Annotated in this window: 38 protein-coding genes, 1 pseudogene and 2 other annotated features; of the genes and pseudogenes, 34 read left to right on the top strand and 5 right to left on the bottom strand. The window is 31.6% G+C overall.

The window, feature by feature from the left end; genetic code table 11:
- Positions 1-371: 371 nt before the first annotated feature.
- Positions 372-743 (top strand): hypothetical protein, encoded by a 372-nt coding sequence (locus Q0K54_RS05855; RefSeq protein ID WP_294579003.1) that lies wholly within the window; start codon positions 372-374, stop codon positions 741-743.
- A gap of 33 nt (positions 744-776) precedes the next feature.
- Here the strand turns inward: Q0K54_RS05855 and Q0K54_RS05850 are convergent, their stop codons facing one another.
- Positions 777-2,780: a choice-of-anchor I family protein gene (locus tag Q0K54_RS05850; RefSeq protein ID WP_294579001.1), complete on the bottom strand. Its 2,004-nt coding sequence runs from the start codon at positions 2,778-2,780 to the stop codon at positions 777-779.
- Positions 2,781-2,979: 199 nt separating this feature from the next.
- Between Q0K54_RS05850 and Q0K54_RS05845 the strand changes: the two genes are divergently transcribed.
- The 13 genes from Q0K54_RS05845 (at position 2,980) to Q0K54_RS05785 (ending at position 17,050) form a co-directional block, all read left to right on the top strand.
- Positions 2,980-3,594 (top strand): CpXC domain-containing protein, encoded by a 615-nt coding sequence (locus Q0K54_RS05845; protein WP_294578998.1) that lies wholly within the window; start codon positions 2,980-2,982, stop codon positions 3,592-3,594.
- Between the two features lie 109 nt (positions 3,595-3,703).
- Positions 3,704-3,956: a binding site (T-box leader), on the top strand.
- A gap of 70 nt (positions 3,957-4,026) precedes the next feature.
- Positions 4,027-5,703 (top strand): 2-isopropylmalate synthase, encoded by a 1,677-nt coding sequence (leuA, locus tag Q0K54_RS05840; RefSeq protein WP_294578995.1) that lies wholly within the window; start codon positions 4,027-4,029, stop codon positions 5,701-5,703.
- 16 nt (positions 5,704-5,719) lie between these two features.
- A complete protein-coding gene (ilvN, locus tag Q0K54_RS05835; protein ID WP_294578992.1) occupies positions 5,720-6,226 on the top strand; it encodes an acetolactate synthase small subunit in 507 nt (168 codons plus the stop codon).
- Positions 6,227-6,248: 22 nt separating this feature from the next.
- A complete protein-coding gene (gene ilvC / locus Q0K54_RS05830; protein ID WP_294578989.1) occupies positions 6,249-7,265 on the top strand; it encodes a ketol-acid reductoisomerase in 1,017 nt (338 codons plus the stop codon).
- A gap of 98 nt (positions 7,266-7,363) precedes the next feature.
- The gene (gene leuC, locus Q0K54_RS05825) at positions 7,364-8,638 is read left to right on the top strand and encodes a 3-isopropylmalate dehydratase large subunit (RefSeq protein ID WP_294578986.1); all 1,275 of its coding nucleotides are present in this window, start codon (positions 7,364-7,366) and stop codon (positions 8,636-8,638) included.
- Positions 8,638-9,120 (top strand): 3-isopropylmalate dehydratase small subunit, encoded by a 483-nt coding sequence (gene leuD / locus Q0K54_RS05820; RefSeq protein WP_294578983.1) that lies wholly within the window; start codon positions 8,638-8,640, stop codon positions 9,118-9,120. The genes leuC and leuD overlap by 1 nt, the downstream gene beginning before the upstream one ends.
- Positions 9,121-10,203: a 3-isopropylmalate dehydrogenase gene (gene leuB, locus Q0K54_RS05815; RefSeq protein WP_294578980.1), complete on the top strand. Its 1,083-nt coding sequence runs from the start codon at positions 9,121-9,123 to the stop codon at positions 10,201-10,203.
- Between the two features lie 13 nt (positions 10,204-10,216).
- Positions 10,217-11,893, top strand: coding sequence for a dihydroxy-acid dehydratase (gene ilvD / locus Q0K54_RS05810; RefSeq protein ID WP_294578978.1), 1,677 nt, complete (start codon positions 10,217-10,219; stop codon positions 11,891-11,893).
- Between the two features lie 18 nt (positions 11,894-11,911).
- On the top strand, positions 11,912-13,591 hold the full coding sequence (gene ilvB / locus Q0K54_RS05805) for a biosynthetic-type acetolactate synthase large subunit (protein WP_294578975.1): 1,680 nt from the start codon (positions 11,912-11,914) through the stop codon (positions 13,589-13,591).
- A 218-nt stretch (positions 13,592-13,809) separates the two neighbouring features.
- Positions 13,810-14,496 carry a LytTR family DNA-binding domain-containing protein gene (locus Q0K54_RS05800; protein ID WP_294578973.1) on the top strand — a complete coding sequence of 229 codons (687 nt, stop codon included), beginning with the start codon at positions 13,810-13,812 and terminating at the stop codon, positions 14,494-14,496.
- Positions 14,493-15,752, top strand: coding sequence for a GHKL domain-containing protein (locus Q0K54_RS05795; protein ID WP_294578971.1), 1,260 nt, complete (start codon positions 14,493-14,495; stop codon positions 15,750-15,752). Before Q0K54_RS05800 ends, Q0K54_RS05795 begins: the two co-directional genes overlap by 4 nt.
- A gap of 97 nt (positions 15,753-15,849) precedes the next feature.
- Positions 15,850-16,413 carry an accessory gene regulator B family protein gene (locus Q0K54_RS05790; RefSeq protein ID WP_294578968.1) on the top strand — a complete coding sequence of 188 codons (564 nt, stop codon included), beginning with the start codon at positions 15,850-15,852 and terminating at the stop codon, positions 16,411-16,413.
- 223 nt (positions 16,414-16,636) lie between these two features.
- Positions 16,637-17,050 carry a peptide deformylase gene (locus Q0K54_RS05785; protein ID WP_294578965.1) on the top strand — a complete coding sequence of 138 codons (414 nt, stop codon included), beginning with the start codon at positions 16,637-16,639 and terminating at the stop codon, positions 17,048-17,050.
- Positions 17,051-17,172: 122 nt separating this feature from the next.
- On the opposite strand, the gene Q0K54_RS05780 is transcribed toward Q0K54_RS05785, so the two are convergent.
- Entirely contained in the window at positions 17,173-18,117 is a 945-nt protein-coding gene (locus Q0K54_RS05780; RefSeq protein ID WP_294578962.1) for an L-lactate dehydrogenase, read from the bottom strand.
- 264 nt (positions 18,118-18,381) lie between these two features.
- On the opposite strand from Q0K54_RS05780, the gene Q0K54_RS05775 reads away from it, so the two are divergent.
- Both Q0K54_RS05775 and Q0K54_RS05770 read left to right on the top strand, forming a co-directional pair.
- Positions 18,382-19,536, top strand: coding sequence for a Card1-like endonuclease domain-containing protein (locus tag Q0K54_RS05775; RefSeq protein WP_294578959.1), 1,155 nt, complete (start codon positions 18,382-18,384; stop codon positions 19,534-19,536).
- 12 nt (positions 19,537-19,548) lie between these two features.
- Positions 19,549-20,979, top strand: a complete 1,431-nt coding sequence (locus tag Q0K54_RS05770; RefSeq protein WP_294578956.1) for a tetratricopeptide repeat protein — start codon at positions 19,549-19,551, stop codon at positions 20,977-20,979.
- A 232-nt stretch (positions 20,980-21,211) separates the two neighbouring features.
- Here Q0K54_RS05770 and Q0K54_RS05765 read toward each other — a convergent pair whose 3' ends face one another.
- Complete coding sequence (locus tag Q0K54_RS05765; protein ID WP_294578953.1) at positions 21,212-22,645, bottom strand: helix-turn-helix transcriptional regulator; 1,434 nt, start codon at positions 22,643-22,645, stop codon at positions 21,212-21,214.
- A gap of 261 nt (positions 22,646-22,906) precedes the next feature.
- The gene (locus Q0K54_RS05760; RefSeq protein ID WP_294578952.1) at positions 22,907-24,133 is read right to left on the bottom strand and encodes a hypothetical protein; all 1,227 of its coding nucleotides are present in this window, start codon (positions 24,131-24,133) and stop codon (positions 22,907-22,909) included.
- A gap of 263 nt (positions 24,134-24,396) precedes the next feature.
- On the opposite strand from Q0K54_RS05760, the gene Q0K54_RS05755 reads away from it, so the two are divergent.
- The 4 genes from Q0K54_RS05755 to Q0K54_RS05740 all read left to right on the top strand — a co-directional run bounded on the left by Q0K54_RS05755 (position 24,397) and on the right by Q0K54_RS05740 (position 27,486).
- Positions 24,397-24,510 carry an LPXTG cell wall anchor domain-containing protein gene (locus tag Q0K54_RS05755; RefSeq protein WP_294578949.1) on the top strand — a complete coding sequence of 38 codons (114 nt, stop codon included), beginning with the start codon at positions 24,397-24,399 and terminating at the stop codon, positions 24,508-24,510.
- A gap of 120 nt (positions 24,511-24,630) precedes the next feature.
- Positions 24,631-25,617, top strand: coding sequence for an ROK family protein (locus tag Q0K54_RS05750; protein WP_294578945.1), 987 nt, complete (start codon positions 24,631-24,633; stop codon positions 25,615-25,617).
- Positions 25,617-26,507, top strand: a complete 891-nt coding sequence (locus Q0K54_RS05745; protein ID WP_294578943.1) for a PHP domain-containing protein — start codon at positions 25,617-25,619, stop codon at positions 26,505-26,507. The genes Q0K54_RS05750 and Q0K54_RS05745 overlap by 1 nt, the downstream gene beginning before the upstream one ends.
- A gap of 124 nt (positions 26,508-26,631) precedes the next feature.
- Positions 26,632-27,486 carry a YitT family protein gene (locus Q0K54_RS05740; RefSeq protein WP_294578940.1) on the top strand — a complete coding sequence of 285 codons (855 nt, stop codon included), beginning with the start codon at positions 26,632-26,634 and terminating at the stop codon, positions 27,484-27,486.
- A 43-nt stretch (positions 27,487-27,529) separates the two neighbouring features.
- On the opposite strand, the gene Q0K54_RS05735 is transcribed toward Q0K54_RS05740, so the two are convergent.
- Positions 27,530-27,841 (bottom strand): rhodanese-like domain-containing protein, encoded by a 312-nt coding sequence (locus tag Q0K54_RS05735; RefSeq protein ID WP_294578937.1) that lies wholly within the window; start codon positions 27,839-27,841, stop codon positions 27,530-27,532.
- 83 nt (positions 27,842-27,924) lie between these two features.
- On the opposite strand from Q0K54_RS05735, the gene pgk reads away from it, so the two are divergent.
- The 14 genes and pseudogenes from pgk to Q0K54_RS05665 all read left to right on the top strand — a co-directional run.
- Positions 27,925-29,109, top strand: a complete 1,185-nt coding sequence (gene pgk, locus Q0K54_RS05730) for a phosphoglycerate kinase (RefSeq protein ID WP_294578936.1) — start codon at positions 27,925-27,927, stop codon at positions 29,107-29,109.
- 15 nt (positions 29,110-29,124) lie between these two features.
- Complete coding sequence (gene tpiA, locus Q0K54_RS05725; RefSeq protein ID WP_294578933.1) at positions 29,125-29,868, top strand: triose-phosphate isomerase; 744 nt, start codon at positions 29,125-29,127, stop codon at positions 29,866-29,868.
- A gap of 171 nt (positions 29,869-30,039) precedes the next feature.
- Positions 30,040-30,423, top strand: coding sequence for a desulfoferrodoxin family protein (locus Q0K54_RS05720; RefSeq protein ID WP_294578931.1), 384 nt, complete (start codon positions 30,040-30,042; stop codon positions 30,421-30,423).
- Positions 30,424-30,538: 115 nt separating this feature from the next.
- Positions 30,539-31,852, top strand: a complete 1,314-nt coding sequence (locus Q0K54_RS05715) for a circularly permuted type 2 ATP-grasp protein (RefSeq protein ID WP_294578928.1) — start codon at positions 30,539-30,541, stop codon at positions 31,850-31,852.
- Positions 31,834-32,508: an alpha-E domain-containing protein gene (locus Q0K54_RS05710; protein ID WP_294578925.1), complete on the top strand. Its 675-nt coding sequence runs from the start codon at positions 31,834-31,836 to the stop codon at positions 32,506-32,508. Before Q0K54_RS05715 ends, Q0K54_RS05710 begins: the two co-directional genes overlap by 19 nt.
- Positions 32,509-32,530: 22 nt before the next feature.
- A complete protein-coding gene (locus Q0K54_RS05705; protein ID WP_294578923.1) occupies positions 32,531-33,277 on the top strand; it encodes a transglutaminase family protein in 747 nt (248 codons plus the stop codon).
- Between the two features lie 180 nt (positions 33,278-33,457).
- Positions 33,458-33,874: a 50S ribosomal protein L11 gene (gene rplK, locus Q0K54_RS05700; RefSeq protein WP_294578920.1), complete on the top strand. Its 417-nt coding sequence runs from the start codon at positions 33,458-33,460 to the stop codon at positions 33,872-33,874.
- Positions 33,875-33,949: 75 nt separating this feature from the next.
- Positions 33,950-34,633: a 50S ribosomal protein L1 gene (gene rplA, locus Q0K54_RS05695; protein WP_294578917.1), complete on the top strand. Its 684-nt coding sequence runs from the start codon at positions 33,950-33,952 to the stop codon at positions 34,631-34,633.
- Between the two features lie 14 nt (positions 34,634-34,647).
- Positions 34,648-34,774, top strand: a sequence feature (ribosomal protein L10 leader region).
- Between the two features lie 42 nt (positions 34,775-34,816).
- Entirely contained in the window at positions 34,817-35,371 is a 555-nt protein-coding gene (rplJ, locus tag Q0K54_RS05690; RefSeq protein ID WP_294578914.1) for a 50S ribosomal protein L10, read from the top strand.
- A 32-nt stretch (positions 35,372-35,403) separates the two neighbouring features.
- The gene (rplL, locus tag Q0K54_RS05685; RefSeq protein WP_294578912.1) at positions 35,404-35,772 is read left to right on the top strand and encodes a 50S ribosomal protein L7/L12; all 369 of its coding nucleotides are present in this window, start codon (positions 35,404-35,406) and stop codon (positions 35,770-35,772) included.
- Between the two features lie 47 nt (positions 35,773-35,819).
- A complete protein-coding gene (locus tag Q0K54_RS05680; RefSeq protein ID WP_294578910.1) occupies positions 35,820-36,413 on the top strand; it encodes a class I SAM-dependent methyltransferase in 594 nt (197 codons plus the stop codon).
- A 162-nt stretch (positions 36,414-36,575) separates the two neighbouring features.
- Positions 36,576-40,256: a DNA-directed RNA polymerase subunit beta gene (gene rpoB / locus Q0K54_RS05675; RefSeq protein ID WP_294578907.1), complete on the top strand. Its 3,681-nt coding sequence runs from the start codon at positions 36,576-36,578 to the stop codon at positions 40,254-40,256.
- Between the two features lie 11 nt (positions 40,257-40,267).
- A complete protein-coding gene (gene rpoC / locus Q0K54_RS05670) occupies positions 40,268-43,942 on the top strand; it encodes a DNA-directed RNA polymerase subunit beta' (RefSeq protein ID WP_294578905.1) in 3,675 nt (1,224 codons plus the stop codon).
- A gap of 261 nt (positions 43,943-44,203) precedes the next feature.
- Positions 44,204-44,439 (top strand): annotated as a pseudogene (locus Q0K54_RS05665) (30S ribosomal protein S12); the annotation flags it as partial.

Below are 44,439 nucleotides of genomic sequence, written 5' to 3'. Positions count from 1 at the left end.
ATATACCTGGTACAAATACCAGATTACAGATTAATATCGAAGCCCAAAATAGTATCTATAACGAATATGAAATCGTAACTAGAGGGGTAGCCTATACCAGTCAACAGATATCACAACAGTTTAAAACTGTAATCAGGGCCAACAAGTATCAAAAGATGCAAAAAGTATATTCAATCTGACTGCTGCCACAGGCACCGCTAAAAGATGATGGAACAATAAGGAGCTATAAATTACAGGAGAAAGTAGCGTCAGGAAAACTACTAAATAATCAAGAAGCTTATGATAAAATCAAGATCGTAACAATCTATACTAGTAATAAACATGTAATAAGCAAAAAATATGAAGAAAATGATGCGTTATTAAGGCCAGTAATGTTACTGTTTGGAATGAATGGAGCAAGTGCTAGGGAGATAAGGAAGATTCTGGAAAATGAATATAAATTTAAAATGAGTGCAGAATTAAAGGAAGGAGTTGAAAATATGTGTAATTTAGCCCAGGGGTTAATAATCGAAAATCGCATGGCTGGACGAATCGAAGAGAAATATGACATACTGATAAATCTATTGGAGCAGACTGATATATCATTAGATAAGATAATGAGGTTAGTAGGGCTGGTAAAAAGTGAGGAAATTGCAGAAATGACAAAACGGCTGATAGAAGATTTAAGATCAAAAGAAGGATATATCAATGGAAAACCCACTACGATAACAATTGAAAGAATAATTAATGAAAAAGGAAATTAGTTATTAAAACTAGTTTCCTTTAATTTTATAATATTAATGATTTTGTTGTTTTCTTCTAACTAATTCGATAATTAGACCAATCACTAAAAATGAAATAACCGTATATAATCCTAAATTAGATTCATCGCCAGTTTTTACCTCTGAATTTGTTGGCTGTTTTTCTTGGTTTGAAACAGTTTGATCAGGTGTATTTGGCCTTTGATCTGGTGTTTTTGTTTCTGTTTGACTACTATCTGGCTTAGTTACAGTTACCTTGCAAGTCGCTTGGATTTGACCATCACTTACTGTAATTGTAGCATCTCCAGGATTGATAGCCGTAATAACGTTATTATCAACGGTGATAACATTAGTATTATCGCTTGAGTATGTTAATGTTTTATAACCATCATAAGTGATATTTAATGTCTGGGTTTCACCTGGTTTAAGATTTATTTCGGTTTTATCTAGTGTTAGGGAATGCTGATATGTTTCGCCAGCAACTTCTACGACATTAACATCACCAGATACTTCATTAGCGATAAGTAACATTGGTTTATTAGTTGGACTATCTTTAGCACTGATAGTACATAATCCTTCTGGTGATACAGAACCACTAATATCATCACTGAAATCTCTTAAATTAAGATAATCAACATAAGTAGGATTAGCAGGATCACTGACATCATACATCATAACCCCACCGATTCTTTCTAAACCAATAAATGCCATTGCTTTACCGTCAATGATCATTGTTTTAACGTCTTCAGGTTCAGGACCTTTTTTACCACTACGATCTTTAAATGAAATATCATCATTTGAACAGTTAAAATATTCAGGTAACAATTTGGCAGTAATTTCTTCAAATTCACCGTGACTATCGCTTACCACTTTCATAGTTGTAGCATCAATGATAGAAAAAGAGCGACCACCGAATAAATATTTTTTAGATAAGTTATCAAAACCATCGTAATCATCAGTATTTAAAGTTACGATCTTACTTTCTGATTCGCCATATTTTTCTTCAACTTCATTAATATAATCGCCCCATTCACGACTATCACCTTCATTGGCTGTTAATAAATATGTTTTACCGTCAACTTCATATGAAGCAATACCATCTGGCATATAAATACCTAAAAACTCATCAGTATTTGTAATATTGATAGCATCGTCTTTTTTATAAAGATCGATCTTGTTTTCACCACTACTATAATCTTTAAAACCTAAAGAATCTACTCTAGTTACTTGTTTAGTCGTTAGATCAACTGTTGCAATTGAATTAGCTTCTTGTAAAGTAACATAAGCAGTTAGACTATCGTTAGAAACTGTAATGTATTCTGGTTCAAAATCGACAGATGGAGCCGTATCTTTTTTAATAATGACATTATTGGTTACTAAATCGGCGCGATTTTCGACGCTATCAAAAGCGGTAAAATCAATATCATAACTTTGATTAGTGTTGGTATCTAAGGCAGTTATTGATCCTTTAGGATCGATAGCTCCATTATCATATCCTAGACGAGGTTCTCCTTCATTAGCAGTTAAAATTAAAGAACCATCAGGAGAGTATGTAATCATATCAGGTTGTACTCCAGCTTTGTGGATACTAATTAATTGACCATCAGCATCAAATCTGGCAATATAACCATTTTTATCATATTCTTCATGTTGAATGGCAATTGCAATTTCTTTACCATCAGGACTAACATCAACGCTAGTGATATCTTCAGCATCAGTTATTCCAATAGATTCAAGGGTGATTGTTTTTGTGGCATCTAAATTAATGTTACTATCAGAGCTAACATTACTTAAATTGACAATATGAACAGATTGGGTTTTACCAGAAACTAAATACATAGTTTGATTATATTTATTATATTTGACAATTTCGGCAACACCACCATCACCATCAGCACCAGCATTTGTATTATAGTTGGCGATTTCATGCATAGTGTTATTAAAACTAGTACGATCATTTTGAGCGTTTAATGTCGTCATTGCAGTTGATGTCAGCATTGAAAGTGTCAAAAGTCCGGTAAGTATTTTTGTTTTTTTCATATCTTTCTCCTTTTTATTTTGTGTTTTTATTATATAAATTGTTTTATTTATAACTATCTAGCCCATGTAATTGAATTGTAAATTTTGTGTAAAATTATTTGTATATTTAACGACTTTGCGAAATCTTTAGAAAAACTATAGATAGTTTGATAGTAATAGTTTATTGGATTTATACAATAGTACCCAGGAGGAATTCATGATGATAAATAAATTGAAATTAGAGATAAGTTGTGTTCATTGTTTGGAATCTGGTGAAAAAGAAATCTATCCAATTATTAATGGTCAAAAAGATTTAAAAGCTAAAAAAGAAATTATGGATGAAGATTTGTTTTATTATTATTGTTTGCATTGTGGTCATTATCAAAGAATTTTATATGAGTGTGTTTATTATGATCCAGTCTTAAAATATGCTTTAATCTTAAGTTCAAATGGACCAAAATTGTTGAAAAAGGTTGGTCTAGATTTGAAGGATTATGAAATTCGTTTTGTTAGTGATGTAAGAGAATTAAAAGAAAAGATTATAATAAAAGAAAATGGTTTGGATGATCGAATTATTGAAATTATGAAACATGATCTAAGAACGACTTTAACTAGTAAAGCTAGTTATGATTTAGTTTTAGATGATAACCAGGGTTTACGTTTTTATTTAATTTATCCAGATAATGAAATAATTAAAGAATTTCCATTTTTATTAGATGAATATCAAAACTATCAAAAACTATATGCTAATTATTTAGATGAGTATAATTTAGTTGATAAAACTTTTGCAGCTAAAGCAGTTGTAACTAGAAACAAAATGAGCGAATATCATTAATAGTCTATTGATAAAATATCATCATTTTAATAAATTATTATTTGTGGATTTTTTTGGAAAATGGGTTGACTAAAAGATGATATCAAGCTATCATATTGAGTAACATAACTTAAATACTTTGATAGGAACTAGTAGATAAATAAATCATGCCTAGAGAGATTCTGGCTGGTGTAAAGAATCGTTGGTTGTTTATTGAACTCATCCTTGAGTGGAGCGCTGAAATTAGTAGGTGGCTACGGAGTGCAACCGTTATCTAGCAAGAGTATGAACTATAATAGTATAGCGTACTTAGTGAGGTTAATATCGTGAGATATTAATAAATTGAGGTGGAACCACGGGGTTAGTATACTCTCGTCCTCAAAATGACTATGTCATTTTGAGTGCGAGAGTTTTTTTATAAGTATTTAAAAATATATAGGAGGAAAAAGGGAAATGATGAATTATCAAAAGTATAAGAGATTTGAACCAATTAAGTTTAAAGAACGTACATGGCCTGATAAAGTAATTGAAAAAGCGCCAACGTGGGTTTCTGTCGATTTACGTGATGGTAATCAAGCTTTGATTACACCAATGAAAATCGAAGAGAAAGTGGAAATGTTTCAACTCTTAGTAGATATGGGATTTAAAGAAATCGAAGTTGGTTTTCCATCTTCTAGTCAAATAGAATATGATTTTTTGAGAATATTGATTGAAGAAAATTTGATACCAGATGATGTTACTGTTCAAGTATTGACACAGGCAAGAGAACATCTAATTAGAAGAACTTTTGAATCATTGAAAGGTTTGAAAAAAGCAATCGTTCATGTTTATAACTCAACTTCAACATTACAAAGAGATGTTGTCTTTAATAAAAATAAAGAAGAAATTAAACAGATTGCCGTTGATGGAGTAAGATTAGTTAAAGAATTAAGCAAAGAATTTGATGGTGAAGTAATTCTTGAATATTCACCAGAAAGTTTTACCGGAACTGAACTAGATTATGCTCTAGAAGTTTGTGAAGCAGTAATGGATGAATGGGGAGCTTCAAAAGATAAAAAAGTTATTATCAATTTACCATCTACTGTTGAAATGACAACACCAAATGTATATGCCGATCAAATTGAATGGATGTCAACTCATTTTAGAGATCGTGAAAGAGTTATTTTGTCATTGCATACTCATAATGATCGTGGTGAAGGAGTGGCTGCAACTGAATTAGGTATCATGGCTGGAGCTGATCGTGTTGAAGGAACATTATTTGGAAATGGTGAAAGAACTGGAAATTTAGATATTGTTGTAGTAGCATTAAATATGTTCACTCAAGGAATTGATCCAAAACTTGATTTGAGCAATATTAATAATATAAAATATGTCTATGAAAAAGTTACGAAAATGGAAATACCACCTCGTCAACCATATGCTGGACAATTAGTTTTCACTGCTTTTTCTGGTAGTCATCAAGATGCTATTAATAAAGGTATGCATGCTTTACAAGAAAGAAACAGTGATATTTGGGAAGTTCCATATTTACCAATTGATCCAAGTGATATTGGACGTCAATATGAACCAATTGTTCGAATCAACTCTCAATCTGGTAAAGGTGGCGTAGCTTATGTCATGGAAAGTATGTATGGATTCCATTTGCCTAAAGGACTTCAAGTTGATTTTTCAAAGATTATTCAAGATATCAGTGAAGAAGAAGGAGAAGTTTCTCCAGAGCGAGTTTATGATACATTTATTGAACAATATGTTGATCTTGAAGAACCTTATCGTTTCATAAGTCAAAAATTAATTGATATTAGTGGTGATGACAGCGAATATGAACGTCGCGCTGAAATCACTGTTGCAGTAAATGGTGAAATTAAAGAATTGACTGGTTTAGGAAACGGACCAATTGATGCAGTAAAAAATGCGTTAAATTCACTTCCTGGTCTTTATTCACATTTGTTAGACTATAGTGAACATGCTTTAAGTTCAGGATCAAGTTCTAAAGCAGCAGCTTATGTATATTTAAGAGCCAAAGGTAGTGCTAAACAAGAATATGGTGTTGGAATTCATCCAAATATTACTACAGCAACGATTAAAGCGATTATTTCTGCAATGAATCGTTTATATCGGGCGCTAAAATAAGCGAAAGGAGCAAATTATGAACACTTTAGTATTATCATTATTAGTGGAAAATAATCCTGGAGTGCTAAGTCGGGTTGCTGGTTTATTCAGCCGTCGTGGTTATAGTATTGATAGTCTTAGTGTTGGTGGGACAAATCAGCCAAACATTTCAAGAATGACTATTGTTGTTCATGGGGATGATTTAATCCTTAGTCAAATTGAAAAACAACTTAGTAAACTAGTTGAAGTAATTGATATATCTCCGTTAAAACCAGAAGAATCGGTTTATCGGGAATTAGTTTTAATTAAAGTTGAAGCTAATGAGCAACAACGTTCTTCAGTAGTTTCAATTGCGGATATTTTTAGAGCACGGATTATTGATGTAGCACCGGCTTCATTAGTAATCGAGGCAACAGGAAATCAATCGAAGATTAATGGACTGCTTGCCATGTTAGAAGGGTTCAATATCGTTGAGATCGTTAGAACTGGATTATCTGGAATCAAACGTGGTCTTGGCGAAATTGATATAAATAGTCATAAATAAAGAAGATAGGGGGATAAGAAAAATGGCTAAAATTTTTTATGAATCTGATTGTGATTTATCTTTATTAGATGGAAAAACAGTTGCAATTATTGGTTATGGTTCTCAAGGACATGCTCATGCATTGAACTTAAAAGAATCAGGTGTTAACGTAATTATCGGATTATATGAAGGTTCAAAATCTTGGAAAAAAGCTGAAGATCAAGGATTTGAAGTTTATACTTCAGCTGAAGCTGCTAAAAAAGCAGATATCATCATGATTTTGATCAATGATGAATTACAAGCAAAATTATACAAAGAATCAATCGAACCAAATCTTGAAGAAGGAAACATGTTAATGTTTGCCCATGGTTTCAACATTCATTTTGGACAAATCGTACCACCTAAAAATGTTGACGTAACTATGATTGCTCCAAAAGCGCCTGGACATACAGTTCGTAGTGAATATCAAGCTGGTAAAGGAACTCCATGTTTAATAGCTGTTGAACAAGATGCTACTGGTAGAGCTCAAGATATCGCTTTAGCTTATGGTTTAGCTATTGGTGGTGCTCGTGCAGGTATCCTTGAAACTACTTTTAGAACTGAAACTGAAACTGACTTGTTTGGTGAACAAGCTGTATTATGCGGTGGTGTTTGTGCTTTAATGCAAGCTGGTTTTGAAACATTGGTAGAAGCTGGATATGATCCAAGAAATGCATATTTTGAATGTATCCATGAAATGAAATTAATCGTTGATTTAATTTATCAATCAGGATTCTCAGGAATGAGATATTCAATCTCTAATACTGCTGAATATGGTGATTATATTACTGGACCAAAAATCATCACTGAAGATACTAAAAAAGCAATGAAACAAATCTTAAAAGATATTCAAGATGGAACATTTGCTAAAGACTTCTTATTAGATATGTCAGATGCTGGTGGACAAGCTCATTTCAAAGCAATGAGAAAATTAGCTAAAGAACATCAATCTGAAAAAGTTGGAGAAGAAATCAGAAAATTATATTCTTGGTCTGATGAAGACAAATTAATCAATAACTAATATATTTTAAAACAACACACTTTTGTGTGTTGTAATTAAGGAGTTGTTTTGACTCCTTAATTACAACTTACAAAGGAATAAAAGGGGGATATAAAATAATGGCAATGACAATGACACAAAAAATCTTGGCTGATCATGCTGGTTTGGAATCAGTCGTGGCCGGTCAATTGATAGAAGCAAAATTGGATGTGGTAATGGCTAATGATATTACTGGTCCAATGGCTTTACCAATTTTTCGACAAATGGCTGATAAAGTCTTTGATAAAGATAAAGTCGTCTTAGTACCAGATCACTTTACTCCTAATAAAGATATTAAATCAGCTGAAAATTCAAAAGCGATTTTGGATTTTTCTAATGAACAAGAACTAACATATCATATGGAACAAGGTAAATGTGGTGTTGAACATGCGATTTTACCAGAAATGGGAATTGTAGTTGCAGGTGAATGTATCATCGGTGCTGATTCACATACATGTTCTTATGGGGCTTTAGGAGCTTTTTCAACTGGAGTTGGAACAACAGATATTGCTACTGGTATGGCAACTGGTGAATTATGGTTTAAAGTACCAGAAGCAATTAAATTTGTTTTAACTGGAAAACCAACTAAATATGTTAGTGGAAAAGATGTCATTTTACATATAATTAATGAAATTGGTGTTGATGGTGCTTTGTATAAATCAATGGAATTTGTTGGTGATGGAATCCAATATCTAACAATGGATGATCGTTTTACTATTTGTAATATGGCAATTGAAGCTGGGGCTAAAAATGGTATTTTCCCAGTTGATGATCAAACAATTGCTTATATGGAAGAACATTCTAAAAAAGAATATAAAATTTATGAAGCAGATGAAGATGCAGAATATGAAAGAGTAATTGAAATTGATTTAAGCAAAGTAAGACCAACTGTTGCATTCCCACATTTACCTGGAAATGGACATACAATTGATGAAATTGAAGCCATGGAACCAATTTATATTGATCAAGTAGTAATTGGTTCATGTACTAATGGCCGTATTAGTGACTTAAGAAAAGCTGCTGCAATCTTAAAAGGAAAGAAAGTAGCTCGTAATGTTAGAGTAATGGTAGTTCCAGCTACTCAAAAAATCTTCTTACAATGTATTGTTGAAGGTTTAGCTGAAATCTTTGTTGAAGCTGGATGTGCTTTCAATACTCCAAGCTGTGGCCCATGTATGGGAGGTCATATGGGAGTTATGGCTAAAGGTGAAAAATGTGTTTCAACTACTAACCGTAACTTTGTTGGAAGAATGGGAGATACTGAAGCATTGATTTATTTAGCTTCTCCAGAAGTAGCGGCTGCTAGTGCTATTGCCGGATATATTGCAAATCCAGAAAAGGTAGGTGTGGAGTAATGAAAATATACAAATATGGTGATAACGTTGATACTGATGTAATTATTCCTGCGCGTTATCTAAATTCATTTGATGCTAATGAACTAGCAACTCATGCAATGGTGGATATTGATCCTGATTTTGCTAAAACAGTAGAAAAGGGCGATATTATTGTTGCTGGTCAGAACTTTGGTTGTGGTTCTTCAAGAGAACATGCACCACTTTGTTTAAAAACAGCTGGAATCGAATGTATCATCGCTAAAAGTTTTGCGAGAATTTTCTATCGTAATTCTATTAATATTGGTTTACCAATTATGGAATGTCCTGAGGCTGTTGATGGAATTAATCAAGGTGATGAAGTGAAAATCGATTATGATACTGGAGTTATTACTAATGTAACCACTGGTAAGTCTTTCCAGAGTCAACCTTTCCCTGAATTTATTCAAAAAATGATTGCCGCTAATGGACTAGTCAACTATGTAAATGCAAAAAGAGGTAAATAAATGGAAAAGAATATTGCAGTAATTAAAGGTGATGGGATCGGACCGGAGATTGTAAATGAAGCATTAAAGGTTCTTGATGCCATTGCTGAAAAATATAATCATAAATTTAATTATACTGAAATTTTGATGGGTGGAGCTTCAATTGATGTCCATGGAGTGCCGCTTACAGATGAAGCTTTACAGATTGCTAAAGATAGTGACTCAGTATTACTGGGTTCTATCGGAGGTGATACCAACACTTCACCATGGTATAAACTAGAGCCAAATTTACGTCCAGAAGCTGGACTATTAAAGATTCGTAAAGAATTAGGATTGTTTGCTAATTTAAGACCAGCTATTTTATACGATGAACTTAAAGGAGCATGTCCGTTAAAAGAAGAGTTAACGGAAGGTGGCTTTGATATGATGATTATGCGTGAATTAACAGGTGGTTTATATTTTGGTAAGCGCTCAACTGAAGAAGAAAATGGGGAACTGGTAGCTCGTGATTCAATGAGCTATAGTGAAACAGAAATTAAACGAATTGCTAAAAGAGCATTCGATATTGCTATGAAAAGAAATAAAAAAGTAACTAGCGTTGATAAAGCAAATGTTTTGGATACTTCAAGATTATGGCGTAAAATAGTAAATGAAGTTGCTAAAGAGTATCCAGAAGTTACTTTGGAACATATGTTAGTTGATAACTGTGCGATGCAGTTAGTCAAAGATCCGAAACAATTTGATGTTATCTTAACAGAAAATATGTTTGGTGATATTTTAAGTGATGAAGCTAGTATGGTAACTGGTTCAATTGGAATGTTATCAAGCGCTTCTTTAAGAGAAGATAAATTTGGTATGTATGAACCAAGTCATGGTAGTGCACCAGATATTGCCGGACAAAATGTTGCTAATCCAATTGCTACAATTTTATCAGCTGCAATGATGCTTCGTTATTCATTTGATTTGGATCAAGAAGCTGATGTGATTGAAGCAGCAATTGAAAAAGTCTTGCAACAAGGTTATCGGACGACTGATATTATGTCTGAAGGAAAAACTTTAGTTGGTACTAAAGAAATGGGCGATTTGATCGTAGCGAATATGTAAAGGGGGATTTTAAGTGCGAAGTGATAATGTAAAAAGTGGGACTGAACGAGCACCACATCGTTCACTATTTAATGCGTTAGGTTATACTGATGAAGAGTTAGAACGTCCGTTAATCGGAGTTGTTAATTCATATAATGAAATTGTGCCTGGACACATGAATCTAGATAAAATTGCAGAAGCGGTAAAAAAAGGAATTTATTTAGCTGGTGGGGTTCCAGTTGAAGTTCCTGCTATTGCTGTCTGTGATGGAATTGCCATGAATCATACCGGGATGAAATATTCACTGGTTACTAGAGAATTGATTGCTGATAGTACTGAAGCTTTAGCGACTGCACATCAATTTGATGGTTTAGTTATGATTCCTAACTGTGATAAAAACGTACCAGGATTATTAATGGCAGCAGCTAGATTAAATATCCCAACTGTCTTTGTTTCAGGTGGCCCAATGTTAGCAGGGCGCCGTGTTGATGGAAAACAAACATGTCTTTCATCTTTGTTTGAGGCAGTTGGTCAGTTTAATGCCGGAAAAATTACTAAAGAAAAATTACATGAAATTGAACAAAAAGCATGCCCAACTTGTGGATCATGTTCTGGAATGTATACAGCTAATTCAATGAACTGTTTAACAGAAGTTTTAGGTATGGGATTAAGAGGAAATGGAACAATTCCAGCCGTATTCTCTGAAAGAATTCGTTTAGCTAAACATGCCGGAATGCAAGTCATGGAATGTATTAAAAAAGATATTAAACCACGTGATATTATGACTAAAGAAGCATTTTATAATGCTTTGACAATCGATATGGCTTTAGGATGTTCAACTAACTCAATGTTACATTTACCAGCGATTGCTCATGAAGCTGGAGTTGAATTAAATCTAGAAATAGCTAATGAAATCAGCAAGAAAACACCAAACTTATGTCATTTAGCTCCTGCTGGAGATACTTTCATGGAAGATTTAAATGATGCTGGTGGTGTCTATGCTGTTATGAATGAAATTAATAAATTAGGATTATTACACACTGATATTATGACAGTAACTGGAAAAACAGTAGGTGAAAACATTGAAGGTTGTGTTAATTTAAATCCTGAAATTATCCGTCCAGTCGACAACCCATATTCACCATATGGTGGAATTGCAGTTTTAAAAGGAAATATTGCGCCAAACGGTGCTGTTGTTAAACAATCAGCAGTAGCTGAAGAAATGATGGTTCATAGTGGACCAGCTCGTGTATTCGACAGTGAAGATGAAGCAATCGCGGCTATTCGTGGTGGAAAGATCGTTAAAGGTGATGTAGTTGTTATTCGCTATGAAGGACCTAAAGGTGGTCCAGGAATGCGTGAAATGTTATCACCAACTAGTGAGATTGCTGGAATGGGCTTAGATAAAGACGTAGCTTTGATCACTGATGGTCGTTTCTCTGGGGCTACTCGTGGAGCTTCAATTGGGCATGTGTCACCAGAAGCAGCTGCTGGAGGACCAATTGCTTTAATTGAAGAAGGCGATATTATTGATATTAATATCTTAGAACATTCAATTAATGTTCAAGTCAGTGATGAAGAATTAGCTGCTCGTAAAGCTAAATGGCAGCCACGGCAACCAAAAATTACTAAAGGATATTTAGTAAGATATGCTGCAATGGTAACATCTGCCGATCGAGGTGCAATTTTAGAAGCTAAAATGGAAAAATAATGTAAAGGAGGACGGGATATGAAATTAACGGGTTCGCAAGTTGTTGTTGAATGTTTGATCGAACAGGGTGTGGATACTGTCTTCGGTTATCCAGGCGGAACAATTTTAAACGTATATGATGCTTTATATGAGTACAAAGATAAAATTAATCATATTCTAACTTCACATGAACAAGGCGCAGCTCATGCGGCTGATGGATATGCGCGTTCTACTGGTAAAGTTGGAGTATGTATGGCTACTTCAGGACCAGGAGCTACTAATCTAGTCACTGGTATTGCTACAGCTTATATGGATTCTTCACCAGTTGTGGCAATTACTGCTAACGTTGGAGTTTCATTATTAGGACGTGACAGTTTCCAGGAAATCGATATTACTGGTGTGACAATGCCAATTACTAAACATAATTTTATTGTAAAAAATATCAAAGATCTAGCTCCAACAATTCGTAAGGCTTTCCAAATTGCTAAAGAGGGAAGACCGGGTCCAGTGTTAGTCGATATTACCAAAGATGTTACGGCAGCTACAATTGATTTTGAACCAGAAGTACCTGAAGTAATCGAACCACGTAAATATACTTATGGTAACCAAGAAATCAATCAGGCTATCAAAATGATTGAAGAAAGCGAAAAACCATATATCTTCGTTGGTGGTGGCGCTATTATTAGTGGTGCCAGTGCTGAAATAAAAGAATTTGCTGAAAAAATCGATGCCCCTGTTACAGATACTTTAATGGGTAAAGGTGCTTTTGATGGTACAAGACCTCGTTATACTGGAATGTTAGGAATGCATGGTACTAAAACATCTAACTTTGGGGTAAGCCGTTGTGATTTATTGGTTGTTATTGGTGCTCGTTTCTCTGATCGGGTAACTGGAGATACTGGAACTTTTGCCAAAAATGCTAAAATTATTCATATTGATATCGATGCAGCGGAAATCAATAAAAATATAGTTGTTGATTTGGGTATTGTTGGAGATGCTAAAAGTGTCTTACAAGAATTGAATGCTAAACTTTCAAGACAAAACCATCCACATTGGTTAAAAGAAATTCGTGATTTAAAAGAACAATATCCATTAACTTATGATCATGAAGGATTAACAGGTCCTTACATCATTGAACAAATTGATTATCTAACTAATAGTGAAGCAATTATGTGTACAGATGTTGGGCAGCATCAAATGTGGACAGCTCAATATTATAAATTTAAACGTCCACGTCAATTAATTACATCAGGTGGTGCTGGTACTATGGGATTTGGTCTTGGCGCTGCAATGGGAGCTAAATTAGGGAATCCAACTAAAACAGTTTTCAATATTGCTGGTGATGGCTGCTTTAGAATGAATATGAATGAATTAGCTACACTAAGCCGTTATAATATACCAGTAATTCAAGTTATTATGAATAATCACGTTTTGGGAATGGTTCGTCAATGGCAAACACTATTCTATGGAAAACGTTATTCTAATACGATCTTAACTGATAAAGTTGATTTTTGTAAAGTATCTGAAGGACTTGGCTGTAAAGCGATTAAAGTTAGTACTAAAGATGAATTAGTACCAGCTTTAAAAGAAGCAATGGAATATAATGGACCAGTGGTAATTGAATGTATTATTGATCAAGATGATAAAGTATTCCCAATGGTTGCTCCAGGTGGTGCAATTGCTAAAGCTTTTGATGCTTCAGATTTAAAAAATAAATAACAAGATAAAAGCATTCTAGAAAATCTAGAATGCTTTTTTGACTTTAAAATACAAATAATTCACTTTTAATACAATTGGATTGAATTATATTTCACTTTCAAAGCTATTATTATAATATAATGATATTTGTCAGATAATTTTGACTTTCCCAAATATCTTTAACACACCTAAAAACAATAATGCTCTAAAAAAAGAAACCAAAATGGAGAAGATAGGAAATGAAAATAGCAATTTTAGATGATGAGATTTATTATTGCAACAAGATTCACGAGTTAATATTAGAAAGGAATTATTTAGAAAAGTGTAAAATAGACAAATATACAAAAGCCAAAGATTTTATTAATAGCAGCAAAGATTACGATATTATACTTTTAGATATTGATATGCCAGAAATTGATGGAATTGCTCTGGCTAAGCAACTACGTTATGAAAATATTATTATCATATTCATAACTGGAATTCCTGATAGAATGGCTGAAGCATTTGGGATCAATGTTGCTGGATACATATTCAAAAATCAATTAGAAACAGAAATTGGTCGCGTGTTAAATGAAACATTTAAATTAGTTAATCAAAACCGTAAAATTACTATAAGCAATAAAAAAGAAATATATCGTTTTAATCCAATGAATATTTTATATATCGAATATGTTCAAAAGCATGTATTTGTTCATTTAACACATGAATATGAAGATATCGGTTACATTCCTTTTAAAGAAATACTGCCACTTTTACCGAGTCAGTTTATTCAAGTGAATAAGAATCAAATTATCAATATCGACAATGTCAAAAAGATGAAAGGAAATATTATAACTTTAAATCATACAAATGTAGAAATTGAAGTTAGTCGGCGAAAGAAGGAAAGTATTTTTGAATTGATTATGAAAGTGATGGAACGAATATGATTAATTTTTTTATTGAATATATTTACTCATTAATGTATGTTGTAGGCCTAACATTTATTATCTCTTTAGTAATTCCTAAAGTAAGAAAACAAAAAACATTTAAACTAATTATTGCAATTCTTATTTATGCGATTGTTGTAAATATTGTCACCTATTCAACTGCAGATTTTGCCAGCTGGTTTATTATTGGAAATCTATTATGCATGATTACTGATTTTATCTATTGTGGCTTTATTACTAAGCAATATAAGTTTAGTAATTTACTGATAACTATTCTATATTATAATGTTTTTGTAATTAGTTGTGGAATCATTATATCTTTAGGAATGACATATTTATCATCAGATTATTCAAAGGTTTTAACTGGTAATGGAAGATGGGCAGTTATTATAGTAATAAATATGCTAGCTCTATTTATCAGTTACAGGATATTAAGTAAGAAAGAGTATATTTTTGATGGATTACCTACAATTAACATTGCGTTCTATACTATTATTAATATTATAGAATTATTTATTGTATTATTACTGAATACAATATTATCTAAAACAAACGATATAGATATCACAGTTTCAATTATTCTTATGGCAATATTATTAGTTTTAGTTGATTATTTTATTTTAAGTTCTTCAGAAAATTTTATTGAAAATGGAAAACTAGAGTTATTGGAAAATTCTTATTGTATGACCAAGCAATATCTAAATGATTTAAAACATGAACAATTGGAGTTAAGTAAGTTTAAACATGATTTTATCAATCATCTTGATGTCTTAAATGGGTTAGTTAATAATGATTCAAAAGAGGCCAAACAATATTTAGTTAAATTAAATCATAATTTAAATGAGATAAAGCAGATTGTTTTTAGTGGAAATAATGTTATTGATGCCATTGTCAATTCTAAAATAAGTTTGAATCCGGATATTAATTTTGAAACAAGTTTAATCGTCAAAGCTAACTTAAAAATACCGGAGGATAAACTGAGTAGTTTATTGTTTAATTTAATTGATAATGCCGTTGAAGCGGCAAGACAAACTGATAATAAAAATATTACAATTAAAATAGTTAGTAAAGAAGACATGCTGTTAATTGAAGTGAGTAATCCAGTTGTTCAAGAACCTAATTTTATTACGACTAAAGGTAAAGGTCATGGTAATGGTATGATGATCATTAAAGAAATTATCGCTTCATTAGGTGGAATGATTGATTATAAATATACTAATAATCGAGTCTTTTTTAGAATTATTATTAGTGAATAAAGATAAAAATTAACCGTTGGATCCAAATTTTCGACCGTTCGATCCACAAGTATTAAAATATGTCAAAAATTGTAATATAATCAAGGCAGGTGAAATCATGGAGAAGGTAAGTGAAAAGATAACAGCATATCTGCTTGAGGGCAAATCAGTAACCGATGATGAATTTGATGAGATAAGATTTGGGGTAGAGTTGGTTTTAACACAGAGTATATTAATTTTTATCATTTTCGCTATCGGATTACTATTGGGGCAGTTATTGGAAACTATTATTTTTGTCGTAGTAATGGTTTCGTTAAGAACATTAGTGGATGGTTATCATGCAGATAGTTTTCAAAAGTGTATGTTTATAACGACAACGGTTTATGTAATATGTATGCTGATATATCATTATTTAAATGGATATATCTTGACGTTAATGTTATTGTTTAGTGCTAAGGCATTTTGGTTTCAAGAATCCAGTTTGCTTGAAAAAAACATTTTACGTAGCCAAGTGTTATTTGTCATTTATCTACTCTTGATAGTTATGTTCTATCAAATACCAATGATTTCATATGTAATCGGATTTACAGTCTTTATGACTGCAATAAGTATGGAGGTGAAAAGGTATAATGACAAAAGAAAAAGTCTGCAAAATGGTGAAAAAAATTGCCAAAAAGTATGAAAACAATTATTCACCAGGTGGAGCTTACAAACCAAGAAGAAAAACTAAATAATTTATAATTCTAATTTGAAGTAGTTATTTAGAATATTTGAAATTTAGAAAATATAATATCGGGTTAATTTTAACAAAAGGCACAGGGATGTGTCTTTTTGTTTGTTTAAAAAGAAAGTGGAGAATGTTATAATATTTGTGTTTTAATATTAAGGAAAGGAATGAAGTACTAATGATTAAGGAAATAGTGACGGATAGTTTTTTATTAAGTCAAAAAGCTAAGCCAGCAACTGAAAATGATATTGAGGTAGTAGAAGATTTGTTGGATACGATCAAAGCCCATCAAGAGAATTGTGTAGGAATGGCCGCTAATATGATTGGTGTTAATAAAAGTATTATTGTAATCAAAGATGGAAAAGATTATACTGTGATGATCAATCCAGAAATAATGAAATTTTCTGGTCAAAAATATCAAACTGAAGAAGCTTGTTTGTCATTACCTCAAAGAAAACCAACAAGCCGTTATGAAAAGGTAAAAGTTAGTTATTTAGATGAAAAATTTAAAAAGAAGATTAAAACTTACACAGGATTTACAGCTCAAATCATTCAACATGAAATTGATCATTGTCAGGGCATTTTAATTTAGTAAACTATGTCAAAAATTTTAATTGTTGAAGACGATAATGATATTAATGCAAGATATTCTAAAAATAGTTTTAATAATAAAAAATGCCAGAAACACTGTTTCTGGCATTAAAATTATAAGAATTATAAATCAAGACTATCGATAATTTCTTTTAGGGCTTTAGCACTAGCTTGTAATTTTTGATTTTCTTCTTCATTTAGATGAATATCAACAACTTTTTCAACCCCGTCTTGGCCAACAACAGTTGGAATACTTAAACATAAACCATCTAAACCAAATTCACCTTGCATTAAACTAGATACTGGTAAAACCGCATGTTCATCTTTTACGATGGCTTCAACAATTCGTTTAACAGCTACAGCCACACCATAGTAAGTAGCTCCTTTACGTTCGATGATTTCATAAGCGCTGTCACGAACTTCTTGAGCTAAACGTTCCATTGCTTCTTCATGCTGGAAATGCCCTCTTAATTCACAGAAGTGATTAATATGAATACCACCAACACTAGCACCTGACCAAACAACTAGTTCACTATCTCCATGTTCTCCAATAATATAAGCATGAATATTACGTGGATCTACTTGTAAGTGACGACCTAAAACATATTTTAATCTTGCAGTATCCAAAACAGTTCCAGAACCAATTACTCGATTAGCAGGTAGTCCTGATAATCTTAAAGTAACTTCAGTTAAAATATCAACTGGATTAGAAACAACTAAAATGATCCCTTCGCAATTTCTACTAGTAATTTCAGGAATAATACTTTTAAAAATATTAACATTCTTTTTAACTAAGTCTAATCTTGTTTCATTAGGTTTTTGATTAGCTCCAGCCGTAATAACAATAATTCCCGCATCTACGATATCATCATAAGTACCAGCATAGATCTTCATTGGTGTTGAGTAAGCACTACCATGACTTAAATCCATTGCTTCTCCTTCAGCTCGATCTTGATTTGCATCTATTAAAACCATTTCTGAAAATAAATTTGTTTGAATTAAACTAAAAGCTGATGTTGATCCAACAAAACCACATCCAATAACAGCGATTTTTTGCATGTTTGCCATAATAATTTCCTCCTCTTGTTACTTTCAGTATACCGGTTTTTTTTATAAATACAAATTTAATGCCCTATTTTTTTGATTAATAAAATTTAGTTGATTAATTCAAGTTATTTAAATAAAAAATTTAATTTTAATCTAAATATGGAATTTAATGCGTGGATTATTTTATATTGATTAATTTGAAGTTATAATAAGTTTATAAAAAACGGCGAAATAATGATCAAAATATTGTTATAAGTAAAAAAATCTATTTTAATGGAGAAAGATATGAAACAATTATTAGAGATATTTACAGATTCACTGGAAGATAATATTTATGCCAGTATGGCATTTAATCCTTTGAAAGTTACATTTTTAGTTGACGAAGATGATGATTTGATTCAAAAAGCAAAATATACAGCAGCGTTTCTTGAAAATAAATGTCAAGGAATAAATGTAGAAATAGTAAAACTTGATTTTTCATCAGTTTTTATCATTGATGAAAAGTTGCATCAAGTAATTAAAGATGTTGATTGTATTGATATTACTGGTGGTGAAGACCGAATTAAAGTTCCTTTGCTTAAATACGCAATTGAAAATCAAATCCAATGTAGCTATTTGGATATTGAAAATGAAAATATAATTCTTTTAAATAATGATAGCCAAAATACCTATCAGACAATTAGTTTTGTTAAACTGGATATTGAACAAATATTATATCTGGCTGGAGCAACATCTTTTGTCGGTAATCAAGATGTTCATAAAATTGTTAATAATAGTTTTATTGATCAAGTTGTGGCTTTGGCATTAAAAGATGTCAATCGCTGGAAACGATTTAGTCGTTTTATTTCATATATTAATGCAAAATATTCGAATTACTATGGGAATATTGATGCTCCTAGAAATATCAAATTAGACGGTAGAAAAATCAAAGCAGATATTTCGATGTTTAATACTTTAGCTAAAATTGGGGCTTTAATTAATTTAGAGATTTATGATGAGCGCATCTGTTTTAATTATTATGATGAAACAATTGAAAATTTAATTAATCAACAAGGTAGTTTTTTAGAGGTTTATACTTATTTGCAGATATATAATTCTAAGCAATTTGATGAAATAAAAATCAATACAATTATCGATTGGGATAAAGACGATGAAAATAAGATTATTAATGAAGTTGATGTTATTGCTAGAATTGGTAGAAAACTATATTTTATTTCTTGTAAGACCAGTGAATTAAAAACAGAATATTTAAATGAAATATATGTAATTACTAAAAGATTTGGCTTAAAAGAATCTTTTCCAGTAATTGTTACGACAACTGATATTGATGAAAGAACTAGTCTGATATATGAACGAGCTAGAAAGCTAGATTGTATCATTATTGATAAAGATGATATCAAAAAAGGAAATCTAGTATCAAAATTATTATCAGTTTATTAAAAGAGGAAAATTATGGATGAAGAAAGTATTGCTATTTTATTAAATCAAGCTGATGGTTTTTATCAAGAGGGTAAATATTATTTAGCGTTACCAATCTATCAGGAGTGTTTTGATGCTCAAAGCGAGCTATTAGGATTAGATGATAAAAAGACGCTTAAAACATTAAATCAATTAGAAAACTGTTATGATTTGATTGATGATTTTAAATATGATTATCAAATATATTTAGAATGTTATCAAGTATTTAATGATCTACTTGGAACCAATCATTTAGAGACTTTAAATAGTTTATTTAACTTTGCTTTGATGTATAGTGAGACTTCAGTAAAAGAAGGATCATTAAATGAACTATATCAAAAAGCATTAAATTATCAAGATGATTATTTTGATAAAATCCGAGAGGATATTTTAAATAAACCCGATTCTTTTAGAATAAATAAATTAATTAAAATTGACATGCTAAGTTATGATTTAAAAAATCAAATTTTAGGTTCTTCAAATATCCAAACTATCACTGCTTTAAAAATACTAGCTAAAGATTATTATATGATTGAAAAATATGAACGATCTTTAAAACTATATCAGCAATGTTATCAAATTATAAAAGCTAAATATGGATGTGAAGATTTAAAAACGTTAGAGATTATGTCAAATTTAGCTGCCTGCTATCGAAAACTGTACCGATATCAAGAAGCATTAACATTAGATGATCAGTGTTATCAATTATATTTAAAGTTATTAACTGAAAACCATCAAGATACTTTAAATAGTTTAAATAATCTGGCATTAGATTATCAAGGATTAGAAAGTTATTATCTGGCTTTAAATCTGCATAAAAAGTGTTATTTATTAAGATTTAAGCTGTTAGGTAAAAATCATCCGGATACTCTTGCAAGCATTAAAAATCAGGCTGATGTTTATCGTTTATTACATAAATATCATCAGGCATTAGAGTTGGATTATCAATATTATCAGGAAATGCTGGAAGTGTATGATGAGTATAATCGAATATTCATCGACGTTTTAGAAAATCTAAAAATTGACTATATTAATTTAAATATGATTGATAAAGCTAATAAAATATCACAAAAAATCAAGCATTTAATGCCAACTGAAAGTTATGCTACTATCAAAATTGATACTAAGCGGTTACGTTTGCTTAATCAAAGTGATAAATTAAACCAATTATTATTAAGTAAAGATCTAAACAGCTATAACTACTGTTTAAGTCAAAATGATGATGTAGTAGCTACAGAGTTTTTGTTTAATTTAGCTTTTGATTATTATTGCTTAAAACAATATCAAACAGCTTTGTTATTGTATCGAAGATGTTACCGAATTTATAAAAATAACTATGGTGATAGTTATCCGATTACTAAAGATTGTTTAAAAGGGATGATGGATAGTTATCAAAAATTAAGTGCTGGAAAAAGATATGCATGACATGTTTGTTTAAGAAATTTTAGATATGAAATAGTAATTAAAATGCAAAAAAGGATATTACAAGTTTGGTTAAGCAAGTTGCTATAAAAAAGTAGTATCCTTTTTATATAATTATAGTGTTTGAGAATACAGCAAATTCAAACCAGATAAATTTATATTTAATAGATAAAGTTACATATAATGTGTTGCTTAGTAAAAGATATTTAATAGTGTTACATTATTTGAATATCAATTATTTATGTGAATCGATAAACTTTTGAATATAGTTAAATGAGTATTCAAAGTCATAATAGCTATCTTCTAAATCAATTAATTCAATTAATGAACAAAACTCTCGCCTTAAGATTGGTTCCAAAATGGCAATATTGACTGATGTATCATTATTATCACCACCAAGAGTAATAAGAGCTTCAGTTTCATCATTTAATACTAAACTAAATTTATTGGGAATATTAAATTTAGCTTCATTAATTAAATAAAATCGATAACTATCATAATTTCTAGCCAAATTTAAAGTTCTTGATAATAGTAAAATAACATCATTTTTAGAAAACGGGTGATAAAACTGATTTGGTATCTCACTAACACGGCCAGTATCATAAAATGATTGCAAACCTGATTTGGTAAAGTAAAAACTAAATTTGCTTCCATTTTTTATGTGTTGCAATTCTTGATTTTTATATTGAATTAGAAAATCAATAATTTGTTTGCCATATTCTTTAGGACCTTGATATCTTTTGTGGATCAAATCAATATCTAAACATGGAACAATACATGGTTCATATGAAAATGAACGAACATAATTAATATTTTTTGATTCTGAATTATAGTATTTAATTATTTCTGTAGCAGAATTGATATTTTGACAAAATAGCATGGACTTGTCATAAGTTTCTTTGAATTGTTTCAAAATATAATTATTTCCTTCATTCTCTATTAAGATTCCAGAAGATAAATCGGAATTAATAAGTAATGAGCAACTAGGACTACTAATACAGTATGGATAAGAAAAATTGGTCTCTTGAATTAGTGATAAATTTTCATACTGATATCGAATTTGCGTATTATCTAAGAAAATTAGTGGTAAAAGATTTTCGAATTTTTTTATATTATCTATCTGAGCTTTTTCAACTGTAATGATATTAGTAAGCAGATTTAAATACAATGGACTGCTAGAATTTAAATTATCACTAATTAAATCAATAATATCTGTATTATCAGGTAAATACGCATATATGTTGTTGTCGTTACCATTTTTTGCTTGATCAATTACATATCTCACTAAAATTAGTAATGATTGATGAGTGGTAGCAAAATGGTTTATATTGTTGAATTGATATGATATATCAAAATCATAATCATCAATCTTTTTGGGATAGCTAATGTTTTCAATAATCTTTTTGATTAGTTTTAATTGCTCATATTTTTCATAACCAACTTTTTCAATTTTATAGGCATCATATAGCATATTACGTTCTTCTTCAGGCAGTGTTAGTTTATCAGCAATTAGTTCGATATTATCGTAGCTTGAAGGTAATCTGGCACCTGATATATATTTTTGAATTACTGTTCGATCGATACCGGTTTCTTGGGCTAGTTTTTTGTTATTGTAAGTATGATTTTTGATTAAATAATCTAATAGTACAGGAAATCTTACTTTATTCATATGTATCCTCACATTCTCAAAGAATCTAGTTATAATTATAACATTATTTGAATTAAATGTTTTATTTTTCAATTATATAAAGGTAATTATGTTTCATATTTCTCTTTTATTTTTAATTACTTAATAATAAAAGAAAGAATTAAAATTGGTTTTGGTTAATTTGATAGTTGATTTAATTAGAGTTATTTATATTGAAATTACTATATTAAAGATAAAGCCTAGCTGGTGATTTATTATTAGCTAGGTTTTAAAATAGATATTTTATAGTAGATGGTTTATTTTATTTATGCTTGTTTGCTGATCAAAACAATAATCATTTGTTATAAATAAATTGTTGAGTAAAAGAAAATCTTGACATAATGTGTTTTCTAAGACATTAATTACAATATTATCTTTGATAATAATTAATGATTTTTGACTACTAAAAATCGTTAAATTATCGGGAAAAAGAAATTTTTGATTATTGATCATATGGATAGCTACATTATCGCTTTCTTCAAGTTCTTTTATTAAAGTTGGATTTATGGCCTCGTTGTTGAATTTAAAATAAATAGTAAAATTGCTTTTTAAATTTTGAATAGAATTAAAATAGTTTAAAAACTTACCACTGTAGATATAATGATCAGGTGATTTTGAATTAATAAAGTCATTAAATATTCTATTTATATCTATTTCTTGTTTATTACCCTTGGTAATCAGTTTTTTGGCAGATATTCTTTTTTTATTATATTCATCATGTAAAAATTTTTGATTATCATCGATTAAAATTCCTAGAGTATAATCGCTATTGATTAAAATTATTTTTTTGTCACTGGCAATCATATAAGGAAATATACTGTAGTAATTAAAGTTAGTTTCGTTTCCATGGACATATCTAATGGATATATTATTATCTAATAATGATAATTTTAATAACTTTTCAAATTGTACTAAATTAAATAATGATGCTTGATTATTAAGACTTTTGAGATTTACTAATATATCCAAAGATAATTCAGGATTATTTTTGGCGTACATGTAGATAATATCAAAAAGATTATTATTGCAATTTAATAATATTTTAAGTTTTTTAGTAGTTACTATAGTTTCTTCTAAGATATAATGCACCATCAGTTTTAATTCTTCGGGATTTTTGGCAAAATTATTGATTTTTTTAAAGTTATAGGAAATATTATATTGAATCATTTCACTATCCATATTATTTAAAGATTCAATAATTCTTTTTAGTATATTGATTTTTTTGAATTTTGGATAGCCGATTTTTTCTATGATATATGTATTTTTTAATTCGTTTTTTTCATAAGCAGTAAGTGGAAAAAAACTGATGATTTTTTCTATATTATTGTAATTTGTTGGTAAAAGATTACCTGACATATATTTTTGAATGGTAGAACGTGGGATATTGGTTAGTTTTGATAAATATACAACAGTATATTGGTTATTATTAATATATTTTTTTAAAAGACTTGCAAATTTTTTATTATTCACTACACTTCACCCCATATAATATAAGTTTAATTATACATAAGTAAATGTAAAAAATTTTATAGATGTAATAATTTGTTGAGTTAATGTTATTTTTTGCAAATTGTAGATAGATTAATTGTAAATTATTTACATGCTGTAAAACGATAAAATATTATTAATATAAAATTCTTGTTAGAATTAGGGAGAATATTAAGTTAATTACACGAAAGTAGTCAAATAACCAGATTAGGTGTATAATAATGTCTATATTAGGAGGTTTTAATATGAGTGTAGCGACAGGAGATAGTGCTAATATCATGCCTTATGTAATCGTAATGATTATTGCGGTTGTAGTTATTGTTGGCTTTGTTATTTATAAAAAGAAAATCAAAAAATAAATTTCATAATCTGAAAATCACCTTTTATCCAGGTGATTTTTCTTTACATCAAAAAGCATTGATGTATAATGAACTTAAATACTTTCGTTAAGAGTTGACGAAAGTTTGAGGGGTGATGCTGTGACTAAAGTAACGGAATTAAAAGACGAAAATATTCATCGGGTTCGTAAATGTTTTTATGATGGTAAAATTTGGACTAAAAATGAGTTGGCGAAGCAAGCCAATCTATCATTAGCAGCGACTACTAATGTTTTACAATGGCTGTTAAAAAATGGTGAAATTAAATTGACAGGTCAAGCTAAATCGACTGGTGGTCGTAAATCTAAACAGTACAGTTTAAATGTTGATTTTAAACATCTTGGTTTGATAGTTTTAAAACGAGATCAGGCAAATTATTATTTTAAAATAAAAAGTGTTGATTTATTAGGGAAAAAGGTTTTTGAAAATACAGTTGAAAGTCAAGATGGTAGTTTAGATGATTTGTGTAAAGCAATCGATTATTTAATTGATCATGATCTAAAAATTACTACTCTGGTTATTAGTCTTCCAGGTGTTAGTAACGAAGGGAAAATCGATATTTGTGATTTTGAATTATTAGCTAATCTTGATTTAAAACAAGTTTTAGATAATAAATATCATTTAGCGGTAATCATTGAAAATGATGTTAATGTAGCCGGAATTGGATTTAGTCAAAGTTATCCTGATTGTGATTATTTAGCATATATGTATCAGCCCCGAATAAAATATATTGGTTGTAGTATGATGATCAATCATCAATTATGTAAAGGGTTTTCTAATTTTGCCGGTGAACTAAGATATTTGCCTTTTTTAAGCCATGAACAACAAGATCGATTGTTGCAACAAAATCCTAAAGAATTGTTGATTAAACAATTAGTTAGTTTATGTTGTGTAATTAATCCCGAGATAGTGGGAATCAGTAGTGATGTTATTACTGATTTAGACAATTTTAATTTAGATCTTTATTTATCAAAAGAACACCAGCCACAAATTATTTTCGTTAAAAAAATTGATGAGTTGATTTATCGGGGCTTATATGTACTTGGAAGTGAGCTTATTTTAAAGAGATTAAGAAATGGAGAAGAGTAATGGAAAAATATATTGATTTACATATGCATTCAAAATATAGTGACGATGGTGAGTTTACACCAACTCAATTAGTAGAAATGTGTCATCAAGCAGGAATCAGGATCATGGCTATCGCTGATCATAATAGTGTAAAAGCAATTGATGAAGCTAAAGAAATGGCTAAAAAATATGATATTAAATATATTAGTGCCACAGAAATTGATTGTACTTATAACGGAATTAATTTACATGTCTTAGGTTATGGAATTGATTATCATCATGATGATTTTAAAGCTTTGGAACAAAATGTTTTAGATCAGGAGTTAAAATGTTCTAAAGAAAAAATTGCATTGACAAATAAGTTAGGTTTTGATGTTGATGTAGAAGCTTTAGATAAATTAACTGATAATGGGGTTTATACTGGTGAAATGTTTGGCGAAGTTTTATTAAACGATCAGCGTTATCTAGATCATCCTTTGTTAAAACCTTATCGTGAAGGTGGCAGTCGCAGTGATAACCCATATGTTAATTTTTATTGGGATTATTATGCTCAAGGAAAACCATGTTATACTAAAATAGTTTATCCAAGTTTGAAAGAAACCATTGATTTAATCAAAAAACATGGTGGAACAGTGGTATTGGCCCATCCAGGAAATAACTTGAAAGGAAATTTTGAAGTTTTCGATGAGATGGTTGCTTTAGGGGTTGAAGGAGTCGAAGCGTTCAGTAATTATCATAGTAAAGAAACAGTAGAATATTTTTATAACGCTGGTAAAAAACATCATATTTTAATTACTTGTGGCAGTGATTTTCATGGAAAAACTAAACCAGCGATTGAATTAGGAGAATGTCGTTGTACTATTGATGAAAGTGCGATTGAAAAGCAATTGCAGGACTATAAATTGATTTAATTTTGGAAGAAAAAATAGCTAAAAAAATTGACTGTTTTTTCTTAATTAAAAAATAACGAAATTGTTCTTTAATTAATACAATGTATGTGTTATAATCGTGGCGAAAATAAAGAAGGGTTGTAAGATGGATATACGAAAGAAAAAGACTATTATTAGTTTTGGGGCCGTTATTATATCAGCGCTAGTTATGGCATTTGCAACTAAAAACTTAGTACGACCTGCAGGAACAATATCTGGTGGTTTTATGGGGATTGCCTTAATGGCAGACATGATAGCCGAATTGTTAGGTGGTAGTTTACCAACATCGATTGGTCTGTTGTGTTTAAATATTCCAGTAGCATTGTTCTGTGCTAAAAAGATTTCGACAAGATTTGTTTTCTTTTCATTATTACAAGTTGGTTTGACATCGTTCTTTTTAGCGTTGATGCCACGAGTTGAATTGTTTGATGACACGATTTTAAATGTAATATTTGGTGGTTTCCTTTTTGGTAGCAGTATTGCCATTGCCTTAAAAGGAAATGCTTCAAGTGGTGGAACCGATTTTATCGCTTTATATGTTTCTAATAAAAGCGGTCGTGAAATCTGGGATCAGGTTTTTGTTTTTAATGCCTGTATGTTAATTATCTTCGGTTTTATCTTTAGTTTTGAAGCTGCTGGGTATTCAATTTTATTCCAGTTTATTTCAACTAAAACGGTATCAACATTCCATACTCGTTATAAGAGAGTTATGTTGCATATCTACACCAAACATAAAGATGAAATTATTGATGCTTATTGCAAAAAGTTCCATCATGGAATTACCGCATTAGATGGCATTGGTGGTTATTCAAAAACACCAGTATCTTTACTTACAGCAATCGTTTCTAGTTATGAAGTTGATGATGTTATATTTGCGATGAAAGAAATTGACCCTCAAGTTATTATTAATGTATCGAAATCAGAAAAATATGTTGGACGTTTTTATAACGCACCACTTTAAAAAAACAAAGCAAGCTTACTATGTATTTCAATAGTAAGCTTTTTTAATAATATTTATTATTAATTGGATAGATAAGTGCATAAAAGCCACCATCAAAACTATAGGCCTGATAGCCCAAATTGTTTAGTTGTCTGGCTAGTTCTTTTGATCTTTGACCGCTATAACAGATCAGATAAATTGGAATGTCTTTTGAAAGTTTCGGTAAAGATTGACTAAAGTTGTTGTAAGGAATATTGACGAATTTTTTTACATGCAGTTGGTTATATTGACTGGGCTCTCTTAAATCGATGAATTGATAATCGTGTTGCAATAATTCTCTTAATGAATCTACGCTAACTAATTGATAATTTTTCATATTTTCCCTCCATTATAATGTATGAAACTAATTGAAAACAATGCCTAAGAATGGTATAATTCAGCCATGGAGGAGTGTTGAATATGGATAAAAAAACAATCAAAGATATCGAAGTCACTGGTAAAGTTGTTTTATGCCGTGTTGACTTCAACGTACCAAGAGACAAAAAAACTGGAGAAATTACTAATGATAATCGTGTAGTTGCTGCATTGCCTACTATTAATTATCTATTAGAACATAATCCTAAATGTATCGTATTATTTTCACACTTAGGAAAGGTTAAAACAGAAGAAGACAAAGCTAAAAACGATATGGCAGTTGTTGCTCCTTGCTTAGAAAAACATTTAGGAAAACCTGTTACTTTCGTTAATGCTACAAGAGGACCTGTATTAGAAGATGCAATTAAAAATGCAGAACCTGGATCAGTAATCTTAGTTCAAAATACTCGTTATGAACCAGGTGAATCTAAAAATGATCCTGAACTTGGAAAATACTGGGCATCTTTAGGTGATGTATTTGTTGAAGATGCATTCGGTTCTGTACACAGAGCTCATGCTTCTACAGCTGGAATCCCTGCTCATTTACCAAGTGCTGCTGGTTTCTTAGTTGAAAAAGAAATTGCTTATATTGGAAAAGCAGTTAACGATCCTGAAAGACCAATGGTTGCTATTTTAGGTGGAGCTAAAGTTTCTGATAAGATCTTAGTTATCGAAAACTTATTAAAAATCGCTGATAAAGTTATCGTTGGTGGTGGAATGAGTTATACATTCGCTGCTGCTCAAGGATATAAAGTTGGAAACTCTTTAGTTGAAGAAGATCGTATCCAAGTAGCTAAAGATATTTTAGAAAAAGCTGGAGACAAATTATTATTACCAGTTGATTCAGTAATTAATAATGCTTTTGCAGCTGAAGGTGATATTAAAGTTGTTGAAGGAGATATCCCTGATGTATATATGGGATTAGATATTGGACCTAAATCAGTTGAAAATATTAAAGCAGCTTTACAAGGTGCTAAAACAGTTATCTGGAATGGACCAATGGGTGTATTCGAAATGGAACCATTTGCTAAAGGAACAATCGAAGTATGTGAAGCTTTAGCTAACTTAGACGGTGCTAACACTATTATCGGTGGTGGAGACAGTGCTGCTGCAGTAATGCAACTTGGATATGCTGATAAAGTTTCTCATATCTCTACTGGTGGAGGAGCTTCATTAGAATACATGGAAGGTAAAGTTCTTCCTGGTATTGCTGCAATTGATGATAAATAATAAGGGGAAATAATAATGAGAAAACCAATTATTGTAGGAAACTGGAAAATGAATAAAACAATCGCTGAAACTAAAGCGTTTGTTGAAGCAGTAGATGGTAAAGTTAGCGATAGTGCTGATTGGGGAATTGCTACTCCATATTTAGCTTTACAAACTGCTAAAGCAGAAGCTAAAAACTTATTAGTTGCTGCTGAAAACTGTCACTTTAAAGACAGTGGTGCATATACTGGTGAAGTTAGTGTTGAAATGTTAAAAGAAATCGGAGTTGAATGGGTAATTCTTGGACACTCTGAAAGAAGACAGTATTTCGGTGAAACTGATGAAACAGTTAATGCTAAAATGCTTCAAGTATTAAAAAATGATATGACTCCAATCGTATGCGTTGGTGAAACTTTAGAAGAATATGAAGCAGGAACTACTAAAGATGTAGTTAAAAAACAAACAGTTGCTGCATTTAAAGATGTATGTCCAAAATGTGCTGCTCGTTCAGTAATCGCTTATGAACCAGTTTGGGCTATTGGAACTGGAAAAACAGCTACTAACGAAATTGCACAAGATGTTTGTGCTTATATCCGTAGTGTAATTGCTGATTTATATGATCAAGAAGTTGCTGATGCAATCAGAATTCAATATGGTGGATCAGTAAAACCTGAAGGATTAAAAACATTACTAGAACAACCTGATATTGATGGTGCTTTAGTAGGTGGTGCTTCATTACAACCTGATTCATATATTGCTATGATTGAAAATTTAGGTTAATCATTTAAGAAGGCTTTATGAGCCTTCTTTTTGTATTTGAACGGTTTAGTTGTTAAAGAGCTGGTTATAATAAATATTGAAAATATTAAAGCATATTAGTAACTATTACTATTTATATGTGCTATAATATGGTTGCAAGGGATAAATAAACTTAATAAGGAGGTTTTTTAAATGAAACTATTGAAATGTCCAATCTGTGGCAATGTTGTTGAAATGGTTGAAGATCATGGTGTGCCATTGATGTGCTGTGGTAAACCAATGGAAGTTGTCGAAGCTGGTGTAGTTGATGCAGCAGTGGAAAAACATGTTCCAGTAGTTACTGTTGAAGGTGATTATTTAACAGCTACAGTCGGTGAAGTGTTACATCCAATGACACCAGAACACTTAATTTCAAATGTTTGGGTTGAATTTGCTGATGGTAGTATGATGAAAACTACATTAACAGCTGATGATCAACCAATTGCAAAATTTAATATCGCTGGAAAAAGCGGAAAAGCTACAGTTTATGAATATTGTAATCTTCATGGATTGTGGAAGAAAGAAGTTGAGTTATAAACCTCCAAAAAAACTTGGAGGTTTTTTCATGCTTTGTTTTATTGACAATCTCCAATAGATAAAGTATTATATTGATAATAAAATATTATCAATATAATAAATTTGGGGGATTTGTATGGAAGGTTTAATAAAACATGAAAAGAGTATCAATGAACTTTTGAAACGATATGGGGTTAAGTTTGGAATTTATAAAAATAATGAATTCCATGAAAACTTTTTTCCTTTTGATACCTTGCCTAGAATCATTGAAACTAAAGAATTCGCTTATCTAGAAAAAGGACTAATTCAACGGGTAAACAGTTTAAATATGTTTTTAAAAGATATTTATACTAAACAACAGATTGTCAAGGATGGAATTATTCCTGAAGAGTTTATTTATATTTCTAAAGGATATTTTCATGAATGTTATAACGTGGTACCACCTAAAGAAATTTATAGTCATATTTCTGGGATTGATTTAGTTCAAGCAAAAGATCATGAGTGGTATGTACTTGAAGATAATTTACGGATACCATCAGGGGCCAGTTATCCAATGATTGCTAGAGAATTAACTAGAAGGGCCTCTCCAATGACCTTTATCAACAACTCGATTGTTGATAATCGTGGTTATGGTCAGATGCTAAAAGAGGTAATGGATTATGTTAATTGTGATGGAATCAATGTTATTTTAACACCGGGTAGATATAATTCGGCTTATTTTGAACATTCATTTTTAGCAGAAAAAACTGGGGCAATATTGGCGACACCACAAGAGCTGGTGGTTGAAAACAATTTATTATTTTATAAAAATCATGTTGGTTTAAAAATTAAAGTTGGATCATTGTATCGGAGAATTTCTGATGAATATCTTGATCCAATGACCTTTTTACCAGAGTCAGTAATTGGAATTCCTAATTTGATGGCAGTTTATCGTTCTAATAATGTAGCGATTATCAATGCCCCAGGAAATGGAGTAGCAGATGATAAAGGAATTTATTATTTTGTACCTAAAATGATCGAATATTATTTACACGAACAACCGATTTTAAAAAATGCACCTACATATTTACCATATTTTAAAGAAGATTTGGAGTACGTTATCAACAATTTAGATAAGTTAGTTATTAAAGATGTTTCAGAAGCTGGTGGTTATGGAGTAGTTTTTGGGGCCAATTTAAATCAAGAAGAACTGGCAAAACTAAAACAATTAATTATTGATCAGCCACGACGCTGGATAGGTCAGGAAGTAATTGATTTTATCGATTTACCAGTTAATGAAAATGGTGAAAAAGTGATGCGTAAAGCTGATCTCCGTGCTTTTGTTTTATCAGGGGAAAAAACAAAAGTTTGGCCTAGTGGTTTAACACGGTATGCTCGTAATGAAGGTTCGTTTGTGGTTAATTCATCGCAAGGAGGAGGGTTTAAAGATACATGGGTGCTTTCACGATAGAAAAGGCTAATAATTTATATTGGTTAGGACGTTATATTGAAAGAGTTTTTATTTCTATTACTGCTTATCAGGATATTTTTGATCGAATGATCGATGGTGATCAAAATGCCTATCATACTTTTTGTAAACAACTGGATATCGATGATTTTTATTTTAACGATGCCCATTTTATTACTTCATATTTATATGATCAAGAAAATCCCGATTCAATTGTTTCTAATTTACTTAGAGCTTATGATAATGCGGTTGTTTTACGAGAAGAAATTACCTCAGCAACATTATCATATATTCAATTAGCTAGTAATGTTTTTGAAAAGATGGAATTTTCAGAAGCACCGGTTTTACAGCTACAACGAATCAAAGATGATATTTTTGCTTTTTGGGGCAGCGTTGATGAAACAGTTGATGAGATAGAAAAGAATATTATTAAATGTGGTAAATATGTTGAACAGGTAGATATGTATTTTCGATTGGGCTATGATCAAAACAAATTAGAAAAAAGCATTTCACAATTGAATTATAGAATTTTAAGGTTAGAGAAAGTTTTTGAATTAGAAAAAACAAATCAATTACTAATTGAGAAAACAGCAAATTATCTAGATTTTGTCAATAAATTAAACAATTTAAATTCTTTATTTACGGTACAAGACTATTAAACGTTTAAGTTTTGAATATGAAATGAATCTAGAGTTTGATGGTTTTGTCTCAGAGCAACAGTTTCAATTACGCTGTGTTCCTAAAGATGGAACTTATCAGCAAGTTGAATCAGTTGCCTATTCGATTACTCCAACCGATCATATATCCTGGATAATTGATGGATTTGGCAATCTTGTTTATGTTGGGAGTGCTTTAACTAAACATAACAAATTTCGCTTTTATGTTCGTGGGGTAGTAATGACTAGCTCTACGCCTCTTAAAAATTGGGATTATTTTCATCCGGTATATAAATACGAGACTCCTCTTACTAAACCAGATGATGCAATTAAGGCTTTTGGTGATGAAGTAGTGCTGACGAATAATCGCGATTATGCGATTGATTTAATGCATCGTATTTTTAATCTGATGACCTATCAACCAGGAAGTACTACAGTTTACACAAATGCCAGGGAAGCTTTTAAGCAGAAAAAGGGAGTTTGCCAGGACTATGCTCATATTATGTTAAGTGTATTAAAGTATAAAAAAATCCCGGCACGATATGCAGTTGGAATGATGGTAGGCGAAGGAGCTACTCATGCCTGGGTTGAAGTTTTTGATCAAGGGTTTTGGTTTGGTTTGGATCCAACTAATAACCGTCTAGTTGATGATAATTATTTTAAATTAGCTCATGGTCGAGATTATAATGATTGTATTATTGATAAAGGAATGTTTATTGGAAATTGTAATCAAAAGCAAACTGTATCGGTAAAAGTAATTGAGTTAAAGTAGCAGGTTTATTGCCTGCTTTTTTGATTGGAAAGATAATTTTAAAAAAAATTAAAAAAAGTGTTGCATTTATCGAAGAATAATGTATAATCCTTAGTTGACGCAGTATGTGTTATTATGCGTGGAAGGACTATGTCCATTTGACCACAGCACGGACAAATTTATATATAGGAGGAATGTCGCGTGAGTAAAAAAGTTGTAAGAGTCATGAAGATTCAGTTTCCAGCAGGTGGAGCTAAACCAGGTCCAGCTTTAGCCGGAGCCGGAATTCAAATGCCTAAATTCTGTAATGCATTTAATGACCAAACAAAAGATCGTAAAGGTGAAACAGTACCAGTTGTTTTAACTATTTACGAAGATAAAGATTTTGATTTTGTATTAAAAACTGCACCAGCAGCTGAAATGATTAAAAAAGCTTGCGGAATCCAAAAAGGTTCAAGCAATGCCGGGACTACTAAAGTTGCTACATTATCAGCAGATAAATTAAAAGAAATCGCTGAATACAAAATGCCAGATCTTAACGCTAACGATTTAGAATCAGCAATGAGAATCATCGCTGGAACTGCTCGTAACATGGGCGTTGAAGTTGAAGGTATGTAATTTAAGATTAAAGAATATTAATCGTCATTTGTGGAAGGGTTATTCCGTTAGACCACTAAGGAGGAAAAATAAATAATGGCAAAGAAAAGTAAAAGATATCAAGAAGCTGCTAAGTTAATTGAAAAAGGAAAAGCATATTCAATTGAAGAAGCAGTTGATTTAGTTAAAAAGACAAGTACAGTAAAATTTGATGCAGCTGTTGATGTTGCATTCAAATTAGGGGTAGATCCTCGTCAAGCTAACCAACAATTACGTGGAGCTTTAGTTTTACCAAATGGTACTGGAAAATCTAAAAAAGTTTTAGTTGTAACTGAAGGTGCCAAAGCTCAAGAAGCTAAAGATGCTGGAGCTGATGTAGTTGGTGGTAAAGAAATTTTAGAAGACATCAAAAAAGGATGGCTTGATTTTGAAGTAATGATTGCTACTCCTGATATGATGGCTGAATTAGGGAAATTAGGACGTATTTTAGGTCCTAAAGGATTAATGCCTAACCCTAAAACTGGAACAGTAACACAAGATGTAGCTAAAGCAGTTAAAGAAACAAAAGCTGGTAAAGTTACATATCGTACTGATAAAGAAGGAAATGTCCATATGACAATTGGACGTGTCTCATTTGATGCTGAAAAATTAGTAGAAAACTTTAATGCGGTTTATGATTTATTAGTAAAAATCAAACCATCTACTTCAAAAGGTGTTTATATGAAAAACATCGCTTTAACATCAACAATGGGACCAAGTATTAAAGTGGCTGCTAAATAGTTAGCAAAAATTAAATAGGCGCAATCAATATACCCAAGACAGTAACTGGGAAACCTTAATTTGTTACCGAGGTGTTAAAAAGATATATTACTAGTATATTGGCTTAACTCTCGTTAATGACGGGAGTTTTAGTTTGAGTATATTGTTGCATATAAATTAAAAAAAATAGCAGGAGGTGTAACAATGTCAACAGAAGCAATCAAAGCAAAAAGTAGTTTAGTTGAAGAAATTAATGCTAAATTACAAGCAGCTCAATCAGCAGTCGTAGTTGAATATCGTGGTTTATCAGTTGCTGAAATGACTGAATTACGTAAAAACTTAAAAGCTGAAGATAGCGAATTAAAAGTATACAAAAACTCTTTAGTTCGTAGAGCTACTGTAGATACAGCTTATGAAGGACTAAATGATCAGTTAACTGGACCAAACGCACTTGCATTTGGAAACAGTGATGCTGTAGCTCCAGCAAGAGTTATCGCTAAATTTGCTAAAGAACACGAAGCTTTAGTAATTAAAGGCGCTGTAGTTGAAGGTAAATTATTAACTCTTGATGAAGTTAAAGAAATTTCTACATTACCTAATCGTGAAGGTATGTACTCTATGTTACTTGCTATGTTAAAAGAACCAGTAGCAAAAGTGGCAAGAGTAATTCAAGCTGTTGCTGATGCTAGAGGTGAAAATACTGAAGCTAGCGAAAGCACAGAAGAAACAAAAGAAGAAACAACAACAGAAGCTGCATAGTCAGCTCAAGATAAAACGGAGGAAAATTAAAGATGGCAAAATTAACACATGAAGATATTTTAGCTTACTTAGAAGAAGCTACAATCTTAGAATTAAATGATTTAGTAAAAGCAATTGAAGAAAAATTTGATGTAACTGCTGCTGCACCTGTAGCTGTAGCTGCTGCAACTGAAGAAGCTTCTGCTGAACCAGCTAATGTTACTGTAACATTAACTGCTCCAGGTGGAACTAAAGTTGCTGTTATCAAAGCAGTAAGAGAAATCACTGGACTTGGATTAGTAGATGCTAAAGGTTTAGTAGACAAAGCACCTTCAGTAATCAAAGAAAACATCCCTGCTGCTGAAGGACAAGAAATTAAAGAAAAATTAGAAGCTGCTGGAGCAACTGTAGAAGTTAAATAATTTAACTGAATAAAAAAGAGCCCGATGGGCTCTTTTTGTTAATCAAGATGAAACATTATTATACTGATAATCAAGAACTAGTTAGTGATCCAGAGCAGTTTGTTTTTCACTATCGTGATCGAGATCTTTATTTTACTAGTGATAATGGGGTCTTTTCTAAAAAAATGATCGATTATGGTTCTAGAGTATTGTTAGATGCAATTGAGCTTGATGAAACTAAACATAGTTTATTGGATGTTGGCTGTGGTTATGGAACGTTTGGAATTTCATTGAAGAAAATTTATCCATTTTTGGATGTTGATATGGTAGATGTCAATGGTCGAGCGATTGAATTAGCTAAAGCTAATGCCAAGACTAATCAAATTGAGGCTAATGTTTTTAGTAGTGATGTTTATCAAAATGTAACTAAAAAGTATGATGTAATCGTAACTAATCCACCTATTCGAGCTGGAAAAAGTGTTGTAACTAAAATATTGGTTGAAGCCAAAGATCATTTGAATTTAAATGGTGAACTCTGGGTTGTGATTCAAAAGAAGCAGGGAGCTCCTTCGGCAAAGAAGAATATTGAAACAGTTTTTGGCAATGTTGCAATTGTAAAACGGGATAAAGGTTATTATATTTTAAAAGCTATTAACAAATAGATGATAATTTGTCAATAGTTTTTTTATTTTTTTTAGAAAAATTATTGACTTTAAAAAGTCCATATGATAGACTTGTAAAATGCCTATTAGTGTTTATAATAAAGAGTTTTTATGCACTCAAAAACATTCTGATAGAGAAATATAAAGGGGTGGAGTTAATACGTGGAAAACAAAGTAACTAAAGCAAAAAGTAAAATTACTCGTCGTAATTATTCAAGAATTAGTGGATCATTAGAACTTCCTAATCTTGTTGAAATTCAAACAAATTCATACAAGTGGTTTAAGGAAGTTGGTATTAAAGAAGTATTTGAAGATATCTACCCAATCACTAATTTTAATGAAACTTTGTCATTAGAATTTGTCGATTGTACTTTTGATGAGGCAAAGTACTCAGTTGAAGAAAGTAAAGATCGTGATGCTAACTATGCAGCGCCAATTAGAGCATCACTCAGATTAATTAATTCTAGCACTGGTGAAATAAAAGAGCAAGAAGTTTTTATGGGAGATTTCCCTTTAATGACAGATTCTGGTACTTTTATTATCAATGGTGCAGAACGTGTTATCGTATCACAATTAGTACGTTCACCAGGTGCCTATTTTGCCGATGTATTAGATAAAAGCGGTAAAACAGTATTTAGTGGTAGTATCATCCCTTCTAGAGGAACTTGGTTAGAGTTCGAAACTGATGCAAAAGATAACTTAAATGTCAGAATCGACCGTAATCGTAAGATGCCAGGTACAGTATTACTTAGAGCTCTTGGGCTTTCAAGTGATGAAGATATTATCGATGTATTCGGTGAACATGAATATATTACAAATACGCTTGCAAAAGACAATACAACAAATACTGAAGAAGCTTTAATTGAAATTTACAACAAATTAAGACCAGGAGAACCAGCAACACTTGAGGGAGCTAATAACCTTTTATACACTCGTTTCTTTGATTGTAAAAGATATGATTTAGCTAAAGCTGGACGGTTTAAATTTGGTAAAAAGTTAAGTTTATTAGATCGAATTGCAGGACGTGTTTTAGCTGAAGATTTAATTGATGTCGATGGAAATGTTGTTTACCCAGAAGGAACAACAATTACTCAAGAAGTAATTGATCGGATCAAACCAGTTTTAGAAGCTGGGGCTCATACACGTAAATTAACTACCAATCCACGACTAGAATCAAATGATGTCATCCAAGTATTGGATGTTTATGTAGATGAAACAAAATCTAAAAAAATGCGAGTTATTGGAACTGATTTATCGTTAAAGAGTAAATTCGTAACTATTTCTGATATGATTGCGGCTTATTCTTATATGTTTAATTTAGTAGATATTTATAATTCGTTAGATTTAACAGCTGAAGACCGTGTTAATTTAATGGCAAGAATTGGATTATTAGACGATATCGATCACTTAGGAAATCGTCGTGTTCGTTCAGTTGGTGAATTAATTCAAAATCAATTTAGAATTGGTTTATCAAGAATGGAACGTGTAGTTAAAGAAAGAATGTCATTGTCTGAAGTAGATTCAATTACACCACAATCTTTAACAAATATTCGGCCACTTACAGCTGCAATTAAAGAATTTTTCTCATCTTCACAGTTATCACAATTCATGGATCAAATTAATCCATTAGCTGAGCTTACAAATAAACGTCGTTTGTCAGCACTTGGTCCAGGTGGTTTAAGTCGTGATCGGGCTGGTTATGAAGTACGTGACGTGCATGCTTCTCACTATGGAAGAATTTGTCCAATTGAAACTCCTGAAGGACCAAACATCGGGTTGATTTCAACTTTAGCATCTTATGCTAAAATTAATGAATATGGTTTTATTGAGACACCATATCGTAAAGTAAATAACTGCGTAATTGACGAAAATGACGTTCGTTATCTAACAGCAGATGAAGAAAAGAACTATGTAATTGCTCAAGCAAATGTTCAAACAGATGACAATGGTACGATTCTTGATGAACAAGTAATTGCCCGTCATTTAGGTGAGAACATTATGGCTAAACGTGAAGAAGTTGATTTTATCGACATCTCACCAAAACAAATCGTTTCGGTAGCAACTTCATGTATTCCATTCTTGGAAAACGATGATGCTACTCGTGCCTTGATGGGAGCCAACATGCAACGTCAGGCAGTACCTTTATTAAATCCACACACACCATTTGTTGGTACTGGAATGGAATATCAGGCTGCTCGTGACTCAGGTGCCGCTGTCGTTTCACGCGTTGACGGTGTTGTTAAATATGTTGACGCTAAAAAGATTATTATTGAAGATGAAGAAGCAGTTGAACATCGTTATCGTTTAGCTAAATTCAAGATTTCTAATAACGGTACTTGTATTAATCAAAAACCAATTGTAAAAACTGGTGAACAAATCGTTAAAGGTCAAATTATTGCTGATGGACCTGCTATGGAACAAGGTGAATTAGCACTAGGACAAAACGTTTTAGTTGGATTCATGGAATGGAACGGATATAACTACGAAGATGCCGTTATTATGTCAGAAAGATTAGTTAAAGATGATGTTTATACATCAATTCATATTGATGAATATTCAATTGAATGTCGTGATACTAAATTAGGACCAGAAGAAATTACAAGAGATATCCCAAATGTTGGTGATGAAGCTCGTAAAAACTTAAATAGTGATGGTATTATCATGATTGGAGCTGAAGTTAAAGAAGGAGACATCCTAGTAGGTAAAGTTACGCCAAAAGGGCAAGCTGAATTATCAGCTGAAGAAAAACTATTACTGGCAATCTTTGGTGAAAAATCACGTGAAGTAAAAGATAATTCATTACGTGTTCCTCATGGTGGGGCTGGTATCGTTCATGATATTAAAGTATTTGAAAGAAAAAACGGTGATGAATTACAACCAGGTGTAAATAAGGTTGTTAAAGTATATATTGTTCAAAAGAGAAAGATTTCTGAAGGGGATAAAATGGCTGGGCGTCATGGTAATAAAGGGGTTATCTCTAAAATCTTACCAATTGAAGATATGCCACATCTAGAAGATGGAACACCTTTAGATATCATGTTAAACCCATTAGGGGTACCATCTCGTATGAACATTGGACAAGTATTGGAATTGCATCTAGGATATGCAGCTAAACAACTTGGATTATATATCGCTACTCCAGCTTTTGATGGGTTACATCCTAAAGATCTAGAAGATATTATGGCAGAAGCCGGAATGTCAAAAGATGGAAAGCAACCAGTTATCTCTGGACAAACAGGTGAGTATTATGATAACAAGATTTCAGTTGGAATCATGTATATGATCAAATTAGCCCACATGGTTGATGATAAATTACATGCTCGTTCTGTCGGTCCATACTCATTAGTTACTCAACAGCCATTAGGAGGTAAAGCTCAAAATGGTGGACAAAGATTTGGGGAAATGGAAGTTTGGGCTCTTGAAGCTTATGGTGCTGCTTATACTTTAAGAGAAATCTTAACAGTTAAGTCAGATGATGTTGTTGGTCGTGTTAAAACTTACGAAGCAATCGTTAAAGGACAACCACTTCCAGAACCAGGATTACCTGAATCATTTAGAGTATTGAAAAAGGAATTACAAGCATTAGCTTTAGATGTCCGTTTATTAGATGAAAATGATAATGAAGTAGATATGCGTAATATTGAAGAAGAGGAACATCGTTTCCCACGTAGTATCGACAAAGATGAAGTAATTGATACAGCAAAACCATCAACTAAAGATGATATCAGCGAAGAAATTGCTGAAGATGATTTGGAAGTTAATGGTGCTGAAGATGATGATAGTGATGTTATTGAAAATATAGAAGATATTGATGAAGACTTTGATGAAAGTGAATCATTATAGGAGGAAAAAAGATGGCAACTACAAATAATTTCTCAGCAATTCAAATTGGCTTAGCATCCCCTGAAAAGATTCGCGAATGGTCTTATGGTGAAGTAAAGAAACCAGAAACCATCAACTATCGTTCTCAAAAACCAGAGAAGGATGGATTATTCTGTGAAAGAATTTTCGGTCCTTCTAAGGACTGGGAATGTAGCTGTGGAAAATACAAAAAAGTACGTTATAAAGGTGTTGTATGTGATCGTTGCGGTGTTGAGGTTACTAAATCAGCAGTTAGACGTGAAAGAATGGGGCATATTGAATTAGCTACTCCAATTGCTCATATTTGGTATTTAAAAGGTATTCCATCAAGAATGGGATTAATCTTGGATATGTCACCAAAACAACTAGAAGAGATTATCTATTTCGTTTCTTATGTTGTAATTGATAAAGGAAGTACACCTTTAGAGTATAAACAAGTATTGTCAGAAAGAGACTATCGTAAATGTTTTGAACAATTTGGACATACATTTGAAGCCCAAATTGGCGCTGAAGCAATTCAAACATTGTTAAAACAAGTAGATCTTGAAGCTGAATTTAATAAAGTAAGCAAAGAATTAAAAGAAGCTCAAGGGCAAAAGAGATCTAAGTTATTAAAACGATTAGAAGCAATTAATGCTTTTAGAACTTCTGATAATCAACCTGAATGGATGATTTTAGAAGCATTACCAGTTATTCCACCTGATTTAAGACCAATGTTACAATTGGATGGTGGTAGATTCGCAACTTCAGATTTAAATGATTTATATCGTCGTGTTATTACTCGTAATAACCGTTTAAAGAAATTATTAGAATTAGGAACTCCATCAATTATCGTTCAAAACGAAAAGAGAATGTTACAAGAAGCAGTTGATGCTTTAATTGATAATGGAAGACGTTCAAAACCAATTACTGGTGCTGGAGGACGGGCTTTAAAATCATTAAGTCATACTCTTAAAGGTAAACAAGGACGTTTCCGTCAAAACTTATTAGGTAAACGTGTTGACTATTCTGGACGTTCTGTAATTGCCGTAGGACCTGATTTGAAAATGTATCAATGTGGTATCCCACGTGAAATGGCTTTAAACTTGTTTAAACCATTTGTAATTAATGGTTTAGTTCGTGATGAACTAGCAACAAATATTAAAGCAGCTGAAAGATTAATTGACAAAATGGATGACCGAATTTGGCCAATTGTTGAAGAAGTAATCCAACAACATCCAGTTTTATTAAACCGGGCGCCAACATTACACCGTTTAGGTATTCAAGCATTCGAACCTAAATTAGTAGAAGGTCGTGCAATTCGTTTGCATCCGTTGGTTACACCAGCTTTCAATGCCGATTTCGATGGTGACCAAATGGCGGTACACGTTCCATTAGGTGAAGAAGCAATTCAAGAAGCTCGTCAATTAATGTTAGGTTCTAACAATATCTTAGGACCAAAAGATGGTAAACCAATCGTAACCCCTTCTCAGGACATGGTATTAGGAAATTATTACTTAACTCTTGAAGATGAAGGCGGAATTGGTGAAGGAACTGTCTTTGCAGATCGTAATGAAGTTGATCATGCATATTTTGCTAAAACAGTTGATTTACACACTCGTGTTGCAATTAAAGCTGGTTCTTTAAAGAATAAAACATTTACTAAAGAACAAAATGAGTGCTATTTAATTACAACTGTTGGTAAGATTTTCTTTAATGATATCTTTGATGGAAAATTCCCATTCATTAATGATCCAAGTGATGAAAACTTAACAGCAACACCTGATAAGTATTTTGTCCCTATGGGAACAAACATCAAAGAACATATTAAGAATCAAGAAATTATAAAACCATTGAATAAAAAATCACTTGGTAAAATTATCGATGAAGTGTTCAAACACGAAGCGATGTCTGATACAAGTTTAATGCTTGATAAATTGAAAGACCAAGGATTCTATTATTCAACAATTGCTGGTACTACCGTATCTGTATACGATATCCAAGTACCTGAAGCTAAGTATTCAATTTTTGATGAAGCTGATGCTAAACTAGAACAAATTAATAAATTCTATAACAAAGGTAAATTAACAGCATCAGAAAGACATCAAAACGTTATTAAATTATGGACAGATGTAAAAGACGAAGTTCAAGAAGTCGTTCGTCAAGAGTTCGAAGCTGATAGCCGTAACCCTATCTTCATCATGTCTGATTCTGGAGCCCGTGGATCACTTTCAAACTTTACCCAATTAGTAGGTATGCGTGGTTTGATGTCAAATCCAAAAGGGGAAACAATCGAGTTACCAATTAAATCTTCATTTAGAGAAGGTTTAACAGCGTCAGAATTCTTTATTTCTACCCATGGTGCTCGTAAAGGATCTACAGATACTGCCTTAAAGACAGCCGATTCAGGTTATCTGACAAGACGTTTAGTAGATGTAGCTCAAGAAGTTATTATTTCTGAAGATGACTGTGGAACTGATCGTGGTTTTGTAGTTACTGAATTATATAATAACGAAGATCAATCAGTTATCGTACCACTTCGAGATCGTTTAATTGGACGTTTTGCTCAAAAAGATGTCATTGATCCCGAAACTAAACGGGTAATTGTACCTGGTGGTGAAATGATCGATGAAACTACAGCTGATGAAATTGTAAATGCTGGAATCAAAGAAGTTGAAATTCGTTCAGTTTTAGGATGTATTGCCGAAGGCGGTATTTGTCGTAAATGTTATGGTCGTAACTTAGCAACTGGTAGCGTTGTTGAGTTAGGAGAAGCAGTAGGTATCATGGCTGCTCAATCAATCGGTGAACCTGGTACTCAGTTAACAATGCGTACTTTCCATGATGGTGGAGTTGCCGGTGGAGCTGATATCACTCAAGGGTTACCTCGTATCCAAGAGTTATTTGAAGCCAGAAATCCAAAAGCTAAATCAATTATTAGTGAAATCGAAGGTGAGGTTACTAATTTAATTGATAATAATGGAAGAATTGAAGTTGTTATTACAAATGATTTAGAAACTCGTAGTTATTTAGCTCCTTACGGCGCTAAAATCCAAGTAGAAATTGGTGATAAAGTTAATATTGGTGATAAAGTTACTGCCGGATCTATTGATCCAAAAGAATTATTGTCAGTAGCTGATGTTGAAGCCGTTGAAAATTATATTATCAAAGAAGCACAACAAGTATATCGTATCCAAGGTATCGAAATTTCTGATAAACATATTGAAATTATCGTAAAACAAATGTTACGGAAAATGAAAATTATCGAAGGTGGCGAAACTGGTTGTCTACCTGGTACAAATATTAATATTAATGCCTTTACAAAACTTAATAAAGAAGTTCTTAAAGCTGGTAAACATCCAGCCGTTGCTCGACCAGTTTTATTAGGTATTACTAAAGCTTCATTGGAAACTGAATCTTTCTTATCAGCAGCTTCATTCCAGGAAACTACTAAGATTTTAACTGATGCAGCTATTAAAGGTAAAAAAGATCATTTAAAAGGATTAAAGGAAAATGTTTTAATTGGAAAACTGATCCCAGCTGGAACAGGAATCCGTGGACCATTAAAATCACCTGAAACTTTAGCTAAAGAAGCTGAAGAAGCTATGAAAGCTAATCAAGAAACATTTGATGATACAATTGAAGCTGAACATGAAAGTAATGATCAGCCAATTGATCAAGTCGGATAAAAATATACATGAGATACTCTTAAGTTAAGAGTATCTCTTTATTTAAATATAAAAGTTATTATTGTGATAGTTTTCTAAAAAGTTAATTACTTAATAAGGACAAAAAAAGATGAAAAAATCAAAATTTTCTAAAAAAATGATTGACATATTTTCATAAATATTTTAATATATCATAGGTGCCTGCAAGAAGGCGCATTGTTTATTGAAAAAAATGAAACACCCGGGATTGTGTGTTAAAAAAATTAAGAAAGGAGAACATGAATGCCTACTATTAACCAATTAGTTAGACAGGGTCGTACTGACAAAACTACAAAATCAAAATCACCAGCGTTAAACAGAGGTTATAACTCATTGGCAAAAAGACCAACAGTTACTAATTCACCTCAAAAACGTGGGGTTTGTACACGTGTTGCTACTATGACACCTAAGAAACCTAACTCAGCATTACGTAAATATGCCCGTGTTAGATTATCTAATGGTATGGAAGTAACTGCATA

This window comes from uncultured Thomasclavelia sp., assembly GCF_944324745.1.
In the GTDB taxonomy this organism is placed as follows: domain Bacteria; phylum Bacillota_I; class Bacilli_A; order Erysipelotrichales; family Coprobacillaceae; genus Thomasclavelia.
The sequence above is the reverse complement of the archived record's forward strand: the minus strand, read 5'-3'. Positions and strand labels throughout refer to the sequence as shown.

What these genes read in the sequence shown, in the direction of transcription:
- leuD (WP_294578983.1), top strand. Translation starts at nt 8,638, where the DNA reads ATGAAAATATACAAATATGGTGATAACGTTGATACTGATGTAATTATT.
- Q0K54_RS05775 (WP_294578959.1), top strand. Translation starts at nt 18,382, where the DNA reads ATGAAACAATTATTAGAGATATTTACAGATTCACTGGAAGATAATATT.
- Q0K54_RS05765 (WP_294578953.1), bottom strand. Translation starts at nt 22,645, where the DNA reads ATGAATAAAGTAAGATTTCCTGTACTATTAGATTATTTAATCAAAAAT.
- Q0K54_RS05790 (WP_294578968.1), top strand. Translation starts at nt 15,850, where the DNA reads ATGGAGAAGGTAAGTGAAAAGATAACAGCATATCTGCTTGAGGGCAAA.
- rpoC (WP_294578905.1), top strand. Translation starts at nt 40,268, where the DNA reads ATGGCAACTACAAATAATTTCTCAGCAATTCAAATTGGCTTAGCATCC.
- pgk (WP_294578936.1), top strand. Translation starts at nt 27,925, where the DNA reads ATGGATAAAAAAACAATCAAAGATATCGAAGTCACTGGTAAAGTTGTT.
- Q0K54_RS05710 (WP_294578925.1), top strand. Translation starts at nt 31,834, where the DNA reads ATGGGTGCTTTCACGATAGAAAAGGCTAATAATTTATATTGGTTAGGA.
- Q0K54_RS05745 (WP_294578943.1), top strand. Translation starts at nt 25,617, where the DNA reads ATGGAAAAATATATTGATTTACATATGCATTCAAAATATAGTGACGAT.
- leuB (WP_294578980.1), top strand. Translation starts at nt 9,121, where the DNA reads ATGGAAAAGAATATTGCAGTAATTAAAGGTGATGGGATCGGACCGGAG.
- ilvN (WP_294578992.1), top strand. Translation starts at nt 5,720, where the DNA reads ATGAACACTTTAGTATTATCATTATTAGTGGAAAATAATCCTGGAGTG.
- tpiA (WP_294578933.1), top strand. Translation starts at nt 29,125, where the DNA reads ATGAGAAAACCAATTATTGTAGGAAACTGGAAAATGAATAAAACAATC.
- Q0K54_RS05780 (WP_294578962.1), bottom strand. Translation starts at nt 18,117, where the DNA reads ATGGCAAACATGCAAAAAATCGCTGTTATTGGATGTGGTTTTGTTGGA.
- leuC (WP_294578986.1), top strand. Translation starts at nt 7,364, where the DNA reads ATGGCAATGACAATGACACAAAAAATCTTGGCTGATCATGCTGGTTTG.
- rplA (WP_294578917.1), top strand. Translation starts at nt 33,950, where the DNA reads ATGGCAAAGAAAAGTAAAAGATATCAAGAAGCTGCTAAGTTAATTGAA.
- ilvB (WP_294578975.1), top strand. Translation starts at nt 11,912, where the DNA reads ATGAAATTAACGGGTTCGCAAGTTGTTGTTGAATGTTTGATCGAACAG.
- Q0K54_RS05735 (WP_294578937.1), bottom strand. Translation starts at nt 27,841, where the DNA reads ATGAAAAATTATCAATTAGTTAGCGTAGATTCATTAAGAGAATTATTG.
- Q0K54_RS05845 (WP_294578998.1), top strand. Translation starts at nt 2,980, where the DNA reads ATGATAAATAAATTGAAATTAGAGATAAGTTGTGTTCATTGTTTGGAA.
- leuA (WP_294578995.1), top strand. Translation starts at nt 4,027, where the DNA reads ATGATGAATTATCAAAAGTATAAGAGATTTGAACCAATTAAGTTTAAA.
- Q0K54_RS05785 (WP_294578965.1), top strand. Translation starts at nt 16,637, where the DNA reads ATGATTAAGGAAATAGTGACGGATAGTTTTTTATTAAGTCAAAAAGCT.
- Q0K54_RS05795 (WP_294578971.1), top strand. Translation starts at nt 14,493, where the DNA reads ATGATTAATTTTTTTATTGAATATATTTACTCATTAATGTATGTTGTA.
- Q0K54_RS05850 (WP_294579001.1), bottom strand. Translation starts at nt 2,780, where the DNA reads ATGAAAAAAACAAAAATACTTACCGGACTTTTGACACTTTCAATGCTG.
- rplL (WP_294578912.1), top strand. Translation starts at nt 35,404, where the DNA reads ATGGCAAAATTAACACATGAAGATATTTTAGCTTACTTAGAAGAAGCT.
- Q0K54_RS05720 (WP_294578931.1), top strand. Translation starts at nt 30,040, where the DNA reads ATGAAACTATTGAAATGTCCAATCTGTGGCAATGTTGTTGAAATGGTT.
- Q0K54_RS05740 (WP_294578940.1), top strand. Translation starts at nt 26,632, where the DNA reads ATGGATATACGAAAGAAAAAGACTATTATTAGTTTTGGGGCCGTTATT.
- ilvC (WP_294578989.1), top strand. Translation starts at nt 6,249, where the DNA reads ATGGCTAAAATTTTTTATGAATCTGATTGTGATTTATCTTTATTAGAT.
- rplJ (WP_294578914.1), top strand. Translation starts at nt 34,817, where the DNA reads ATGTCAACAGAAGCAATCAAAGCAAAAAGTAGTTTAGTTGAAGAAATT.
- Q0K54_RS05680 (WP_294578910.1), top strand. Translation starts at nt 35,820, where the DNA reads ATGAAACATTATTATACTGATAATCAAGAACTAGTTAGTGATCCAGAG.
- Q0K54_RS05800 (WP_294578973.1), top strand. Translation starts at nt 13,810, where the DNA reads ATGAAAATAGCAATTTTAGATGATGAGATTTATTATTGCAACAAGATT.
- Q0K54_RS05755 (WP_294578949.1), top strand. Translation starts at nt 24,397, where the DNA reads ATGAGTGTAGCGACAGGAGATAGTGCTAATATCATGCCTTATGTAATC.
- Q0K54_RS05770 (WP_294578956.1), top strand. Translation starts at nt 19,549, where the DNA reads ATGGATGAAGAAAGTATTGCTATTTTATTAAATCAAGCTGATGGTTTT.
- Q0K54_RS05715 (WP_294578928.1), top strand. Translation starts at nt 30,539, where the DNA reads ATGGAAGGTTTAATAAAACATGAAAAGAGTATCAATGAACTTTTGAAA.
- Q0K54_RS05705 (WP_294578923.1), top strand. Translation starts at nt 32,531, where the DNA reads ATGAATCTAGAGTTTGATGGTTTTGTCTCAGAGCAACAGTTTCAATTA.
- Q0K54_RS05855 (WP_294579003.1), top strand. Translation starts at nt 372, where the DNA reads ATGTTACTGTTTGGAATGAATGGAGCAAGTGCTAGGGAGATAAGGAAG.